The organism is Brevibacillus sp. LEMMJ03 (assembly GCF_007197875.1).
GTDB classification, from domain to species: Bacteria; Bacillota; Bacilli; order Brevibacillales; family Brevibacillaceae; genus Brevibacillus; species Brevibacillus thermoruber.
Map to the genome: position 1 here is coordinate 1 of NZ_VKJN01000022.1, position 57,671 is coordinate 57,671.

General features: G+C 58.2%; 46 protein-coding genes, 8 tRNA genes, 2 pseudogenes, 1 riboswitch and 1 other annotated feature (1 of these 58 running past the window's edge). Of the genes and pseudogenes, 8 read left to right on the forward strand and 48 right to left on the reverse strand.

The genetic code is table 11. From position 1 onward, the window contains the following. Positions 1–157 precede the first annotated feature (157 nt). The 10 genes and pseudogenes from FOI68_RS20150 to FOI68_RS20195 all read right to left on the reverse strand — a co-directional run bounded on the left by FOI68_RS20150 (position 158) and on the right by FOI68_RS20195 (position 10,895). Entirely contained in the window at positions 158–439 is a 282-nt protein-coding gene (locus FOI68_RS20150) for a hypothetical protein (RefSeq protein WP_029097907.1), read from the reverse strand. Positions 440–548: 109 nt separating this feature from the next. Continuing rightward, positions 549–2,639: an esterase/lipase family protein gene (locus FOI68_RS20155; RefSeq protein WP_143864103.1), complete on the reverse strand. Its 2,091-nt coding sequence runs from the start codon at positions 2,637–2,639 to the stop codon at positions 549–551. A gap of 379 nt (positions 2,640–3,018) precedes the next feature. After that, entirely contained in the window at positions 3,019–3,156 is a 138-nt protein-coding gene (locus tag FOI68_RS24100) for a zincin-like metallopeptidase toxin domain-containing protein (protein ID WP_255433741.1), read from the reverse strand. A gap of 140 nt (positions 3,157–3,296) precedes the next feature. Next, positions 3,297–3,605, reverse strand: a pseudogene (locus FOI68_RS20165) (IS3 family transposase); the annotation flags it as partial. A gap of 67 nt (positions 3,606–3,672) precedes the next feature. Then, the gene (locus FOI68_RS20170) at positions 3,673–5,373 is read right to left on the reverse strand and encodes a glycerol-3-phosphate dehydrogenase/oxidase (protein ID WP_143864131.1); all 1,701 of its coding nucleotides are present in this window, start codon (positions 5,371–5,373) and stop codon (positions 3,673–3,675) included. 219 nt (positions 5,374–5,592) lie between these two features. Then, positions 5,593–6,150, reverse strand: coding sequence for a glycerol-3-phosphate responsive antiterminator (locus FOI68_RS20175; RefSeq protein WP_065067840.1), 558 nt, complete (start codon positions 6,148–6,150; stop codon positions 5,593–5,595). A gap of 48 nt (positions 6,151–6,198) precedes the next feature. Then, positions 6,199–6,969, reverse strand: a complete 771-nt coding sequence (locus FOI68_RS20180; RefSeq protein ID WP_035300854.1) for an HAD-IIA family hydrolase — start codon at positions 6,967–6,969, stop codon at positions 6,199–6,201. Positions 6,970–6,981: 12 nt separating this feature from the next. Continuing rightward, on the reverse strand, positions 6,982–8,685 hold the full coding sequence (locus FOI68_RS20185) for an ABC transporter permease (RefSeq protein WP_143864104.1): 1,704 nt from the start codon (positions 8,683–8,685) through the stop codon (positions 6,982–6,984). Beyond that, the gene (locus FOI68_RS20190) at positions 8,682–9,812 is read right to left on the reverse strand and encodes an ABC transporter ATP-binding protein (RefSeq protein ID WP_143864105.1); all 1,131 of its coding nucleotides are present in this window, start codon (positions 9,810–9,812) and stop codon (positions 8,682–8,684) included. Before FOI68_RS20190 ends, FOI68_RS20185 begins: the two co-directional genes overlap by 4 nt. 12 nt (positions 9,813–9,824) lie before the next feature. Continuing rightward, positions 9,825–10,895 (reverse strand): extracellular solute-binding protein, encoded by a 1,071-nt coding sequence (locus tag FOI68_RS20195; RefSeq protein ID WP_065067837.1) that lies wholly within the window; start codon positions 10,893–10,895, stop codon positions 9,825–9,827. A gap of 368 nt (positions 10,896–11,263) precedes the next feature. Beyond that, positions 11,264–11,452, forward strand: a riboswitch (Lysine riboswitch). A 106-nt stretch (positions 11,453–11,558) separates the two neighbouring features. On the opposite strand from FOI68_RS20195, the gene FOI68_RS20200 reads away from it, so the two are divergent. Continuing rightward, entirely contained in the window at positions 11,559–13,013 is a 1,455-nt protein-coding gene (locus FOI68_RS20200; RefSeq protein ID WP_143864106.1) for an amino acid permease, read from the forward strand. 40 nt (positions 13,014–13,053) lie between these two features. Here FOI68_RS20200 and FOI68_RS20205 read toward each other — a convergent pair whose 3' ends face one another. The 10 genes from FOI68_RS20205 to FOI68_RS20250 form a co-directional block, all read right to left on the reverse strand. Then, entirely contained in the window at positions 13,054–14,232 is a 1,179-nt protein-coding gene (locus FOI68_RS20205) for an aminotransferase (RefSeq protein ID WP_143864107.1), read from the reverse strand. Next, positions 14,229–14,729: an Lrp/AsnC family transcriptional regulator gene (locus FOI68_RS20210; protein ID WP_029097917.1), complete on the reverse strand. Its 501-nt coding sequence runs from the start codon at positions 14,727–14,729 to the stop codon at positions 14,229–14,231. Before FOI68_RS20210 ends, FOI68_RS20205 begins: the two co-directional genes overlap by 4 nt. A gap of 103 nt (positions 14,730–14,832) precedes the next feature. Beyond that, positions 14,833–15,076, reverse strand: a binding site (T-box leader). Positions 15,077–15,214: 138 nt separating this feature from the next. Further along, positions 15,215–15,895: a DUF4956 domain-containing protein gene (locus tag FOI68_RS20215; RefSeq protein WP_143864108.1), complete on the reverse strand. Its 681-nt coding sequence runs from the start codon at positions 15,893–15,895 to the stop codon at positions 15,215–15,217. 50 nt (positions 15,896–15,945) lie between these two features. Next, the gene (locus tag FOI68_RS20220) at positions 15,946–16,653 is read right to left on the reverse strand and encodes a polyphosphate polymerase domain-containing protein (RefSeq protein WP_255433742.1); all 708 of its coding nucleotides are present in this window, start codon (positions 16,651–16,653) and stop codon (positions 15,946–15,948) included. Between the two features lie 19 nt (positions 16,654–16,672). Next, on the reverse strand, positions 16,673–18,397 hold the full coding sequence (locus tag FOI68_RS20225; protein ID WP_143864109.1) for a CotH kinase family protein: 1,725 nt from the start codon (positions 18,395–18,397) through the stop codon (positions 16,673–16,675). A gap of 21 nt (positions 18,398–18,418) precedes the next feature. Next, a complete protein-coding gene (pelG, locus tag FOI68_RS20230; protein WP_143864110.1) occupies positions 18,419–19,834 on the reverse strand; it encodes an exopolysaccharide Pel transporter PelG in 1,416 nt (471 codons plus the stop codon). Next, entirely contained in the window at positions 19,810–21,261 is a 1,452-nt protein-coding gene (gene pelF / locus FOI68_RS20235) for a GT4 family glycosyltransferase PelF (RefSeq protein ID WP_143864111.1), read from the reverse strand. The genes pelG and pelF overlap by 25 nt, the downstream gene beginning before the upstream one ends. Then, complete coding sequence (locus FOI68_RS20240; RefSeq protein ID WP_143864112.1) at positions 21,258–23,093, reverse strand: DUF2194 domain-containing protein; 1,836 nt, start codon at positions 23,091–23,093, stop codon at positions 21,258–21,260. Before FOI68_RS20240 ends, pelF begins: the two co-directional genes overlap by 4 nt. Beyond that, a complete protein-coding gene (locus tag FOI68_RS20245; protein WP_029097923.1) occupies positions 23,090–23,980 on the reverse strand; it encodes a hypothetical protein in 891 nt (296 codons plus the stop codon). Before FOI68_RS20245 ends, FOI68_RS20240 begins: the two co-directional genes overlap by 4 nt. After that, positions 23,973–26,147: an NAD-dependent epimerase/dehydratase family protein gene (locus FOI68_RS20250; RefSeq protein ID WP_143864113.1), complete on the reverse strand. Its 2,175-nt coding sequence runs from the start codon at positions 26,145–26,147 to the stop codon at positions 23,973–23,975. Before FOI68_RS20250 ends, FOI68_RS20245 begins: the two co-directional genes overlap by 8 nt. Positions 26,148–26,349: 202 nt before the next feature. Here FOI68_RS20250 and FOI68_RS20255 point away from each other — a divergent pair, with 202 nt between their 5' ends. Continuing rightward, on the forward strand, positions 26,350–27,384 hold the full coding sequence (locus FOI68_RS20255; protein ID WP_051188085.1) for a hypothetical protein: 1,035 nt from the start codon (positions 26,350–26,352) through the stop codon (positions 27,382–27,384). 41 nt (positions 27,385–27,425) lie between these two features. Here the strand turns inward: FOI68_RS20255 and FOI68_RS20260 are convergent, their stop codons facing one another. Together FOI68_RS20260 and FOI68_RS20265 are read right to left on the reverse strand one after the other, a co-directional pair. After that, positions 27,426–27,794, reverse strand: coding sequence for a response regulator (locus FOI68_RS20260; RefSeq protein WP_029097925.1), 369 nt, complete (start codon positions 27,792–27,794; stop codon positions 27,426–27,428). A 130-nt stretch (positions 27,795–27,924) separates the two neighbouring features. Continuing rightward, entirely contained in the window at positions 27,925–29,043 is a 1,119-nt protein-coding gene (locus FOI68_RS20265; protein ID WP_255433743.1) for a response regulator, read from the reverse strand. A gap of 244 nt (positions 29,044–29,287) precedes the next feature. Here FOI68_RS20265 and FOI68_RS20270 point away from each other — a divergent pair, with 244 nt between their 5' ends. Both FOI68_RS20270 and FOI68_RS20275 read left to right on the forward strand, forming a co-directional pair. Further along, positions 29,288–30,829 (forward strand): Ppx/GppA phosphatase family protein, encoded by a 1,542-nt coding sequence (locus FOI68_RS20270; RefSeq protein WP_185973988.1) that lies wholly within the window; start codon positions 29,288–29,290, stop codon positions 30,827–30,829. Between the two features lie 125 nt (positions 30,830–30,954). Beyond that, a complete protein-coding gene (locus tag FOI68_RS20275) occupies positions 30,955–33,081 on the forward strand; it encodes an RNA degradosome polyphosphate kinase (RefSeq protein ID WP_143864116.1) in 2,127 nt (708 codons plus the stop codon). 99 nt (positions 33,082–33,180) lie between these two features. On the opposite strand, the gene FOI68_RS20280 is transcribed toward FOI68_RS20275, so the two are convergent. The 6 genes from FOI68_RS20280 to FOI68_RS20305 form a co-directional block, all read right to left on the reverse strand. After that, positions 33,181–33,663 (reverse strand): ferritin-like domain-containing protein, encoded by a 483-nt coding sequence (locus FOI68_RS20280; RefSeq protein ID WP_143864117.1) that lies wholly within the window; start codon positions 33,661–33,663, stop codon positions 33,181–33,183. A 157-nt stretch (positions 33,664–33,820) separates the two neighbouring features. After that, positions 33,821–34,804 (reverse strand): mannose-6-phosphate isomerase, class I, encoded by a 984-nt coding sequence (gene manA / locus FOI68_RS20285; RefSeq protein WP_143864118.1) that lies wholly within the window; start codon positions 34,802–34,804, stop codon positions 33,821–33,823. Positions 34,805–34,903: 99 nt separating this feature from the next. Further along, complete coding sequence (locus tag FOI68_RS20290) at positions 34,904–36,325, reverse strand: phosphomannomutase/phosphoglucomutase (protein WP_143864119.1); 1,422 nt, start codon at positions 36,323–36,325, stop codon at positions 34,904–34,906. 5 nt (positions 36,326–36,330) lie between these two features. Further along, complete coding sequence (locus tag FOI68_RS20295) at positions 36,331–37,359, reverse strand: glycosyl transferase (protein WP_255433744.1); 1,029 nt, start codon at positions 37,357–37,359, stop codon at positions 36,331–36,333. Positions 37,360–37,378: 19 nt separating this feature from the next. Then, on the reverse strand, positions 37,379–38,575 hold the full coding sequence (locus tag FOI68_RS20300) for a glycosyltransferase family 4 protein (RefSeq protein ID WP_143864121.1): 1,197 nt from the start codon (positions 38,573–38,575) through the stop codon (positions 37,379–37,381). Beyond that, positions 38,572–39,615 carry a nucleotidyltransferase family protein gene (locus FOI68_RS20305; protein WP_065067822.1) on the reverse strand — a complete coding sequence of 348 codons (1,044 nt, stop codon included), beginning with the start codon at positions 39,613–39,615 and terminating at the stop codon, positions 38,572–38,574. The genes FOI68_RS20300 and FOI68_RS20305 overlap by 4 nt, the downstream gene beginning before the upstream one ends. A 594-nt stretch (positions 39,616–40,209) precedes the next feature. Here FOI68_RS20305 and FOI68_RS20310 point away from each other — a divergent pair. Together FOI68_RS20310 and FOI68_RS20315 are read left to right on the forward strand one after the other, a co-directional pair. Continuing rightward, on the forward strand, positions 40,210–40,488 hold the full coding sequence (locus FOI68_RS20310; RefSeq protein ID WP_029097932.1) for a DUF2573 family protein: 279 nt from the start codon (positions 40,210–40,212) through the stop codon (positions 40,486–40,488). A 661-nt stretch (positions 40,489–41,149) separates the two neighbouring features. After that, positions 41,150–41,887 carry a DUF3050 domain-containing protein gene (locus FOI68_RS20315; RefSeq protein ID WP_143864122.1) on the forward strand — a complete coding sequence of 246 codons (738 nt, stop codon included), beginning with the start codon at positions 41,150–41,152 and terminating at the stop codon, positions 41,885–41,887. Positions 41,888–42,891: 1,004 nt separating this feature from the next. On the opposite strand, the gene FOI68_RS20320 is transcribed toward FOI68_RS20315, so the two are convergent. From FOI68_RS20320 to trmL, 7 genes and pseudogenes are all read right to left on the reverse strand, one after another. Further along, positions 42,892–43,257 (reverse strand): hypothetical protein, encoded by a 366-nt coding sequence (locus tag FOI68_RS20320; RefSeq protein WP_143864123.1) that lies wholly within the window; start codon positions 43,255–43,257, stop codon positions 42,892–42,894. A gap of 258 nt (positions 43,258–43,515) precedes the next feature. Next, a pseudogene (locus tag FOI68_RS24300) lies at positions 43,516–43,650 on the reverse strand (sporulation protein YhbH); the annotation flags it as partial. A gap of 499 nt (positions 43,651–44,149) precedes the next feature. Beyond that, positions 44,150–44,266 carry a sigma factor-like helix-turn-helix DNA-binding protein gene (locus FOI68_RS24110; RefSeq protein ID WP_255433745.1) on the reverse strand — a complete coding sequence of 39 codons (117 nt, stop codon included), beginning with the start codon at positions 44,264–44,266 and terminating at the stop codon, positions 44,150–44,152. 514 nt (positions 44,267–44,780) lie between these two features. Further along, entirely contained in the window at positions 44,781–45,941 is a 1,161-nt protein-coding gene (yhbH, locus tag FOI68_RS20330; protein WP_044897938.1) for a sporulation protein YhbH, read from the reverse strand. Positions 45,942–46,088: 147 nt separating this feature from the next. Further along, positions 46,089–47,987, reverse strand: a complete 1,899-nt coding sequence (locus tag FOI68_RS20335) for a PrkA family serine protein kinase (protein ID WP_029097937.1) — start codon at positions 47,985–47,987, stop codon at positions 46,089–46,091. Between the two features lie 607 nt (positions 47,988–48,594). Next, positions 48,595–49,320, reverse strand: coding sequence for an HAD family hydrolase (locus FOI68_RS20340; protein ID WP_044898904.1), 726 nt, complete (start codon positions 49,318–49,320; stop codon positions 48,595–48,597). Positions 49,321–49,442: 122 nt separating this feature from the next. After that, positions 49,443–49,913 (reverse strand): tRNA (uridine(34)/cytosine(34)/5-carboxymethylaminomethyluridine(34)-2'-O)-methyltransferase TrmL, encoded by a 471-nt coding sequence (gene trmL / locus FOI68_RS20345; RefSeq protein ID WP_143864124.1) that lies wholly within the window; start codon positions 49,911–49,913, stop codon positions 49,443–49,445. 211 nt (positions 49,914–50,124) lie between these two features. Between trmL and FOI68_RS20350 the strand changes: the two genes are divergently transcribed. Next, on the forward strand, positions 50,125–50,811 hold the full coding sequence (locus FOI68_RS20350) for a ferric reductase-like transmembrane domain-containing protein (protein ID WP_143864125.1): 687 nt from the start codon (positions 50,125–50,127) through the stop codon (positions 50,809–50,811). A 47-nt stretch (positions 50,812–50,858) separates the two neighbouring features. Here FOI68_RS20350 and FOI68_RS20355 read toward each other — a convergent pair whose 3' ends face one another. The 4 genes from FOI68_RS20355 to rnhA all read right to left on the reverse strand — a co-directional run bounded on the left by FOI68_RS20355 (position 50,859) and on the right by rnhA (position 54,452). Beyond that, positions 50,859–51,827 carry an amidase domain-containing protein gene (locus FOI68_RS20355; RefSeq protein WP_143864126.1) on the reverse strand — a complete coding sequence of 323 codons (969 nt, stop codon included), beginning with the start codon at positions 51,825–51,827 and terminating at the stop codon, positions 50,859–50,861. Between the two features lie 397 nt (positions 51,828–52,224). Then, entirely contained in the window at positions 52,225–52,776 is a 552-nt protein-coding gene (locus FOI68_RS20360; protein WP_143864127.1) for a methylated-DNA--[protein]-cysteine S-methyltransferase, read from the reverse strand. 39 nt (positions 52,777–52,815) lie between these two features. Further along, positions 52,816–54,021, reverse strand: a complete 1,206-nt coding sequence (gene queG / locus FOI68_RS20365; protein WP_143864128.1) for a tRNA epoxyqueuosine(34) reductase QueG — start codon at positions 54,019–54,021, stop codon at positions 52,816–52,818. After that, on the reverse strand, positions 54,018–54,452 hold the full coding sequence (gene rnhA / locus FOI68_RS20370; protein WP_029097943.1) for a ribonuclease HI: 435 nt from the start codon (positions 54,450–54,452) through the stop codon (positions 54,018–54,020). Before rnhA ends, queG begins: the two co-directional genes overlap by 4 nt. 214 nt (positions 54,453–54,666) lie before the next feature. Between rnhA and FOI68_RS20375 the strand changes: the two genes are divergently transcribed. Beyond that, positions 54,667–55,338: a B3/B4 domain-containing protein gene (locus tag FOI68_RS20375; protein ID WP_143864129.1), complete on the forward strand. Its 672-nt coding sequence runs from the start codon at positions 54,667–54,669 to the stop codon at positions 55,336–55,338. 40 nt (positions 55,339–55,378) lie between these two features. On the opposite strand, the gene FOI68_RS20380 is transcribed toward FOI68_RS20375, so the two are convergent. The 9 genes from FOI68_RS20380 to FOI68_RS20420 form a co-directional block, all read right to left on the reverse strand. Beyond that, entirely contained in the window at positions 55,379–56,722 is a 1,344-nt protein-coding gene (locus tag FOI68_RS20380) for a purine/pyrimidine permease (protein ID WP_143864130.1), read from the reverse strand. A gap of 257 nt (positions 56,723–56,979) precedes the next feature. Continuing rightward, positions 56,980–57,062, reverse strand: a tRNA-Leu gene (locus FOI68_RS20385). Between the two features lie 7 nt (positions 57,063–57,069). Beyond that, a tRNA-Cys gene (locus FOI68_RS20390) sits at positions 57,070–57,144 on the reverse strand. Positions 57,145–57,207: 63 nt separating this feature from the next. Continuing rightward, positions 57,208–57,283 (reverse strand) — tRNA-Gly (locus tag FOI68_RS20395). Positions 57,284–57,288: 5 nt separating this feature from the next. Then, positions 57,289–57,363: transfer RNA gene (locus FOI68_RS20400), tRNA-Gln, on the reverse strand. A 14-nt stretch (positions 57,364–57,377) separates the two neighbouring features. After that, positions 57,378–57,453: transfer RNA gene (locus FOI68_RS20405), tRNA-His, on the reverse strand. 8 nt (positions 57,454–57,461) lie between these two features. Then, positions 57,462–57,535, reverse strand: a tRNA-Trp gene (locus FOI68_RS20410). A gap of 5 nt (positions 57,536–57,540) precedes the next feature. Next, positions 57,541–57,616 (reverse strand) — tRNA-Phe (locus FOI68_RS20415). 29 nt (positions 57,617–57,645) lie between these two features. Then, a tRNA-Asp gene (locus FOI68_RS20420) sits at positions 57,646–57,671 on the reverse strand; it runs 51 nt beyond the window's last position.

Here is a 57,671-nt window from a genome sequence, read left to right on the forward strand (position 1 = left end):
GGGCCAAATTCTGTTACAACTGTCCGTTCAGTTTCCGGAGCGAGTTCAACCATATCTCCGCTGAGCCTAACGGCTATTGGAGTTTACACAAAATCATTGACAGACCCTCGCCAAGCAAAATTTTAGTGATTTCGAGCCTTTAATCCGATCCATTCGCCTAAAACAGTGCTGTCATAACGACTACAAAAAGAATTAACGCAACAAATAATAAGGCAAAAATAATGCCCCATAAAACTTCTTGTTTTTTATTATCGGCAGAGCGAATATGGAGTATTTTTTTTAAAGCGAACAAGCCGATCAAAACGATCAACCCGATAACAAATGTACCTATTGATGCGTAGTATAATGTTATTTCTTCTTGGGTTGCTATAATAATAGCTAGAACTGTTAGCCATATGATTGCATATATTGCAATTATTTTTGACATGATTTTGTCCATGTATTACTCCTTGTTATTGTTTTCAACAAATCCACATTTTTACTAAAGTAAAGGGAGGAAATGAACTGCCAAGCTATTTTCCTCCCTCTTTTTTATTTCCCAAGCTTATTTAATTTTTAGAGCGATCGTCATATGTTCCTGTTAATGCTTTTTCTACATAGTATGGTGTTCTTGGGTGTTTACGCATCGTACTATGTCCTCCAAACTCATCATCCCAAATCAGGAATCTAGTATTCATTTCTACTGGAGAATCACCGAAGTCTTCCTCTGGGTCATAATCCGAGCCAAGAGCTGAATCAATATTTACTGGACCATCTTCAATATCTCCGTACAAAGGATAATCTCCCGTTTTATCATAATACTTTTCATTTACATATTCATTCCAACTCGAATAAGTTTTTGTCGGTCCAACCCCTAGTCCAGTCTGATATATGTTTCTTATATCGCCAAAATCCCCAACCAGTGTATTATAGCTCGGGTTCCATCCAGCAAAACCAATAAGTGGTTTGCTGAAATCATTTTCAAACTTCCTGGAACCATTCCACAATTCACTATCATCTCTATCTAAATCTCCAAAAGGTGCCTGATCGCTTCCAAAATGCGGAGTCCCCAGGGTAACCACCCTTTCAACATCTGCGCTTCTGATATTCTCAACTAAATACCGAGAAACCAAGCCTCCCATGCTATGCCCAACCAGATTTACATCCTGCGTTGAACTACTGAATACACTATTCTTCAACTCACGAATAACTGAATTTAGATGGTTAGCTGCTGTTCTAACACAACCTGAAGTACCATCAGCGTTATATATAAATGTAAAAATATCTTCATTAGGGGTATACCCGTAATCAATAATTAACTTTGGACCAAGCTCTTCATCATCAACAATTCCAGTTATTGAATGAACATCAATATTTGAATATGTAGTTTCTTCATGAGTGCTATAGCTTTCTCCAGTTATCGTTTCATAAGAACGAATGGGTTCAGAGGCCCAAGGTTCATCGTATCCAATATGATACCATCTATCTTCGAATCCCCAAGTGTCAGCCCCTCCCAATAAGCCATGAACTAAGATAACGGGTGTCTTTCCAGACTGGGTGGTGACAGCAGTAGCAGTAGCTATTGTCTCATCCCCCTGTTCATACACATCTTCTATTTTATAAGTAGACTCCAATAAATGGGTGTTATCAACATCATCCGCTTCGCCATCCAGACTGATATCATCATCATATTTTACAGTCTTTGAAATTTTAAATGTCCCATCATCACTAATGCTCTCAGCGTCGATTTCTAGTGGTAAATTGTTAAGTTTTACTTTCCCCTTTTTCTTCTTGAATTTTCCTTTTTTAGCTTCTTTTGTTGGTACATATTCTGTAAAATCTTTGCTGGATAGTAAAACAAAAGTCCCTCCTCCTAGAAACTCAACCTCTATTGAATTTGTCCTTTTGGAATACTTTTGTTCCTTAATAGGTTCTAACTGAACTTTCTTTTCATTGTATTTATATAAAACATAATCTTCATTTTTTCCTTTCTCATTAACTGGTATCGACAGATTAAATTCTATATTTGGATCCAAACTTACAATATTGAAAGTTAGCGCACTCCTTATTTCTTGGGCTAACAGAACTGGTGTCTGACGGACAATTACTTTCTGAGGAACGTTTGAAATTCCGATCATTTCGCCTTTTATGCCAAATTCATTTTTTGGAAATGTGTATTTATGTTTCTCATCCCCATCCAACTTTTTGTTGTTGTTTTCATCAGAATTTAATGGATCCGATCCTAAATACGAAATTTCAATACCATCTTTAAGACCGTCTCCATCAGTATCTGCAACTGATGGTTTTGTTTGGTATTTAACTATTTCAACTTTATCATCTAAACCATCGCCATCACTATCTTTAGCATCTAATTTTGTTCCCAATTCCTGTTCTTCAAGATTTGTAAGTCCGTCACCGTCATAATCTTCATCACCATCTAATATCCCATTACCATTAGTATCATTGTTTATTGTGCTGGTAATGAACAATTCATTAAAGTCTGTTAATCCATCATTATCGCTATCCTGTTTAAACTCTATACTGTCAATAGTTTTTTGCTTCGATTTTGCATAAGCTTCAGGTGTCATCACCCCTTGGAAGAAAAATAATGTAACAAGTGATGCTGATAACGTTAGAATATGCATTTTCTTCATTAACATTATTAAACCTCCTATTTTTCAATTTTTTACCTTTACATTGGTATTATACTCTTATAATTTTGACATATCAACACTTTATATGTCATATTTTGGGTTTCATCTTTAATCGTGCTTGAAATTTTTCTATCGTAGTTTTCGTTTTTTATATGGCTTGTTTACGAATCTCTACAGTCCCAAAAGGTGCACAGCCCAAACTGGTACGTCGCCTGCAATTCTATGAGTCCCTGATGCACCACTTCCTGTCGTCAGGCATTTGCTGTAGGGGCGGGACACTCATTGAGCCGTCTGAGATGGTCACTCCCGCCAAGTCTTGGCCATCGTTCCTCTATCTTCATTTGTCGAGTACATATTTTTTCGAAAAGCTTGAATGCCATGACCTTCATCTGCGGCTTGCCTTTAGCAAATACGCCGTAGCTATAAACGATTGAATTATCGATGCCTCATCAAATAGATGTCTATTATTCATGCTTTGTTCATATACATATTCCTCCCTTTCTACTAGACGCCCTAATTTCATCTAAGTAGCTTTCCCAATAGCCAAGCATTGCTCAGCGTGATATCCTTCAATAAATCTTTCGGTAACCCCAAAAGCAAAGCAAGCAAAAAAATAAACCACCAGCACTGAAGTGACCCCAAAAAGTTAGACAGTAATTTTAGTTAAGCCGCAAGTAAGGTTTGAGTTCGGTATTGCACTGGACTCAAGCCTTTTAATTTTGCCTTGATGCGTTTGTTGTTATAGTAGTCGATGTATTTTGCCAACTCTTGTTTAAAATGCTCAATGCTTTCAAACTCTTGCATATATAATAATTCCGATTTCAGGATACCAAAGAAGTTCTCCATGACAGCATTGTCATAACAGTTTCCTTTCCACGACATACTCTGCGTGACGTTCTTCTCTTTCAATGCATGTTGGTACTTGCTCATTTGGTAATGCCAGCCTTGATCTGAGTGAATAAGCAGCTCGTCTTCACTTTCGGGTACATAACTGAAGTCAAATAGCCGTTGACCTTCTTTGTCAACGGCTTGTCAAAAATCAATTGCAACGAGACTCCCTGTCAAGCGGACAACGCGTTCCTTCCTCCAACGCCGCGTCGCTTTCCGGAAGCTGGCGGATTGAGGCGATCAAGCGCGCGACCATCTCCCGCTGGCGTGCTGTCTCCGCGGCGTCCCATTTCCGTTCGTCCGCCATCAGTCTGACGACGCGCTCCGCCTGTTCTTCCGCCTTGTGCAGTTGAAAATAGGTCCAGCCGGTGCGCAGCCGCAGGAAGTCGACGGCGTGCACCGTCATCTCCTCCTCCACGGCGTATTGAATCTGCGCCCGCAGAAGCTGTTCGGGGGTAAGCGGCGGTTCCGGCAGCCGGTCGTAGATCCGCAGCGTGTTGGTGCCGTACGTGTCGAGCCACTCCTGCGCCGTCTCCCGGTCGACGCCTTTCTCCACCCCCAGCCGCAGCATCTCCCGCTTCCAGTCTTCATACCGCTCACGCCCGTGCCGCTCTCCGCCGCTGATCACAATCCGGTCGGTCGTGCAGCCGGGAAAGGACCGTCCTTCCCGCTCCCGCAGCGTCTGCGCTACCAGATCGACCACCTTTTCCGCCATCTTGCGGAAGCCCGTCAGCTTGCCTCCGGCGATGGTGATCAGTCCGGAAGGGGAATGAAACACCTCGTCTTTCCGCGACAGTTCCGACGGGCCTTTGCCCTCCTCGTAAATCAGCGGGCGCAGTCCGGCCCAATGGGAGAGCACGTCCCGCGGCTTCAGCCTGACATCGGGGAACATCGCGTTGACCGCGCGCAGCAGGTAGTCGCGGTCCGCGACGGTGGTGCGGGGCTGGTCGATGTCGTGTCGGTAGGGCGTGTCGGTCGTGCCGATGTAGGTGATCGTGCCGCGCGGAATGACGAACACCATGCGCCCGTCCGGGGTGTCAAAGTACGCCGATTGCGCCACCGGCAGGCGGTCGTAGGCGACCACCAGATGGACGCCTTTCGTCAGATAGAGGCGCTTGCCGGCAAGCGAGCCGTCCAAGCGGCGCAGTTCGTCCACCCAGGGGCCGGCGGCGTTGACGACGCATGTGGCGTACAGATCAAACGTCCGGCCCGACACGCCATCCGCGACGCGCACCCCCGTCAACCGGCCGTTGTCGTAGAGAAACTGGCGCGCTTCCGCGTAATTGACCGCCCGTGCCCCGTGTGCCACAGCCGTCTTCATGATGTCGAGCGTCAGGCGGGCGTCGTCCGTGCGGTATTCCACGTAGAGTCCGCCTCCTTTGAGCCGGTCCCGCTTGAGCAGCGGCTCCTGCCGGATCGTCTCGTCGCGGCTGAGCATTTTCCGCCGTTCCGTGCGCTCCACGCCGGCCAGCAGGTCGTACAGGTAGAGGCCGACCGACGAGGCCAGGTAGCCGTAGGTTCCCCCTTGGTAGATCGGCAGCAGCATCGGGGCGGGAATGACCAGATGGGGGGCGTTTTTGTACAGGATGGCCCGTTCTCTCCCCACTTCCCGCACCAGCTTCACTTCCCCCTGCTTCAGATACCGGAGCCCGCCGTGAATCAGTTTGGTGGAGCGGCTGCTCGTCCCCGAACCGAAGTCCGCCTTTTCCACCACGCCCACCTTCATGCCGCGGACGCTGGCGTCCAGCGCGATGCCCGCACCGGTAATCCCGCCGCCGATCACGAGCAGGTCAAGCGTCTCCCCCGCCATCTCCTGAAGTACAGCCAGCCGGCTGCTCGCTGAAAATTTCATTTTCACACAAAAGCCTCCTCTCCGGCAGGACGAAGCCTCCCTGTTGCAGCCGCTTCGCCCGCGCCGGTTCTTCTCACGCGCTCCATGTTTCATGCCGAAAAAAACCCCCCGTGAAAAGTGCGGCCTGAAGTCATCAGACAAGCCGTCCTTTCAAGGGGGTTCTCCTGTTCTCTTCCCTTTTTCCTATTCACAAGAAGACTTACACGAAAACTACGTCCACTAAAACCACAGGTCTTTGGTGCCGACCGACACGGCCAGCGCCCCTGCGGCAAGCGCGTCGTCAATTTCCTGCTTGGTGCCGACCAGTCCGCCGGCGATGATGGGCAGCGGCGTCAGGCCGGTCATCTCCTGGATCACCCTCGGCATCACGCCGGGCATCACTTCGACCGCATCCGGCATGCTCTGCTCCACGACCTTGATGCCTTTGATCACGGCGTTGCGGTCGATCAGAAAGATGCGCTGAATCGCCATCAGCCCCATCTCCTTGGCGACCCGAATCAGGTTGCTGCGGGTGGAGATGATGCCGGTCGGCGCGATGTATTGGGCCACGTACGCCACGCCGCTTTTGTCAGGGGCGATGCCCTCGATGAACTCCATGTGCAAAAAGACGCATTTGCCGGCCTGCTTGATCCGGTCCACCAGTTCCTTGATGTTGAAAATCGAGCCGGTCAACAGAAAGACGATATTCACGTCGCTTTTGATCGCGTCGTCCACATCGGCTTCCGATTGAACCGCGGCGATGGTCTGGTGTTCGACAAGATCGACAATAGGATACATCCGTTACCCTCCAGGTCAGGTTGGTTGCTCCTATTATACCACCACTTTCTAAATGTTCACAATTTCTTTAATACTGTTTAAAATATAGCGCGGACGGTATTCGCTCCGCTCGGCCATCTCCCTGGTGGAGATGCCGGTCAGCACGAGGACGGAATTCATCCCGGTGTCATTGCCCATCTTGATGTCCGTTTCCAGCCGGTCGCCCACCATGTAGCAGGAAGCGTAGTCCAGCCCCAGATGGCGGACGGCCGCTTCCGCCGCGATCGGGGAGGGTTTGCCCACCACGAGGTCGACCGGCCTGCCCGTCGCCCCTTCCAATGCCCCGATAAACGCGCCGGTGTCCGGGATTTGTCCGTCTTCCAGCGGGCACGTCCGGTCCGGGTTGGACGCGATCACCTTGGCTCCCCGCACCGCCGCCTGGTACAAAGCGTTCAGCATCCCGTAGCTGAACTGCCGGTCCCAGGACAGGACGACGTACTGCACATCGTGCGGGTCGTCGCTCATGACGATGCCGTGCGCCGCCAGCTCGTCACGGATCGGCTGCTCCCCGATGACCAGCACCCGCTCGCCTGGCCGCATCACCCGCTGCAGGTACCGGGCCGTGATCAGCGAAGAGTTGAGCACGTCGTCCACCGTTGTGGGGATGCCCATTTTCGTCAGCTTCTCCGCGTAGGACTGGCGGGTGGCGATCGGCTTGTTGGAGAGGAACACCACCTTGTCGCCGCGCGCCCGCAGCGTCCGGATCGCCTCCGCCGCCCCCTCAATCAAACGGTCCCCCAGATAGACCGTACCGTCGAGGTCAAAGATAAACCCTCTCATTGCCCGTTCTCCTTAGTACAGTTGGTCTTTGGTCAGTTTTTTCGCCAGGGACTGCAGCGCGATGACAATGGCGATGATCAGGATCGCCATCGCCGAAGCGGTGTAGTACTCGCCGCGCAGCAGGTTCTGAAACACGGCCAGGCTCATCGGCGCCCAATCCGTCGGAGCGAGCAGGAGCGAGATGCTGGTCTCCTTGATCACCGTCACGAATACCAGGATGGCGCCCGCCGCGATGCCCGGCAGCATCAGCGGGCCGATGACCGTAACCGCCGCCAGCAGGTTGGAGGCGCCCAGGTTGACGGCCGCTTCTTCGATGTCTTTGCGGATGGCCATCATCGAACTCATCGTCGAGCGGATCATGTACGGCATCCGCCGGATCGTGTAGGCGACGATCAGCAAGAGGGCGGTGCCGGTCAATTTCAGCGGCGCCGTATTAAACGTCTGGATCAGCGCAATCCCCAGGGAAATCCCCGGCACGATCAGCGGGATCGACGAGACGAAGTCAAGCCCGCCGGAACCGCGCCGCACCACGAAGTACGAAACAAACGTGGCGATCACGACGCTCAGCACCAGCGCTCCGGCCGCCAGCACCAGGCTGTTCACGATATTTTTATGCGACGTGCTGAAGATGGTCAGGTAATGCTTCAGCGTGTAGCCGTCGGGCAGGGCGTGATGACCCCAGGTGGTCGCCAGCGACGAGAGAAAGACGGACCCGACGGCCAAAAGCGGCACCAGCATCACCAGGAAGGTGTAGATAGTGAGCACGGCGACGACCCCTTTGTGGTCGTTCAGCTTCTGCCGCGTCGGCTTGCCCGAGATGGTGCCGTACTCCTTCCCTTTGACCACCAACCGCTGCAGCCAGAAAAAGAAGGCGGCCACCAGCAGCATGATCACGGTCAGGACGGCCGAGCCCGCCCAGTTGTAGAAGCCGGCGATCTCGCGGTACGCCTCGACCACGATCAGGTTCAGGTCTTTGGGCGCCAGAATGATCGGCGTGCCGAAATCGGAAAAGCTGACGGTAAAAATCAGCAGCATGCTGGAGACGATCCCCGGCACGGCCAGCGGCAGCGTCACCCGCAAAAAGGTGTACCAGCCTTGCGCCCCCAGGTTTTGCGACGCTTCCTCCAGCGTCAGGTCGCTGATCTTGAACGCCGCCACCATCGGCCAAAGCGCGTAGGGAAAGAAGAAAAAGACCTGTACCAGCACGATTCCCAACATCGACTGCACGTCAAACAGCACGCCTTCGCCGCCTAGCGACCGGTAGATGTGGTTGACCCACCCGGTCTTGCCGAACATCAGGGTAAACGCGTAGGACGAGATGAACGTCGGCACCACCAGCGGGATGGTGCAGAGCGCGGCGAAGAACGGCTTCCACGGCATGGTGGTGCGGGCGAAGGCGTAGGCGATCGGCAGCACCAACACCGTCACCAGCAGCGCCACCCCCGTGCTCAGCTTCAGGCTGTTGACCAGCGCGGCGAAGTACCCCGTGCCTTCAAACAGCGACGAGTACGCGTCCAGCGACAGGTGAGAGAGCTTCTTCAGCGTGGACGACAAAATTTTCTGACTGGTCAGGCTGCCAAACAGGTTGACCGGCTCTCCCGTCAGGCTGACGAGCAGGATGGAAAACAGCGGGACCAGCAAAAACACAAGGAAAAAGAGATAAATCAACCATTTCAGCACGGTAAAGCCGTTGAAGGTAAAGTGCCGCTGTTTCATAGGATCACCACGACATTCGGATCGATTGCTAGCTTCACGTTCGTCCCCGCCGGCAGCAGTGGGCTGCCCGCTTCGAAGGTTTTGTCCACTTCCACCTGCAGCTCGCCGACCTGCACGTCGTAGCGGATGATCGAACCCAGATAGGTGGACATGGAGATCGTGCCTTCCAGCAGGTTGTCTCCCGTATCCACCTGCGCCCCGTCCGCGAACAGGCGGATGCTTTCCGGCCGGATGATCACGTCCACTTCGCTGCGGTTGGTCGGAAACGCGGAGCGAATCACCCCGTCGCCGACGAGCTGCAGCACGGTGCCCGCCTCGCCGGACTCCTTCACCGTCGCTTTGAAGATGTTGGACGCGCCGACGAAATCGGCGACAAACGTGGAGGCCGGTTGGCTGTACAGGGCCGTGGGCGTGTCCACCTGCACCAGCCTGCCGCCCTGCATCACGGCCACGCGGTCGGCCATGCTCATCGCTTCTTCCTGGTCGTGGGTCACAAAGATCGTCGTGATCCCCACTTTCTGCTGGATGCGCCGAATGGTGACGCGCATGCTGCTGCGCAGCTTCTTGTCCAGGTTGGACAGCGGCTCGTCCATCAGCAGGACGGCCGGCTCCATGATCAGCGCCCGGGCCAGCGCCACGCGCTGCTGCTGGCCGCCGGACAACTGTCCGGGCAGGCGGTCGGCGAGGTGGCCCAGTTCGACGAAATCAAGGGCGTCGCGCACCTTTTTTTCGGTGTCCTTGTCCACTTTCCCCAGCTTGCGGTTGAGCATGTGGGCCAGCACGGACAGCTTCGTGCCCAGGCCGCCCTGGTAAAAGCGGCGCACCTGCAGGCTGTAGGCGACGTTTTCAAACACGCTGAGATGGGGGAACAGCGCGTAGCTCTGAAACACCATGCCGCAGTTCCGCTGGTTGGCGGGCACATGGCTCACATCCCGCTCCCCGATGAAAATCTTTCCCGCGGTGGGGCTTTCAAAACCGGCCACACAGCGCATGGTCGTCGTTTTTCCGCAGCCGGAAGGGCCCAGAAGGGCGAAGAATTCGCCCTCGCGAATCTCCAGATTGACGTCTTCCAAAGCAGTGATTCCGTTGAATTGTTTATGCAAGTGTTCGATTCGAACCGACCCCATCCAAGAGCCTCCTTACTGGAATTTTTGCCGCCACTCGCTGCGCACCCGGTCGTAGTTGTTCACGACCCAGTCGACGTCCAGCTCCTGCGCGTGCGGGATGACTTTTTCCAGGGTAAGCGGCGTTTTCGACTCCACTTCTTTGGAGATCGGGATGTGGTACCAGTTGGCCAGCGTCTGCTGCCCTTCCTTGGACAGCAGGTAGTCGATCAGCGCCTTGCCGCCGTCGGGGTTCGGGCCGTCCTTCACCAGCGACACCGGGTTGACGATGACCGGCGTCTTGTCCGGCACGATGAAATCGATTTTCTCCCCCTTGGCCTTCATCTCGTACGCCATGAAGTCAAAGGCGATCGCAATGTGTGCCTCCCCTTTGGCAACCGCTTTGGAAGGCGCGGAGCCGGAGTCGGGCATGGCGCTCATCTGTTCCACCAGCTTTTTGAAGTAATCCCAGCCCTGCTCTTCGCCGCGGGCCATCAGTTGGCTCAGCACAGTGAGGGTCGCGGTGCCGGACGCGGCCGGGTTGGGCATCTGGATTTTGCCTTTCCATTTGGGATCGAGCAGGTCATCCCAGGTTTTCGGCGCCTCTTCCGGCTTCACCAGGTCGCTGTTGTAGGCGAACCCGAGCACGAACACCTCCGCGCCGATCCACTTCCAGTCCTTGTCGCGGAGTTTGATGCCGTCCCGCACTTCCGGCCAATCCTTGATCGCTTCCGGCGTATACGATGTGATGATGTCCTTGTCCTTGGCCGCCTCGAACGGCAGGAATCCGCCGCCGCCGTACCAGACGTCGCCCTGCGGGTTGTCTTTTTCCGCGATCATGCGGTTGACCAGCACGTTGGTCCCGGCGTACTGCACGTTGATGGAGGACCCTTTGTAAGCCTTTTCAAAATTGAGCCCGATCTCTTTGGTCATATCCGGCGTCTCCGGCGAATAGAGCGCGATTGGTCCCAGTTCCTTCGCTCCCGCCGATCCGTTCCCTGCCGGTGTGCCGCCGGGCGAAGCCTCTTCGCCGGAGGAGCACCCCGCCAGGGCGACAGTGGAGAGCAAAACGGCCGTGGCTGCGACGTTCATCCATTTTTTCAACATGCGTCAGACCCCTCTTTCTATTTATTGTTGATCGAATAGTCAAACAGTTTGGCGGGAGAAAAAGAAAAACCCTCACGTAGATAAACACATCCCCTTGGGAGTGTGTTTACGGGTAAGGGTTTTCTCCGTTTCTCCGCCTAACCGTATGGGAAAATATGCTATCCGATCAACGTTTCTTCAAGTATAACCAGATCCATTTCTTTCTGTCAATGAAAACGCTTAATTTTTCAGACAAGTCGGACTGCTGGAGTCTCCGGTCACGGTCACGAGACGCACGGGCATCTTACAAATTTTAGCCCTTGATTTTGCCCCGTTTTTCTATATACTTGAACCGTAACATAACTGCATAGATTATCCTCATCAAATACGATGAGGATAGAGGTCGCGGCTTTTATATGATTCTGGCACGAGATCCAGAGAAGATCGATGACTCCAGAGGAGGGAAAAGCCGCCGAAGTCCGCTGTGCATTCTCTGGGCACACGGGCTGGGGCTGTACCCGAAAGGGGCAGAACTGTCACGTTTGCGAGCCGGGCAAACGTGGTGTGCTATCTTCAACGAAGGCTTGGTGGGGATGTAACAATACCGCCCTGTTCGTTGTGGCGGTATTTTTTATGTCCGACCTTCCTTCCGACTATCTCATCAGAAAGGTCGTGCATGCACTCATGGAATCCAATCAACTGCAGCGGGGCCTCAAGGCCCGACACCTGACCATGATCGCCATCGGCGGCTCCATCGGCACGGGGCTGTTTTTGGCGAGCGGCGGCTCCATCCACTCCGCCGGTCCGGGCGGCGCGCTGGCCGCCTACGCGGCCATCAGCCTGATGGTCTACTTCCTGATGACCAGCTTGGGCGAGATGGCGGCTTTTCTTCCCGTCTCCGGTTCGTTTTCCACGTACGCGACGAAGTTCGTCGATCCGTCCCTCGGTTTTGCGCTGGGGTGGAACTACTGGTACAACTGGGCCATCACCATCGCCGTCGAGCTGTCGGCCGGGGCCTTGATCATGAAGTACTGGTTCCCCGACACGCCGTCCATCCTGTGGAGCGCCCTGTTCCTCGCTCTCATGTTTGGTCTTAATTATTTGTCCGTAAAAGGATACGGAGAATCGGAATACTGGTTTTCCCTGATCAAGGTGGCGACCGTCATCCTCTTCATCATCATCGGCCTGTTGATGATCCTCGGCATCATGGGCGGCGAAGCGGTCGGCTTCCGCAACTTTACCGTCGGCGAAGCGCCGTTCAACGGCGGCTTCATGGCGATGCTCGGCGTCTTCATGATCGCCGGCTTCTCCTTCCAGGGGACGGAACTGGTCGGGATTGCCGCGGGAGAAAGCGAAAATCCCGCCAAAAACGTGCCGAAAGCGATCAAGCAGGTGTTTTGGCGCATCCTGCTGTTCTACATCCTGGCGATCATCGTGATCGGGCTCTTGATCCCGTACGACAACCCCAACCTGGTCAACGGCGACATCGAGAACATCGCGATCAGCCCGTTTACGCTGGTGTTTCAAAAGGCCGGTCTCGCCTTCGCCGCGTCGGTGATGAACGCCGTCATCCTGACCTCCGTCCTGTCGGCGGGCAACTCCGGCATGTACGCCTCCACCCGCATGCTGTGGATGCTGGCCAAAGAAGGCAAGGCGCCCAAGCTGTTCAGCAAGGTAAACAAGCGGGGCGTTCCGGTCAATGCGCTGCTGCTGACCGCCAGCATCGGGATGCTCGCGTTTCTCGCCTCCCTGTTTGGCGACGGCGCCGTCTACATGTGGCTGCTCAACGCCTCCGGGATGTCCGGGTTTATCGCCTGGCTGGGCATCGCGATCAGCCACTACCGCTTCCGCAAGGCGTACGCAGCCCAAGGCCGCGACCTGAACCAACTGCCATACCGGGCGAAGTGGTTCCCGTTCGGCCCGATCTTCGCATTTGTCGTCTGCTGCTTCGTCATCCTCGGCCAAAACTACACCGCCTTCACCGGGGAGACGATCGACTGGAACGGCATTCTCGTGTCGTACATCGGCCTGCCGCTGTTTCTGATCGTCTGGCTCGGCTACAAGGCCGTGAAAAAGACGAAAGTGGTGCCGCTGCGAGAAGTGGATTTCTCGTTTGACGAGACAACTGTATCCAAATAATAAGAGGCAAAGGCCGGGGATTCCCCGGCCTTTCCCTTGTTTACGACAACCTCTGCACGAAGCGCCCCATCCGCTCCAGCGCCTTTTGCAGCTGCTCCAGAGAGGTGGCGTAGGAGCAGCGGATATGCCCCTTGCCGCTGTCGCCAAACACGTCGCCCGGCACCACGGCCACCTTTTCCTCCATCAGCAGCCGCTCGGCAAACTCGCTGGCGTCCAGCCCGGTGGACGCGATCGAGGGAAACGCGTAAAACGCCCCTTCCGGCTCGTGGCAGGCCAGGCCGATCTCCTGGAAGCCCTGCACGACGAAATTGCGCCGCTGCCGGTAGCTTTCCACCATCCGCTCCATGTCCGCCTGCCCGTGACGCAAAGCCTCCAGGGCGGCCATCTGCGCCATCACCGGCGCGCAGAGCATGGTGTACTGGTGAATTTTCAGCATTCCGCCGAGCAGGTCCGCCGGCGCGCAGACGTAGCCGAGACGCCAGCCCGTCATCGCGAACGCTTTGGAAAAGCCGGAGATCAGGATCGTCCGGTCCTTCATCCCGGGCAGGGCGGCGATGCTCTCATGCCTGCGGCCGTAGCTCAGCTCCGCGTAAATCTCGTCGGAGATGACCAGCAGATCGTGCTTCGCGATAATCGGCAGCAGCCGTTTCCACTCCTCCGCCGACATCGTGCTGCCGGTCGGATTGTTCGGGTAGCAGAAGATGATCGCCTTGGTGCGCGGCGTGATGTGCGCCTCCAGCTCCTCAGGTGTCAGCTTGAACGACTGCTCCGCGCGCGTGTGCAAAAACACCGGAACCCCGCCGGCCAGACGGATTATCGGTTCGTAGGAGACGTAACAGGGCTCGACGACCAATACCTCGTCGCCGGGATCGACGATGGCCCGCAGCGCGATGTCAATCGCTTCACTGGCGCCGACCGTGATCAGCATCTCGGTTTCCGGATGGTACGAGACGGCGAAGCGCTCCTCCAGGTACTTGTGAATCTCCTTGCGCAGCTCCAGCAGACCGGCGTTGGAGGTATACGACGTGTAGCCCCTTTCCAGCGAGGCGATGCAGGCTTCCCGCACGCGCCACGGGGTGACGAAATCAGGTTCCCCTACCCCGAGCGAGATGACCCCTTCCATCGATGCGGCCAGGTCGAAGAAACGGCGGATGCCGGACGGCTTGAGCGATGCGACTGTGGCGGACAGGCGATTGCGGAGGCTGGTTTGCTGACTCATGGGGTGACCACCATCCTGTGGTCTTCGTCTCTATCTTCAAACTGAATGCCGTCGTGTTTGTACCGCTTCAGGATAAAGTGGGTCGCGGTCGAGACGACGGAGTCCAGCGTGGCCAGCTTTTGCGACACAAACGCCGCCACTTCCCGCATCGTTTTTCCTTCCAGCACGACGGACAGATCGTAGCTGGCGCCGGACATCAGGTAGACGGCCTTCACTTCCGGGAAACGGCAGATCCGCTCCGCCACCTCGTCAAAGCCCACGTCCCGCTTCGGCGTCACCTTGACGTCGATCATGGCCGTCACGTACGGATGGTCCTCCACCAGCTCCCAGTTGATAAGCGCGGGATACTTGACAATCACTTTGTCCGCTTCCAACCGGGCAATCGTCTCTCTCACGGTTTCCACCGGTTCCGCCAACAGGCTGGCGATCTGTTCCGGGGTCAGGCGGCTGTCCTGTTCCAGCAGCCGCAGCAGTTCACGCTGCTTTTGACGATCCATTTCCCTCACTCCATTCCTGTGAAAAATGCGTGTGGCCAACCCGCGTTCCCCAACAAAAAATCGCCTCGCAACCGAACCCGGGGCATCGTCCCGATGATTCGATTGCTGAGGCGACGGAATCGCGGTACCACTCAGCTTTTCTGCTCTCCTCGCGAAAAGCAGACTCGGAAAGTCCTGTACGGACTTTCACCCGATAACGGGGGCTGATCCGCTGCTTTCTACTCGCGGTTTCAAAAGCAGGAGCTCCAAGGCGGCTTCAAAGAGAGATGACGGCCGCCCTCTCAGCTTGCGGGCCGGCTCTCTGGACGTCAGCGCCCTCTCTTACTCTTCCTCTTCAAGGCCGTGGTTTCCTATGCGTCTGTCCGCTCCTTCTCCGGTACGGTGAAGGAGGTAAGCATGAGAGATTATAAAAACAGATGGCCGCGTTTGTCAATACGCCCATCCTCCCTCCCCCCGGCCGGTTCCGGACAAGGGCGGAGGAGCCGTCACTGGGCGTACTCGCCGTTGTAGCTGACCAGCACCACGTCCTTGACCCCTTCCAACGCGGAGAAATCGTTGACAAACGCGGTGTTGTCGTCGCGGATCCGCAGTTCCACCGTCAGCTCGGTCAGCTCCTTGCGCACCGTCTTTGATTTCAGCACGGCGTTCATTTTCCGGATCCGCCGCTTGACCTCCTCTTCGGCGATCGCTTCGTAGTGCAGGATCAGGAGATAGGGGGAGGTGGCCTCCTTGCGCCGCGACAGCCACCAGATCGTCCCGCCCACCACCAGCGAACCGAAGATGGCGACCGGATAAATCTTCGCCCCCGCGGCGATGCCCGCCGAGACGGCCCAAAACATGTAGACGATGTCCATCGGATCCTTGACCGCCGTCCGGAACCGGACGATGCTGAGCGCGCCGACCATGCCGAGCGAGAGCACGATGTTGGTGCTGATGGTCATGATGATCAGCGCGGTAATGATCGTCATCAGCACGAACGTGACGTTGTAATTGTGGCTGTAGACCACTCCCCGGTAGCAGGCGCGGTACACGTAGTAGATGAACATGCCGACCGCGAACGCGACCATGAGCCCCCAGCACATGTCCACCCACGATACGTTTGCAAACGCCTCGAGGTTGAGCACGCTTTTTTTGATGATGTCCCGAAAAGTGATCAGCTCGTCCATAACGCACTTCCTTTCCCATCCATACAGTGCATCCCCGCCGCGCATCCGCCTCAGCGGCCGTACACTTTTTGCCTCTCCTTGCACAGGACGTACTTGGAGATCGTCGAGCGCTGGTGAGCCGACACCTGCGCCAGCGAGCGAATCGTCCCGGGCAAAAAGCGGTGGAATTTTACCTCCATGATCATCCGCGGCCCCTGGATCGCCTCCCAGGTCGCCAGGTTGGGGTCAAACAGGTCAAACGAATGAAGCCCGGCCGCCAGTTGTTTGTCAAAGGTGATCCGGGTGTTGGTCGGCTCGTCCACATACGCCTCCCGGATGTAATCGACGATCACGGACGGCTTCATCGCCCCCTCTTTGAGATCGCGGTAAAAATCCGCCAACAGACGCTGCCCCTCGTCCGCCAGCCAGTCGATGTCACCCTCCAGCAGCCGGTACACCTGGCCGCGGGTCAAGGCGGCCGATTCCTTGAGCACGTACTCGTTCCACTTGCTTTTCCGCTCCAGCCGGATGATCCGGTCGCTGACGTTGTAGATGCGGATGCGGTACTTCTTCCGCTGGAAGTAGCCGTTGAGCTTGTCGTACAGCGCGCTCTCCCGGGCGTCGTCAAAATACAGGCTGCGGATGTGGTAGCCCTCGTCGCTCACGGAATGGCGGTCCAGGGGAAGGAGCGCCCGCAGCCGGCTGCGCAGCCCGACGTATTCGTGCGGATGAATGTAGTACTTCAGTTCGTGACGCAGCATGTTCCCGTTTCCATGCACGCGCAGGCTCCCCCTCCCGTCAGTTCACGTAAAAGTCGCGGACGCCGTGATAGACGCTGCCGTTCTCATCGAAGAAGTTGTCAAACGCCGTCATGATGTGCCCCTTCGCGTCCTTCACCGTGACTCTCCAGAAGTAATGGCCCTTGCCGATGCCGTTCAGCACGAGCGAAGTTCCCTTCAAACCGTCGCGATCCACCAGCGGGCGGGCAAACGACGGTTCTTTCGCCAGTTGGAAGCGGTAGGTCAGCTCGTCTCCCTGCAGGTCGTACGACATCCCCCAGCGAAACGTCAGTGCTCCGTTCGCCTGCTCCACATCCCCCAGAAAATACGGCATCGGCGCCTGCAGGCTGGCGATGAATGCCTGCTCGTTCTCCACGGGCAGATGGATGATCCGCTCCAGCTCCTGCTCGTACAAGTCCACCCGTCCCGGCAGGTAGCGGATGTCCGGTTCCCGTCTGACGTAAGCGGAAACGACCGGTTTGTACGTCTCGATCATGCGGCGCGTGTTTTCCGGATTGATGATGGCGCGCAGTTCGCGCACTTTGGCCACGAGCTGCTCGACGTTTTGCGGATTTTTAAAAAACCGGTTGGCCACCACGCTGCCCCAGTAGTTCTGAATCCCCCGCTGCCACAAGGAACGCTCCCGGGGGTCGCCGCCCGGCCCGCCGTAGTAGCCGAACGCCCCGTCGTAATCCCACGGCAGGAAATACCACTTCTCCGCGTTCAGCGGCGAATAGAGGAAAAAGTTTTGCGTGGACGTGTCCACGTTGTCCATCAGGATGTTGGCCGCCATCCAGGTCAGGAAGTTGTCGCGGTCGAAATGGCGGTCAAAGACGTCGTCGAAATCCTGGCTCATGTCGTTCACGTCATCCAGCATGCGCAACAGCTTGGCATGGTCGCTGGAGCCGTTGATTTCCAGGACGGACTCGAAGGCCTGCTTGTCGTACGCGGGATCGTCCGCCGTTTTCAACTTGTCGGGATAGCGGAAAAACTCAAAGTTGGACGCCTTGTACAGATGGCCGTAGGGATCCAGCCCGTGCGTCCGGAGAAACGACTTGTTGGGCTGTTCGATCTGGGTGTACAGGCCGTAATCCTCAAACGGGGCCTGCGCACGGCCGCTGGTGAGATCCCTGACGTGCAGGTGGACGAACTGCGTGCGCAGGCTGGTGATGTCCGGAAGCTGCTTGAAGTAGTCAAAGCTCAGTTTGTTGCGCAGCCGGGTGAAATCGGAAGCGTGCTTGTTCAGGTTGATGGTCCGCTGGTCCCGCCAGTAGCCGGCATTGTCAAAGAGCTTGATCTTGTACGACTTCTGCGGCGCCCGGATCGACGACTTGCCGCGGAGGGTGATGGAGGCGTTGGGCTCGTGCGTTCCGTAGCCGAACATCCCTTTCTGCGGCCCCTGATCCGTCCCTTCCTGCACGATGACGTTCAGCTTCCGCCCGGCCGTGCTGTCGGCCTCGTTGGCGATCCGGTTCAGCTCCGCCCAGGTCATCGGCCGCTCGGCGGTGAGATTGTCTTCCGTCACGGTGATGTACAGATGTACGACGCTTCCCGGCTGATCCTTTTCGTAGACCAGCCGGTTTTCCTGCAGCTTGGGTGCGTACTCCCCGGCAGGCGGCACGGCCGACCGGGCGCCCTGCTCCTGCGGCTGGCTGACCTCTGCGTCCGGCGTACAGCCGCCCGCCGCCGCGACGCTCAACGCCAGCAAGAGGGCCAGCCACCCGCTTCTCCTTGTCTGTTTCATCCCATTTCTCCTCCTCCGCTGTCACCCTGCCCTGCCGCGCATCCGGGCATGCTCCCGCAAAACCAGCGGCTGCGCGCTGAACGTCGCATAGTGCAGCCGGCGCAGCCGGTATATCAGCCTGCCCAGGGTGGCGGCGAGGACGGGAAACGAGGCGGCAAACAGGGACAGCCCCTGGTATTCGACGTCGCGCAGGGCCCAGGAGGCCGCCACGTTGGCCGCCAAAAAGATCGCCGAGAGCGCCAGCGCTCCCTTTCGATCGTCAAAGTAGAGCAGCAGCAATAGCGAGACGCTGTTCATGATGTACACGTAAAAGGCCATGACCAGGATGTTGAACGTATCCACCTGTTCAGCGGTAAAACCGATGTAGGGCAGGTATCGGATGCCGCAGGCGACGGCCACCAGCGAAAAGACGAGCTGAATCCCCATCAGCTTGGCCATCTCCCCGATCAGCACCTGTTCCATCTCGCGGCGGGCGCGGTCGATCTCGAGAATGGTCCCCTGTCCGAGAATCGCGTCGTAATACTGGCGATACTTCGGGTAAAACGCCGTCTCCACCGACACCACGAACCAGACCAGCGTCGGCAGCACGGAGAGGACGGCATAGTAAACGGCCACATCGTATTCCGGAGTCAGGCGAAACGTCCCCTCCAGCCATTCGCCGTGAAACGCCCACTGGGCAAACTGATGCGCATACATCGAGACGGCGGTGAACAGGCCGATCGCCAACAGGGAGGGATACCGGCGCAGATCCCGAACAAATCCGTACGGCGACGCCGGCCGCGGCGTGCGGAAAAAACGCTCGACCTCCCACAGCAGCACCGCCGCCGTGACAAAAAATCCGCCGGCCAATCCGGCAAACAGCCCCCACGCCGCCAACCGCTCCCCTTCCAGACGAACGTAAAGCCAGACCGCGGCCATCGCGAGCAGCATGCCTGCGAAAAACGCCCCGGCAATCCGCCGGTACGCCTTCATCGCCGACACATACACCACGCCCATCCAGATGACGGTCAACTCCATGTACAGCACAACCAGCGCCAGCTTCTCCGCCAGTTCCAGCGGTGCCAGCAGGAGAAAGGCCGCGGCGGGCACAGACGCGCAGCCCAGCGCCACCTGCAGGCTTCCGTAAAACGTCGGCAGCAGTTCGTCGTAGCGCTGTTCGTAGAGCTGGTCGGACGCGAGCCGGGTAAACAGCATGGAGAACGGAGCCGCGACGATAAACGAAAAGGCGAAGGCGTACGCCGTTCCCGCCTGAAACAGCTCGCGAGCCCGATACGGCGCCATTTCGGCGACGAGCAGCCAGTGGACGACCGCGACCGCCGCCATGCAGCTCAGGATCGGCCCCACCGTCACCAGGGAGGCGTACGAGATGGCCTGCACGCGGCCGAACAAGCCTTCGCGGTCAAACAGCCGTTTCAGTTGAAAGCCGATTCCCGCCATGTCTTCTCCCCCTTTCCGAGCGAGGCGTACAGTGATTCGTAACGGGAAATGAACTGATCGTGGGTATACGCCGACAGGACGCGGCGCCGGCCGTTTTCTCCCATTTCCCGGCGCAGCGATTCGCTTTTGCACAGGGTGATGATGGCGCGGGCGATCTCTTTGTCGTCCAGCACCGGCACGACCAGCCCGGCACGGCCTTCCCCCCCGTCCGCCGCGCTGCCGTAGAGCAGTTCCCGGCAGCTTCCGACGTCGGTCGCCACGACCGGCTTGGCCGCCGCCATCGCCTCCAGGACGGCCAGCGGCTGCCCTTCGCTGATGCTGGTGAGAACGACCACGTCCAGCTTGCCGATGCGGGCCTTGACGTCGACGCTGCCCGTGAAGGTCAGGTCCCGCACGTCCAGCGTCTCCGCCAGCTCCACGCATTCGCGGTAGTAGTCCGGGTCTTCGTCGTACGGCCCCATGATGGTAAACGTCGCTTCCGGCACCTCCCGCTTGACCGCGGCGAAGCTCTGGATCATCGTCTTGATGTCCTTGATCGGCACCACCCGCACGATGGCGCCGATGTGAACGGCCGGATCGTCCGCCGTTTTCCGCGGCAGGTCGGCGTACGCGTCCGCCTTGATGCCGTTGGGGATGATCGCGATTTTCGACGCGGGACATCCCAGCTCGATCTCGATCTCCCGGTTGCGGTTGAACAGCGTCACCACCTGGTCGGCGTACTGGTAGGCGCAGCGGGCCAGGCCGTAAAAGTAGCGAATCCACAAGTCTTTGAAGTAGCCTTTGACCCAGTCCGCCTTGATGATCTCCTCCTCCCGCTCGCGGGAGTAGATGCCGTGCTCGGTCAAAAGCATCGGCCTGCCGTAGAGGTGCTTGCCCAGACTGGCGATGACGCCGGCGTACCCGGTCGAGACCGCGTGGTAGAGGTCCGCCTCGGGCAGCGGGTGGCGGAGAAGCTGCATCAGCGGCAGCAGCATGGAACGGACGGTCCAGAACAGCTCCCGAAACGGAAGCTGCTCGTACCGCTGTCTGGCCACATCGCTCAACAGATCAAAGTAATCCTGGCTCATCAAAAATTCCGTGGACGCGTTCCATCGCCCGCTGCGCAGCAGCCGAAACAGCGCCTCCCAATCGGTGTCCCGCTCGCCGACAATCAGCCCCTGCAGGGCGTCCCGCTCCTCGCCGCTCAGCTTATATCGTCGGCCCCAGCGGCCCTCTTCCTGCAAAAAGGCGTCGAGAAACACCTCCCGCACCTCGCTCACATTGGCGGGCAGCCGGTAGGTGAATCTCCCCCTGTTTCGCTCCTCCGCTCCGATCGCGAAAATGACGAACTCGTGCCGGGGCATGGAGCTGATCACGTCATGAATCCAACTGGACACGCCGCCGGTCACATACGGATAGGAACCTTCCGCGACAATGCAAATCTTCATGGTTTCTCCGTCCAATCGATCGAAAAGATTTCATGATCCGCGCGCACCAGATAGGCGCCCTGCTCGATGCGCCGCACCTCGCACCGCTTCGTGCGCACGATGTTCCGGTCGGTCCGCAGCAGAAAGTACTGCGGGCCGGCAAAGCCGTTGATGTAGCCGTTTAAGCCGCCGGGACGCCGCTCAAAGACGGGCTGGCTCTCGAGCCACCGCCTTGCCTCGCCGCTCGCCTCCGCGGCGGTCATGGGGCGCAGCCAACCGTAGCGGTCCTGTACCAGTTCCAGGTACTCCTCCAGGCTCGTGTACAGATCGCGCCAGCTTCCATTGCCGCCCCGCACCTCGTCAATCACGTCGTCCGGGTGAACAAAGTGGGAAAAGATGCCATAGGCGGTGACCGCGTTGGCCATCATCCAGCGGTCGTACTCCCCGATCCGGTACCCGTAGGTCACGCGCGGCATTTCCACCACGCCGTCGGGAGCCAGTTTGTATTCCTGCACATAGGAGAGGTTTCGGATGTCCTCGATGTACAGGGACGAGATGTTGACAAGGTCGGGCAGCGCCTGTTTCAGCACCTGCCGGCCCGCCTCGTCGAGGGCGTTGGACGGCGGCACGTAGGTGCGCAGCGGGTAGTGCGGAAAGACGGACTCGACGTACTGCCGCAAGGAGCGAAGCGAGTCCGTCATCTCCCGCTGGCTCGGCCACATGTTGTAGCCGAACGCCCGCGACACCCGCGGAACGGTGGACAGCGTCTGATGGTTGTAGCCGTGGACGCCGATTTCGCCCCCTTCCTTCAACAGTTCGCGCCCGTACAGCACCAGGCTGGAGACGTCCGCGTCGCTCTCCCAGTCAAACGGCGGGGTGACCCGGTTGCCGTAGGTGACGATCAGCGCCCCCGTGTACTTCAGATCGTGCTTGCGCGCCAGCCGGATCATGTCCGGCCACCACACTTTCTTGAAAAAATGCGGCAGATCCATCCGGTAGTCCCGGTCGATGAGGGGATGGGTTCCCTGGGGAAACGGCGCGGGAAAGTCATCGATGTACATCAGTTTGGCGTTGAGCACCGGGTAGATCAGGTCGGGCAGCAGCACGCCAATGGCGCCCGCGAAAAGCCCGCGGTTGATCTTCTCCTGCAGCAGCGCGCCGTTGAACACAATGTAGGCTCCCTTTCCGTACGGCGCTTCCCACAACAGCGGCACGTGTTCCCCCGCCGAGACGTGAACGCGGCTGTGCTGTCCCAGCTTGACGCGCAGCACGGAAATGTGCAGGCCGGGATCGCGAAACACGCCGCCGGCAAACCCGAGCAGCACGTTGGTATGCAGGCGGATGTCGCTGGTCTCCACGTACGTGCCGATCTCGAGGATGTCCAGCCTGCGGTACATGGCGGAAAACGCCTCGTTGTTCTCCGGCTCGATCGCCAGCAGTACGCGACCGCCCCGCGCCACGTAGCCGTCCAGCCATTCCGTACCCGCGAGCCGCGTCAAATCGGACACGGTCACAATCACGCCGTCGGGGGCGGGATCGGGCATGACACTTCCCACGGGTACCCGTTCAAACCGCTTTTTCATCCCGGTCAGGACTTGTTCCGCCTGATACGCCACCTTTTGGCTCGTCGCGTCATCCGGGTCAACCAGAACGACCAGCCGTTCCTGATGGATGCGGGCCAGCTCTGCAGGCGCCAGCGCGTTGCGGGCGGCGGCCTGCGGTCCGGTCCCGTCGTTGTCCCCGTTCCAGCGCATCACCAGCTCCGAACGGGACATCTGCATCAACAGCGTCAGCAGGAGGACAAAGACAAGCAGCACGATCATGCGCCTGAGCGATTTTGTCTTGATCATCATAGAGAACCCCTGCTCCAGTACCGAATGATCTGCAGGGTCGGATACGACACGGTGACGGACGATTGTTTCAGCCTGTTCAGCGTCTCGTGAAACTTCCGCCCGGCCCGCAGCGTGTAATACAGTTTCAGCGCCGTGTAATAGGCCGTCTCCGATTGCGGATAGGCCTGGAGAAACCGTTCGCTGGCCGCTTCCGCCCTGTCGTAGCGGCGCAGGACGAGTTCGCACTCCACCTTGTCGGCGAACGCCTCTTCCCCGCAGTCCTTCTCCCGGATCAAGCGCTCCAGCACGTCCGCCTGCAGCAAGCGGTAGGTGCGCTCCATCTCGGCATCCATCAGTCCGCTGCCGAGATACCGCTTCAACGCGTCGGCGTACCCGGCCAGAATGGACGGATCATCGGGGTGGCGCTCCCGTTCGACCGACCACCGCTGCAGTTCGGCCATCATCCCCCGCTTCATTTCCAGAATGGCGGTGACGGCGTAGTGGGCGGTTTCGCTGTCTTCGTTGCGGGCAGCCTTGGCGAGAAAGCCCACGAGGTCCAGCGATTCCTCCTTCAGCGCGTCCATCACGATTCGGCGGCGGGTGGCGTGGTCATTGAGCACAAGCGCCTCTTCAATCGGGACGATCGACGTCTCCTTCTCCAGGTCCACTTTGACCAGGATGCCTGCCGGATCCGCCTTCAGTCCCACCACGTCGGCGAACCGGTCCGGATCGGCGGACGCGCTTTTCGCCGCCGCTCTCCCGGCGATGAACGCCAGCGGCAGCCCGGCAAACGGAATCAGGCAGGCCAGCGCCGCCCTGCCGCCGCTCATCGGTTCCCGGCGGCGGAACAGGAGCACCAGATACACCGCCGTCAGCACGTAGTAGACCGCAATCGAGCCTCTAAGCATAGACCGCATCCTCGCTCACAAGGCGCGTTGCCACGCCGTATTTTTGCAGCCGCTCCATCGCCGCCCTGGCCTCCTCCGGCCCGGAGTTGGACAGTAGCAGCACCAGCCGGCCCCGCCACAGCCCGATGTAGTCCGTGTCGCGCAGCAGGCGGGAAAGACGCTCGGCCGCTTCCTTGAGGCCGTTTTCGGACGCCTCCACGTGCAGCAAGGTGTACGCGGCCTGGTACCGTTCCTTGGCCGCCTGTTTGCTGCGCAGCACTTCCAAAAAGGCTCCCTCCTGCAAAATCGGCGTCTCCTCCACGAAGCGTTCGCTGCGCGTGGCGGCCACGTAGGTAAAGGCGCGGGAGAGCGAGCGGGAAATCATGTCAACGGCAATCCGAAACAGGTTTTCGTGGTACAGGGTAAACCGTTCAAACCCCTGCTCGTGCACGCAGACCAGCGCGATCGTCTCCCCCTGGTGAACCACCGGCGCAGCCAGCATCGGCAGCCCCGGCACCAGTTTTTTGTTCACCCACAAGCGCTGCGACGTGACGACCTCGGACAGCTCCGGCACGTCTTTCAGGTGCAGCGAACGGGGGGCGCGCAGATCGGCGTCGTTGGACTGAAGCAGCAGCCGCAAATAGCCGGTTGCCGATACGGCATAGATCGAGATTTTCCTGGACTCCATCAGGTCCTCCATCACGTTCACCGCCGCGCCGACCACCTGTTCCGGCTCCAGGCTCTCCAGTTCGGTCACGAGCGCATGGATGCGGCCTAGGCTGTCCCTGTTGGTCAGCACCTGCCGCTGCAGGGCTTCCTTGACGCTGCGCGTGTCCTTGTACACGTCCATCAGCAGCTTGTACCGCTGCGCTTCCACCGCCAGCTCGTTTTTGGCAAACGCCAGCTCTTTTTTGTACTTGTCCGTCACAAACCCGACCGACAAGCCGAAAAACAGGTAGACCGCGGCGACAAACAACGTTTCCGGGTCAAACAGCAGCGAGCCCCAGTCGCGCCCGTTGGCCAGGCTGTCGGCGACATACAGGCTGATCACCGCCGAAGCGGAGAGGAACGACTGGCGCGATCCGTACATGAGCCCGATCAGCAGAATGTACACCAGCCGAAAATCAAAGCCGTATTCGTACAAAAAGCCGCTCTGGTCGCGGGAAAGCAGGGCAACCGCGGCAAAGGCCAGCCCGTTTTCCACAAACGGCCGGATGATCCGCCACCATCCGGGCGTCTCCCGCGCGGGGGCTGCCTCTTCCCGGGCCGCAGCAGCCTCCTGCCGCAGCATCCATTCCCAGGTTTTGGCAATCCCCTCCTGCAGCGAATAGAGCGGCACCCAGTCCAGGTCGCGCTTCAGCCGGCTGTTGTCCAGGCAGGAGCGGGCGATCTCGCCCGGCCTGCTGTCGAGGTACTGGACATCCTTCACCGGGACCAGCGTTCGGATCGTCTCGATCAGCTCGTTCACACTGGTTTCCCGGCCCATCGACACGTTGTAGATTCCCGTCACATCGCTCGTGGCGCCGCGGTAAATGGCATCGGTCACATCGTCGACGTAGACGAAATCGCGCGTCTGCGTTCCGTCTCCGAAGACATACAGCGGTTTGCCTTCCCGCGCCTGATTCAGAAAGACGGAAATGACGCCCCCTTCCCCCGAGCTGCTCTGACGGGGACCGTAAACATTGGAAAAGCGCAGGCACAAGGTATCGAGCTTGTACAGCTCCTGCCATTTTTCGCAGTACATCTCCCCCAGCCGCTTGTTCATCCCGTACGGCGACAGCGGATGGCAGGCTGTCTCTTCGCGGGCGGGAAGCTGGTCGGTATCGCCGTAGACGGCCGCGGATGAGGCGAAGATAAATTTTTTGACGCCGTGCAGCCGCGCGCAGTTCAGCATGTTGACCAGCCCGAGGACGTTCGCCTCCGCATCCTGGCAGGGGCGTTCCAGAGAGGTCATGACACTCGTCTGCGCCGCCAGGTGAACCACGACGTCAAATCCCACGCTGCGGAACACTTCCTCGCAGGCCCGATCTTCCACATTGTAGACATACGCCTTGTGGGGGACGGTCACGCGTTCCCGCCTGCCCGTAGACAGGTTGTCGATAATGTACACCCGATGGCCCTCTTTGTGAAAACGTTCAACCACCGAGGACCCGATAAAGCCATATCCTCCCGTTACGAGAACGTTCACGCCGGACACCTCCATCCATTGACAATCGACAATCACGTTCGTTCTATTCGGAATTCCCATTCATTTTGAGACATAAGTCCCTGCATCAGCGGTTTCGACAAGCGCTTTTGGTTCATTCGCACTATGCTATAATGAAATCGACACCCGAAGTCGAATCATGCCGCCCCTGTTTCCAGGGAGAAACCGCCCCAGGAGGTTGACCATGAAAACCGGTCCATTCGCCGTTTTCCTGCTCGTTTTCTCGTGCCTGTTCACGTCGGCCGCAACCGGCCTGTCCCCGACCGCTGCCGCAGACGACGCGCCCCCCGGCTACCGGCTGCTGATCTACTACGGCATCCCGAAAGCCGTCAATCACGTATGGGATGAAAACAGGGCGGCTGAGATTTTTGCCCAGTACGACGTGCTGGTGTTCGGCGAAAATCTGGAGGAACCCACCCACCCCCATCACCATTCGACCCAACACGTTCTCAGCTTCGCGCGCAGGATCAAGCCGCACATCCGCGTCTACGGCTACGTCGATCTCGGGGTGACGACCGTCAATCACTCCATGGCCGCGTTGAAGGACAAGGTGCGAAAGTGGAAGGCACTGGGCGCAGACGGGATCTTCCTCGATGACGCGGGGTTTGACTACGGTGTCTCCCGCGCCCGCCTGAACGAGACGGTCCGCTACGTACACGAACTGGGCTTGTCCGCCTTCGTCAACGCGTGGGACCCCGACGACGTGATGGGCAGCGCGGTACATCCCCTCTACAATCCGAACGGTGCGGCGACAGCGCTAGACCGCCGCGACATCTACCTCCTGGAAGATTTCCTGCTGCCGACGGACATCAACGCCGGCAACAGCCCCAGCGCATTTCATCCGTCGTTTCGCGAAAAGATGGACGCATCGCTGCGGTATCGCACGCAGTTGGGCGTCAAGCTGATGTCGGTCAGCAGCATCGACTACACCCGGTACACCCCCCTTGCGCTCCGCAAGTTTTTCCGCCTGAACGAAGTGACGGCCGGCGTCTTTTCGCTGGACGCGTACGGCATTGCCCCGCTTCACTATTCGGCAGACGAGCGCGGCCGGGACGAGGTGCGATTTTTTCCATACATCACCAATTATTGGGACTATTATACTACGAACATCACCTATATTGCCAAGTATCATAACCGCGATTTTTCACGCGGGGGCTTTCGCATCCACTCGTTGCCGGGCGATCACTACTACCTGTTCCCCGAAACGGTTCGCTACTAGCCGGCTTTTCCGCCGGCTTTTCTGGTTCTTTCCTCCTGCCTTCATCCATTTTCTGCCTTGAGGTGTTGGATGGACCATTCCACGCGGTCTTTCTGAAGCGGTTTGGCCAGAAAGTCGGACGCGCCTGCGGCAATCGCCCGCATGATGGCGTCCCGCTGCACCACGGCCGAACAGACGATGATCTTGGCCTTTCCGTCGATTTCCCTGATCTTTTTCACTGCCGCCAATTCGTCCATGCCGGGCGTGGAAATATCCAGGGTGACCAGGTCGGGACGGTACAACATAAACTGTTTGACCGCCTCCTCTCCCGACTCCGCCTCCACCACCACCTCCAGTCCGAGCGATTCGAGCATGCCGCGAAGCATCAGCCTGGTAAACGCCGTGTCGTCGACAATCATGGTCGTTCTCACTGGTACTCCCCATTTCTTTTGTCATGCTGCCGCATCGGGTATGTTCCCCTTCTCTACCATATTTCTCCATAAAAAACAGTATGACATGACGCGCGTGTCATACCGTGCCGTTCCGGGACCGGAACAGACGCTACCGGCTTTGTTTTTTCTTCCAACGCAGATACCATTCCCGAACGGTCTGCTGGGGCGCGACGCCATACTCCTCGCTCAGCATCCTGGTCAGCTTCATGTACTCCCTCTCCACGGCATCGCGGTCGCCCAGCCTGTCATACAGCTTCATCAGGGTCACGTACGTCTCTTCCACATGCGGGTGAAAGCGCTGGATGCGGTGATAGACCGCCAGCGCCCGGGCGTATTCGCCAACGGACTCCAGATAGCCGGCCACATGGGTCGCGTGGTAAAACCAGTGCGTCCGCAGCCGCTGCCGCTCGCTTTCCGCCCACAGGTAGTCGTAGTCGTCCAGGTAATCGCCGCGGTACAATTCCAGCAGGTTCAAGTGCTCGGACAGCGTCTCCCCCGTCACGGGGGACAATTCCCTCACGCCTCGCTCCCATTCGTCCACATCCAGCCTGACGTGGTTCATGTCCAGCAGATAGCCGTCGTCGCAGTTGGCGATGTGGATGCCGATGCCGAGCTCTTTCAAGGTTTTTCTGATCTGGTAGATGGTTGTGTAAAGCCGGGCAAATCCCTTTTTCCGGTCCGTGTCCGGCCAGAACAAGTCGAGCAGCGCGTCTTTGCGAACGGGCTGCCCCCGCCGATGAACCAGGTATGCAAACAGTTCCTGCGCTTTTGCCGTCCGCCAGCGAATGGTTTCCGGTCCACGCGGCGGAACCTCGATCTGCAGGGACTGAAAGCAGCGGATCATGCCGGTTTGCCGGGCGAGCGGAACGACGGCCGTCTCATGCCGCCTGTCGATCAGCCGCTGCACCGTTTTGATCAGACGGTCGCGCTGAACCGGTTTCAGCACGTAGTCCAGCGCGTTGAGTTCAAACGCCTTGACCGCGTACTCATCATAGGCCGTCACAAAGACAAGATCCGTTTCAGGCGAGAGTCTGAGCACCTCTTCCGCCGTTTCGATGCCGTTCAACTCGGGCATCTCGACATCGAGAAAGATGACGTCGGGCTTTACCTGCGGCAGTTCGTCCAAAGCGCGGCGGGGATTTTGATATCGCCCGACGATCTCCAGCCCTCCGCATTCCCGCAGCAGTTTTTCCAGGTAGTGCAAAGCCAGACGTTCATCGTCAACCAATATGGCTTTCAGAGTATCACACCTCGCTTTTTCAACCCCGAATCCGACACAAGCCGCACCTTCTATCATAGGTTTTTGTTCTCAACAATTTCTGAACAAGCTCCACGCCGATTCATTGTCGCATACCTCAACAGGTCGGCGGCACACGAAATACCATCACGAACCCGCCGGACATTTCCCCAAGACGTTTCCATGGAACGGCGGCACCTGTGGCATAATGGTAAAAACAAGGAAGCACCATAAAGTGGGGATCAATATGAACGACACGATCGGCGTCATCGATCTGGGCTCCAACACGGCGAGACTCGTCGTGTACAGGCGGGACGATCAGGGGCTCGTCTACGAGGTGGAGAATGTCAAGCGCACGCTGCGCCTGAGCAGCCACCTGCGGGACAGCCGCCTGGAACGGGAGGGGATCGAGAAGACGCTGGCCTGTATGCGGCAGTTTCAGCAGTTGCTTGGGGCTTACAACGCAGCGACCGCAATCGGCGTGGCGACGGCCGCCGTCCGGCAGGCCGCAAACGGACGGGAGCTGCTGGACGCGATCCGGGCGGAGACCGGCCTGTCCATTCGCGTCCTGAGCGGGGAAGAAGAGGCGCGCTACGGCTATCTGGCCGTGGTGAACACGATGGATATCGACGAGGGCATCACCGTCGACATCGGCGGAGGCAGCACCGAGGTCACCTGGTTTTCCGGCCGGCGGCTGCGGGAGAGCGTCAGTTTTCCGTTCGGGATCGTCACCCTGACGCGCATGTTTCTGCCCGGCGACCCGCCCGCGGACGAGGAAATGAAGCTGCTGCAGGCGTACGTGGAGCGACAGTTTTCCGGCTGCACCTGGATCAGGGACAGGCGCTGCCCCGTAATCGCCATCGGCGGCACGGCGCGCAACCTGGCGAAAATGCACCAGCGATCCGTCGGCTATTCGCTGGGCAGCGTGCATCACTACGCCATGTCGGCCGAACAGGTGGACCGCGTACTGGAACGAGCGTGTGCGCTTCCGTGGGAGGAGCTCAGACAGATGCCCGGCCTTTCCAAGGACAGGGCGGACGTCATCCTCTCCGGCATCGCCGTGTTCCGCTCCCTGCTCGCCGTCGTCAACGGACGCGAACTGGTGGTCAGCAACAAGGGACTGCGCGACGGCGTTCTCTACGAAACGGTGTTTGGCGCCCAGCCGGCCGACATCCGCGAAGTCCGCCGGCGCAGCGTCGAACAGTTCATGAACCGGTACCAGGTGGACAAGCGCCACGCCCGCCACGTGCGAACGCTGGCCCTCGCGCTGTTTGACCAGTTGCGGGAGCTGGGCGTCGTCCGCTGCGGCGAGGCCGAACAAACCTGGCTGGAAGCGGCCGCCCTGCTGCATGACGTGGGACGGGCGATCAATGTGTACGAGTCGGCGGAGCACACATTTTACCTGCTGTCGCATGTACTGCTGCTCGGGTTTACCCACCGCGAGCGGCTGCGGATCGCGATGATCGCTTCCTACAAAAACAACAAGCTCTTGCAGCAGCAGATGGCCCGGCATTCCGACATTGTCGGCAAGGCGGACAAAGCCCTGGCCGAAACACTCGGGCATGTCATCCTGCTGGCGCGGACGCTGGACCGTTCCATGACCCAGCCGATCACGGACGTGCGGCTGCGGGAGGACGGGGAGCGGATCGTGCTGGAGTGTGTCGGCTCGGGGGAGAATCTGATGGAATACGCTCTCCTGGAAGACGTGCTGGCCAAGGTGTCCAAAGCGTGGAAGCGGCCCGTCGGCTTTCGCGCCGTCACACGGCCCGCCGATTGAGCCGGCCTCCGATGGAAAAGGCCTTCGCCAAAGCCGGCCCGGCCGGGACGTGCCGCTTTCCGAAAAAACCTGCTGCGCGATGCGGGATTCTGTTTGTCAAAAACCACACTGCCGAGGACTGACCCATGAACGATTTTCATCTACCTGCGTACTATATCAACCGCGAACTGAGCTGGGTGGCGTTCAACGAGCGGGTGCTGGAGGAAGCCGCCCGTCCGGAAAATCCGCTGTTTGAACGTCTGAAATTTATCGCCATTGCGAGCAGCAACTTTGACGAGTTTTTCATGGTGCGCGTAGCGGGACTGAAGGATCAGGTGAAGGCCGGGTTTGCCAAACCGGACAACAAGTCGGGGATGACGCCCAGGGAACAGCTCGAGGCGATCTGGGAGCGCACGCAGGTCGTCATGAACAAGCTGTTTGCCGTGCTGAAGCACGAGATTCTCCCGGAGCTGGAGCGGGTGGGCATCCGCTTTTTGAAAACGGCACAGCTTCAAGACGAACAGCGGGCTTTCGTCCACGACTTTTTCCATCACCGTCTCTACCCCGTGCTGACGCCGATGGCCGTCGATGCCAGCCATCCGTTTCCCATGCTCCTGAACAAGAGTCTCAATCTGGCGGTGCTGCTGGAAAACGCGGAGGAGCCGGAAGAAGGGCCGCTGTTTGCCGTCGTCCAGGTGCCTGCCGTCGTGCCCCGCTTTCTCGCCCTGCCGTCGCCGGCGGGAGAGGCGCACTTCATCCTGCTGGAAGACGTCATCCGCGAGCACATGGACACCCTGTTTCAGGGGTACAGCATCCTGGAAACCAGTGCATTTCGCATCACCCGCAACGCCGACCTGACCATCGACGAGGACGAGACGGAAGACCTCCTGGAAGCGATTCAGGAGGAGCTGAAGAAGCGGAAAATGGGGGAACCGGTCCGACTCGCCGTCGACGCGTCGATGAGCGACTTTTTGAAAAGGACCCTGCAGGACTGGCTGGAGCTGGAGGATTCGGAAGTGTACCGGATCGACGGTCCGCTGGATCCTTCGTTTTTCTTCAAGTTTTACGGCCTGCCCGGATACGATGCCCTGCGCTTCGAGCCATATCCGCCCCAGCCGCCCCGCGATCTGCTCGGCTCCGCGGACCTGTTCGAAACCATCAGGCAGCGGGACGTGCTCCTGCATCACCCGTACGAATCGTTTGATCCGGTGGTCGAATTCGTGCAGCGGGCGGCGGACGATCCCAATGTGCTGGCGATCAAGCAGACGCTGTACCGGGTCAGCGGCGACTCGCCGATCGTCAACGCCCTGCTGCGGGCGGCGGACAACGGCAAGCAGGTGACCGTTCTCGTGGAGCTGAAGGCCCGCTTCGACGAGGAGAACAACATCGTCTGGGCGAAAAGGCTGGAAAAGGCCGGCTGCCACGTCATCTACGGGATCGTCGGCCTGAAGACGCACAGCAAAATCACGCTCGTGGTCCGCGCCGAAAACGGCGAGCTCCGCCGGTACGTCCATCTGAGCACGGGCAATTACAACGATACGACGGCCCGGATCTACACCGATCTCGGCATGTTCACGTCCCGCGAAGCGTTTGGCGAGGACGCCAGCCACTTTTTCAACCATCTGTCCGGCTATTCCAAACCGCCTGCGTGGAAAGTCATCACGACCGCCCCGGCTGGTCTGCGGGAGAGGTTCCTCGGCCTGATCGAGCGGGAAATCGCCCACAGTCAGGCGGGAAAACCGGCCCGCATCATCGCCAAGATGAACGCCCTGACCGACAAGGAGATTATCGAAGCCTTGTACAAGGCGTCCTGCGCCGGTGTCAAGATCGATCTGATCGTGCGCGGCATCTGCTGCCTGCGGCCCGGCATCGAAGGGGTCAGCGAAAACATCCGCGTCATCAGCATCGTCGGCCGGTTTCTCGAGCACAGCCGCATCTACTGCTTCCACAACGGCGGGGAGGCAGACGTCTTCCTCTCCAGCGCGGACTGGATGACGCGCAACATGATCGCCCGCGTGGAGATTCTCTTCCCCGTCCTCCAGGAAGACCTGAAGGAGCGGATCCTGCACATCCTGGACATCATGCTGCGGGACGACGCCAAAGCTCGTGTGCTGCAGCCGGACGGCCAATACCGGCCCGTTGCGGCGCAAGGCCCGCATCCGCTCAACAGCCAACACTACTTTTGGGAAGAAGCGTTCCGGGCCGTGCGCAGCCGGGGAGCGGACCCTGCCGCCCTGCGCCTGAAACCGATCACGACGGCGCCGGAGCGCTGACACTCGTGTAACCCCCCGGCGCCCGCTGTCCTTTTTTCAAAAGCGGCGGGCGGCCCGAATGGACAGGCCGCCCGTTTTCGCTTGGCACCCGCCAGCCATCTACGATACTCCCAGCTGTGCCAGCATGTTCATCAGCACGTTGGATTGGCGCAGTTCGTCTTCCGCTGCTCGGGTGAACCCCCTTCTGATCGTGAGCGTCACCGCTCGATCGGCGATGTCCCGGTAAAGATCGGCGGCGGCCAGTTCGTCCCGGATGGCAAATTCCAGTCCCCGGGCAAACGATTCCGGCGCGGGCACCTCTTCCCGCCTCATCTGCGGCTCCCGTCCGGTCAACTGCCTGTAGATTTCCGAGAACCGCTGGGCATGCTTGATCCGCTCGTCGCGGACGATGTCCAGAACAGTCCGGATGTTGTCGTTCGGGGCCAGCTCCATCAGCCTGCTGAAATAATTGGCGGCCCGCTCTTCCCGGTGGATGGCTCGCAAGATATCGGCGGCCAGCCCCCGATCGCGCGGTTCGCCCAATCCCGGCTCCCGCACGAGCCTGGGCCAGTAGTGGGGAAATGCTATCGGATATCCATGCATGGGAAAACTCCTCCAAACGTGTATAGGTGTATACCCCAGCTTATGGCTGCGCCCATGAGGTGGTGAGCCCAGACGCGCAAAGAAGATCGTGGGCTGCCATAAAAATGAAAAAGACCCTTTGCCAGGGTCTTTGCATCGCTCGCGCCATCTGACGCGTTCAGCCCGCTTTTCGCAGCGTGGCCGCCTGTCCCGGCGGGAAGGAGACAATCGCTTCCATGTCGCCCGCCAGTCTGTACCTGCCCAACGTTCTCGGTATCAGCAGGTGATCCCCTTTTTCCACCGTAAGATCACCGCCGCTCCATTCCAGCTGGGCCGATCCGGCGAGAACGGACACGAGGGAGAACCGGTCCCCGGACTCTTCGTCGCGCGAGCCGCGCAGCGTCCATTTTTCTACCGTGAAAAACGGGCTGTCCAGGTAGTGGTTCACCTGCAGGAAGCGGCTGCCCGCTGTCTTTGCCCGGATCTGTGCGGGCTTGTTCGGCACGTTGGTCACCTGCAGCACCTTGTCGATGTGCAGTTCGCGCTTCCGTCCGGACTGGTCGACGCGGTCGTAGTCGTAGGCGCGGTATGTGGCGTCGGAGTTTTGCTGGATTTCGAGGACGACAATGCCTTTGCCCAGCGCGTGGAGCGTGCCGTGCGGAATGTAGAAGAAGTCGCCGGTCCGTACCGGGACCCGCACCAACAGTTCGTTCCAGCGGTTGGCCTTCATCATCTCCGCCAGCTCCTCCCGCGTCCTGGCGGTATGGCCGTACACGATTTCCGCTCCGGGTTCGGCGTGCACGACGTACCAGCACTCCGCCTTCCCCAGTTCGCCGTTCTCATGGACAGCGGCAAAGCGGTCGTCCGGATGTACCTGTACGGACAACGTGTCGTTGGCGTCCAGCAGTTTCACCAACAGCGGAAAGCGTTCCAGACGCTTCGGCGCAAACCAATCGGGCTGTTCCGCCAGCAGCTCGCTGATCGTCTTTCCGCGATAGACGCCGTTTCTGATCGTGGTTCTGCCATTCGGGTGATCGGATATGACCCACGCCTCACCCGTCTGCTCACTGGGAATGGGATAGCCGAATAATGTACGCAGGCGATTGCCGCCCCAAATCCGTTGATGATACGTCGGTGAAAACAGTAACGGATACGCGTTCATTTTCCTCACTCACCCCGGTTGATCTCAGTATGCAAGAAGGCACTACCATCGAATCACGACAGGATGGTACGGGTACACGTCAGTCCGCTGTTTCGAAGGTTACCAGCCCACCGTCAGCGCGGAATCGGCAAACGCAAGGGCCTTCTCGATCTCCCGTTTGATCTCGGCCAGCCCTTCCGCCGAATCCGCCTCCGCCCGAAGGACCAAAATCGGCTGCGTGTTGGAGGCGCGGATCAGTCCCCAGCCGTTCGGGAAGATCACCCTCGCGCCGTCGACGTCGATAATCTCGCGCTCGGGCCGGAAATACTGCTTGACCTTGTCCAGGATGGTCCGCTTTTTGCTTTCCTCGCAGGGGACCCTCGTCTCCGGCGTGGCGTGGTACCGGGGAATGTCGGCAAACAGCGCGGACAGCGGCTTGTCGCTGTTGGTCAAAATGCGAAGCAGCCGCCCCGCCGCGTAGAGCGCGTCGTCAAAGCCGAAATACTCGTCCTTGAAGAAGATGTGGCCGGACATTTCACCGGTAAACGGCACGTTCAGCCGTTTCATCGAGGCTTTGATATGGGAATGGCCGGTGCGGTGGAACACGGGCTTTCCGCCCAGCTTCTCGATTTCTTCCACCAATGCCCGCGAGCATTTTACTTCCACCAGCGCCTGGCATCCGGGATGTTTCGGCAGGATCTCCCGCCAGAACAGAATCATCAGTTGATCGCCCCACAGGATATTGCCCTGCTCGTCGACGACGCCCAGGCGGTCACCATCGCCGTCGAAGGCCACCCCGAGGTCGGCTTTCTCCTCACGCACCTTGCGGATCAAGTCCTGCAGGTTTTTCGGATCGACCGGATCGGGGTGATGATGGGGGAAATTCGGATCGGATTCACAGTAGAGCGGAACCACTTCGCAGCCCCACTGGGCCAGCGCTTTCGGCACGAACGGCGAGGGCGTGCCGTTGCCGCAGTCCGCCACCACCTTCACTTTGCGCGGTCCCAGGACAATTTTTTCCCGCAGCATCGCCAGATAGGGCTCTTCGATGTCCACCCGCTCCACGCCTTCCGGAAGGACAAAACGTTCGTGCGGCACGCCTTCCTCGGCGAGCAGCGCGCGCATGGTGTTGTGCAGGTCCTGGATCGCCTCGCCGTAGATGGTGGTCTTGTCCATGGCAATTTTGAAGCCGTTCTCGTCACCGGGGTTGTGGCTTGCCGTCACGATCAGCCCGGAAGGAATGTCCAGATGCTCCAGGCTGTAGTAAAACATCGGCGTCGTCACCTCACCGATATCGACGACGCGGATGTCCGAGCGGAGAAGCCCGGCCATCAGAGCGGTTTGCAGCTCCGGCGAGGACTTCCGGTTATCCCGCCCCACGACCGCCTTGTCCAGCCCGGCCGCCTTCAGCTTTCGGCCGAACGCTCTCCCCAGGAGCCAGGCAAACGCCGGATGAATCTCTTCCCCGGCTCTGCCCCTGATGTCGTACTCCCGGAAAACGTGGGACGGGATGTGAATGTCGTGTGCAGCCGTAACGTGCATGTGCATCAACCTCCAGTTACCGCATTGTGATAAATCGCTTCCGTCAGCAAGTAGGACAGGGTCGATTCCGCTCCCTGATTCAGATTGGCTCCGCTTGGAGTCAGTCCGTCGCAGCAGCTACCTTCCGCCGCGTCTGCCATCGGCACGGCTCCATCGTTGTCTCCGTAAAACCACGCCCGGCATTTGTCCACCGTTTGCCTGTACACAGGATCAGCCAGCACCGCATGGGCTTCCGCCGAAGCGAGCGCCAGTTTCATTACTTCCAACGGCTGCTGATCCCAGTCGCTGCGGGACTGCGGCGTGCACCAGCCCCGGTTGCCGATGGGGCGAATCACGCCGTTTTGTCCGGTCATCTTGGCGATCAGAAAATCGAGACTCTCTTTGGCGATGGCCAGCGTCTCCTCCCGCTTCGTCACGCGGTAGGCGGAAAACAGCGCCCACGGCAGCACGCCGTTTCCGTAGGTCATCACCGGCTCGAACCAATGCCAACCGTCGGCGGACGCCTCCCGGTACAGCCGGATCAGCCGTTCTTCAAACAGCTCGATCAGCTCCATGCAGGCGGCAGAATCGGCAGAGCCGCTGCCGTTCCTGGCCAAAAAGCTGCACGCTGCCAGCGCGAAGGCCCACCCGCGCGGAAACTTCATCGCCGTCGTCCGCGGCAGCCCTTTGGCAAACAGTTGGGAGGCGACAAACCGCCGGCCGCTGTCGGGAAGCGCCGCCGATGCGACCGCGCACGCCCACAGCGCACGGCCGAGACAGTCGTCAGACGGCTTCTCCGGTTCCGGCCTGCGGTCGTAGCCGATGTTGTTGTGGAAGCTGCCGTCCTCCTGCTGAACCCACAGAAGAAACCCGAGATAGCGGTCGATCAGGCGGTCAAGGGTCGCCTGCAGATCGCGGTCTCCCGCCTGGTCCGCATGCTGCCGCCAAACGGCACACGCCCACAGCGCTCTGGCGTTGTCATCGGTCGTATAGCCCTCCCGGCGGCGCGGGATGTTTCCGAGACAGTGCTCCAACAGTCCGGTGTCATCGGTCATTCTCTCCAGGTGTCGAAAGCTAACGGGAAAGGGCCGCAACGGGTGTTCCCTCCGTCTGCTCAAACGTGCTGCCGGACTGTTTGGAAAGCTTGACAAACAGGGAAGCGCAGCGTTTGCCGATCTGCGGCCAGTGCATGGCGGAGCCGATGCGGCCGATTTTTGCCTCCCAGTCCCGCCTCAGGCTGTCGTCACGCAAGAGCGCCGCGATTTTTTCCGCCCACCGCTCGCGTTCGCCATACGGAATCAGCAGCTCGTCGCAGCCCTCCAGCAAATCCTGGGCATAGCTGTACGGCGTGCTCAACACCGGACGTCCCAGCCCGACCGCATAGGCCAGCGTGCCGCTGGTGATCTGCTCCATTCCCGGGTAAGGGGTGACGTACAGGTCGCACGCCGTCAGGAATTGGACCAGCTCCTCTTCGTCCACGTACCGGTCGATCATCACCACATGGCGTTCCAGGCGGTTTCGCCGGATCAGCTCCATCAGCTCCTCCCGGTACGCTTCCCCTTCCCGTTTCTTCACTTCCGGATGGGTTTGGCCGACCACCGCGTAGAGCAGGTTGGGGACCTCCTTCACCGCTTGCGGCAGCGCCTCCAAAATCAGTTCCAAACCCTTTCCGCGGCTGAGCAGGCCAAACGTCATCATGACCTTTTTATCCGCCCAGTTCAGCCGCTGCCGAACGGCCTCCCGCTGCTGCGGGTTGGGAACGGGGGTGCCGTGCGGGATAAACACGATGTTCTCTTCCGGAATCCCGAACGACTGCCGCAGATAGCCGACTGCCCGGCGATTCATTACGACGATCCGATCGCTCCGTTCGGCGATCTCCCGCTGAATCGACCGGTACGGTTCCTGGGGCGAGGCAAACACGGTGTGGAAGGTCGTGACCAGCGGTTTTTTCAGCTCGCGTACAAAGTCCAGCACATACGCCCCTGCTTCCCCGCCAAAAATGCCGAACTCATGCTGCAGGGAGACGACCGACACGCCGCTCTCGTTCACTCTCTGCGCCATCGCCCGATACGCCTCCCTGTCGTGTTTGGCAAGCGGCCACAGCGCCTGATTGTTCCCGTACCCCTGTTCGTTCTCGTCGGCCATCACGATCACCGGGTCCGCTGCGTTCCACAGTTTCGCCTGTTTCACGTGATGCCGCAGGTGATGGGTATACGTCGCCAGTCCGCACTTTTTCGGAACGTACGTGCTCATGTAAGCCACCTGGATCATCCTTGTCCTCCTCCCGCCGTCCGGTTCATCACCGCTTCATGCAAAATGTGGCTGGCTTCCAGCTCCAATCCGTACCCAAAGATGCAGTTCTTCAACTGGGCCGCGTCGCGCACCTTGCAGCCGTTCCACATGATCGTTTCCGAGCAGCGGACGCCCTTGCCCAGTTCGCAGCCGTCGCCGATCACCGCATACGGTCCGATCACGCTCCGCTCGCCGATTTTTACCCGCCGGCCGATCAGCACCGGCGGCACGATCAGCACACCTTGGGCGATCTCGCTCTCCTCCCCGATCAGGATGCCCGTGCCGTGTTCTTTCTCTCGAAACGGCAGGGACAGCTTGCGATCCAAGAGGTCCCAGTGCACCTGCCGGTAACGGTTTTTCGTCCCCAGATCCATCCAGTAGCCGTCGATCAGCTTGCCGTAGACCCCCACGTTCCGTTCGATCAGAAGCGGGAACGTCTCCCGTTCGATCGATACTTCCCGTCCCTGCGGAATCCACTTCAGCACCTCTTTTTCCATCACGTAGATGCCTGCGTTAATCCGGTTCGACGGCGCCGTCTCCTTGTCCGGCTTTTCCACGAAGCGGATAATTTCCCCTGTGGCTCGCTGTTCCACCACGCCGTACTGCGACGGGTCATCCACCTCGGTCAGCCCGATCGTGACGCCCCCCTTGTGCTGCACGTGGAAGTCCAGCAGCGGCAGCAGCGACACCTGGTGAACGATGTCCGCATTGACCGCCAGAAAACGGTCGCTCAGCAGTTTTTCCGCGTTTTTGATCGCCCCTGCCGTGCCCAACAGGTTTTTTTCCACTGCGTATTCGATGTTGACGCCCCACGCCTGTCCGTCGCCGAAGTACCGTTGAATCATTTCCGGATAATGCTTGACGGCAATCACAAAATCAACGATTCCCTGCTGTTTGAGGTGAACGATGAGATGCTCCAGCCACGGGCGGTTTCCCACCAACGCCATCGGTTTTGCCAGATTCTCCGTCAGCGGTCTCAGCCGGGTGCCCAAACCACCCGCCAACAGCAATGCCTTCACGAGTCATCATCCTCCCTTTTTGAGAAAATAAAAAAGAAGCTTGCACATAAACGAAATCTTTTACCTTCATTTGAAAAAATGAGCAATAAAAAATTTCCATTTATGAACAATCTTCTTTTTTGTCACACAGCGCTCAAGGACTGACAGCGATGTGCCGTATGGGTTATGGAAAGACAACGGTAACGTGCGGCGGCGAACCGGTTGAAGCCTGTGTTCTTCACGCTCTTTCGCACCATCGCTGTTAGCACTCATTTGATGTGAGTGCTAACAGTTTATATGGTAAAATTATGATAATTTCCTGGCAAACGTGGAAATCGGCGATTTTCCCTGATTTTCTCGAAAAATGAGGATATTTTCCACATTACGATTTGTTTTCTACTTATTCTTCCATAAATCTCGTTTTTACGCTGCATTTTATGGAATCGTCCCTCGTCGCCCGCATTGGTCAGCATCATTCCCTATCATGGACCAACGCGGCAGATGACCGCTGCCTTTCCGATACATCTCCCCCTGATCATTTCCAAAATGATCCGTTATACTAAGAGGGAACGATTCCACCCCCATCGACCGATGGAGTCAGAAAGGAAGATGTCGATGCCGGACAACCAAACCTTTTCCCCCGAATTTCAAGCACTGCTGGAAAAGTTCACGGAACTGCTCACCGGTGAAGCCACACCCGAACGCGTCCAGATGGTAACCATCTGGTGTCTCTATTCCCACATGGCAAAAGTAATGCCGCCGCTCATCCAACACTGGGGCAGCGAACCGGAGCACCAGCAGGCCAAGGCGGAAATCAAGCGGATTTTTGAACAGATCAAGCAGTGGAACCAGGAAAAGAACGCCAAAAACACGCCGCCCAACATTGTGCAGTAACGCCCAACTCATGCGTTCCACACGGGTTCCGCTGCTTCTTTGCCAAAAAAGCCGGTGACTCCATGAGCAGCGGCCTGCCTTGACTTGTTCCCTCGCAGCATTCCGACGGGGCAGAATCACTCGCAGCCTCACTCCATGCTGGATCAGGCCTCACGTCACGCAGCACCGGGTCTCACTTCACGCTGGATCGGGCCGGCAACAAGACGTTCCGGAAACGTTCCGGGGAACCGGCACCGCACACGATAGAGGCCCCCGCTTCTACACGGCGAACGTGCGTGATGCGGAGGAAACGCAGCCCATTGTGTTAATGGAGCCCCTGTCCAAAGCTCCTGGTGCCGGGCAGAACCGTACATCATGACAAATGCCGGATTCACGTCGCGTAGGGAAATTTTCACTCGAGCTGATCTCCCGCCATTTCATGGGAGGCCGGCTCTTTTCATGCCTGAATGTTCTGAACGGGAAAGCAACCAGCCTGACCACGAACGGACGGAAAGCCAGTTTTTTCAGTCTGCCCCCGACCGGACGGACAGACAGGTTTTTTCCAGTCCCCCGGGAAGCCCGAACATGTACAGGTCGCCGTCATGGACGCCGCTCGACTGTCTGTGCCATAATAGAAACGACACTTCGCGGGGGCATCCCTCAAGGAAAGGAACTGAACCTGATGAACAACATCCGTACGATTCGCGAAGAACTGCTGCAGCACCCCGTGTACCGGGAGATCAACACGCCCGGGCGTGTCCGTATCTTCATGCAGCACCACGTTTTTGCCGTATGGGACTTTATGAGCCTGTTGAAACGGCTGCAGCGGGACCTGACCTGCACGGAGGTGCCCTGGATTCCGTCCCGACATAGCCAGTACGCCCGCTTCATCAACGAGATCGTGCTGGGCGAGGAGACCGATGAAGACGGTCAAGGTGGCTATGCCAGCCATTTCGAACTATACGTGGAAGCGATGAACGAATGCGGAGCGGATACGGGTCCCATCAATCGCTTTCTGGCCGAACTGCAGGCCGGACAAGACCCGCTTGCAGCGCTGCGAGACGCGGAAGTTCCGGAATCCGTCTTTCGCTTTGTCCGCCATACCCTGGAACTGGCGAAAAACGGCGGGACCCATGAAGTATGCGCCGCCTTCTTCTTCGGACGGGAGGACATCATCCCGGACATGTTTCAGGTGCTGGTCGACGAACTGAACCGAAATGGCCAATCGACCAAACGGCTGAACTACTACCTGCAGCGGCACATCGAACTGGACGGGGACGAACACGGCCCGCTGGCGGAAAAGCTGCTGACCGCCTTGTGTGAAGACTCCCCGGAAAAACAAGCGGAGGCAGAACGAACGGCCGTGCAGTCGCTTCGTGCCCGCATCGATCTGTGGAACGGGGTGCTGGCCGTGCTGTAGCCGCGACAGAGGAACACGCCAAAAACCGGACGATGGCCGTCCGGTCAGACTAAAGACAGGCGATTGGGTCGATGGAGAAGCATGTTTCCAGACAGAGCCGCTTGTGGGACCTGATCGGGCCGCGCAGCGTTTTGCGGGCACAAGGAGCGCCGCCTTTGATGGGGCCGCTCCGCGAGCCACGATCGGTTTTGGCGATTCCTCGCGACTCGCTGCGGAGCGTGCAGCCCGTGCTTCCCTGCCGAGCGTTTGCTTGTGTTCGGCGGGAAAAGACGGAGCGGATGCCGGACAACGTGCTTCTCCCCATGCCGTCACGTTATCTGCACTCTGAGGGATGCACCTCCCGCATCCCTTTTCATTGAAAGGAACGCGTACAGTGAATGATAGTGTATCGATGATGGTAGCGATCGCTCTTTTTATGGTGATGAAATACGGGTTCACCAAGCGGGATCAATCACTGAAAATCACTCACCTGGTAATGGAGTATGTCATTACGGTTGGTCTTGTACTCGTCATACAATACATTATGTTCGGTTTGGCTTCCATTTCAGCAAGTTGAAAGCCACACCCAAACACATGAGGCCTCACACGTTTTATTCCCAAAATCATATGTCTTCCCCAAAATGTAAACTGCTGCAGAATGAAAAAAATCAATTTTGATAATGGGTAGTGGGAAAAGACGAGCCCAACTAACGCCCCATCTGCTCTGCCCAACATCGTGCAGTAACTCCCCAATCACGCGTTCCAGACGGGTTCCGCTGCTTCTATGCGAAAAAGCCGTTGCCTCCATAAGCAACGGCCTGCCTCGACCTGTTCCCTCACAACATTCGGACTTGGCGGAGATCAACCGCAGCGCCAGGCCGCGCTACACGCTGGATCGGACCAGCAAAAAGACGTTCCGAGGAATTTCCGAGGGGTTGGTACCGTACACGATAGAGGTGCCTCGCATCCACACGATAAACGTGCTCTTCCTTGTGAACGACAACATTGATTAAAGGGACTCCGTATTAAGTGCCTTTCACTATATATGAGTCTGCTGGTTCTTTTTTCTGCCATCCTCCCGATTCTTCTCGGGCGTACCGATTACTGCACCGACTGCAGGCGGCTTTATGAACTGCCACCCCAAATCGGTGTTTATTTAGGCTCTTTCTTGATAAAAAAAAAAGTACCATCAACGCTACCGCCAACAATATTTCAACGCAAAAGATTACCCAAAAATTTTCATTAACGTTATCAAATGTATGTTGTGTGCCACTACCAGTCACTTTAAGTTTTTGGATAAACATATAGTCGTCCCAAAACATAGCTAACAAATAGTGTGTTAAAGCGCCATAGAGTAAAGCAACCCCACATTTAAACACACGTACCACCACCTTTTCTTGTCCTTTCATATTGTAGCAAATCTATCAAAAAAGGTAGAAAAAATTACCAAATGGTTATCATTAAGCAAAAAAAATTTATTGAGTTCCCTCGTGTTAGAATACCTTGATCAAGTATCACACCACGCTCGCCTTGAGCCGTTCTATCTCTCGCTTCGTGCGGGACCTTCACCGCCCCTGCCGCGCGCACCACGCAAAAAAACCGGACGATGGCCGTCCGGTTTCCTCTGCTTTCATCCCAAACTGACTTCCCTTCTTCCCGAAAAACGCCTTCAACGTCATATACACTTCGCCCTTGTCCCGAATGACGCAGTGCATGAACTTCGGCTCCTAGATGTGCCGGTAGGTGGACATCAGGGTGGAGTGCTGGTTGTACTGATTTAACTCTTGAGGATATACCCAAATTACTTATTCTGTCCTTTTTCCCTTACAATTACCACTTTATTTATCCCGCCAACTTATCAAGTTTCTCGCACAACTCATGCTGCTACTCAACGTCACCAGTCATGCTGGCCAACAGTGACAGATTCTTGAGTTTGGCGATCTCCCCAAGCACACTGCACATTTGCATCCTAGCAATGTAACATCTCCGTCCTGGGTACAGGACGAGAAGATCGGGTGCAAGATGATAAACCCGGACGAGTAGTTGGTATTCAGAACCATATTAACTTTGGAGTAGAGATTTGTTAATGTCTGTCCATAAAAAGACGCTCCCGAATGAACTTCTTTTATTTTGCAACTATACTGGCCCATGGTCCGCCCATAATATTGAGAGGAGGAAATGGAGTTGATCGCGACACATCCATTTTTTGGTACATTCCCTTTATCGGAGAATCTTGGTTACCAACATCAGAAACAGCCTATCCCGCATGGAATAGGCTGTTCGCTACTCGTTCCTTGATTTCTCCTGAGCACGTTGCACATGGGTCTGTACACTACTCTTACTGATCCCGAGCAGACGAGCCGTCTCTTCGAAGGAGAAGCACTCCCCGTGTGTGAACACATAGCATGCCCTCTCCCGTTCAGTCAGGCTCGCCAGGGCATCTTCCGGCCGAAATTTTTTCCCATTCGGTAAGGTTACACGGGCTACCCGCGGTGCCTCGTGTGACGAATGCCTGCATCCTCACCGGATCCATTGGCTTTTCCCGTTCGTACGCTGCCCGCCGCTCAATCCCCCGTCGGTTCCCCGGGCGGGCTACTTTAACTTTCGAATCTGATGAAGAAAAACAGGAAGGCAACCGAAAAGGATACTAGTGTGACCAAACGCTTATCGATACGTGGAAAAAGTATTACGAGGGCGAACATGGTCACAAATAACGGGACTAGAGTCCATAATGCAAAGGTTAACAGGCTACCAATAATCTTATCAGTAAGTACCTGGATTTCTGGCATGTTCTCCCCCCTCCTCTTATTGGTTATCGGAGAAACAAGGGGGTAATCTTGAGTACTTATGAGGTGCAGCACACGGGGCGTACCACGCAAAAAACCGGACGATAACCGTCCGGTTCCCTCTGCTCTCATCCCAAACTGACTTCCTTCTTCCCGAAAAACGTCTTCAACGCCTTGTACACTTCTCCCTTTTCCCGGATGACGCAGTGCATGAACTTTGGCTCCTTGATGTGCCGGTAGGCGGACATCAGGGTGGAGTGCCGGTTGTACTGATTCACCTCTCCGTATCCAAACATGTTGCAGCGATCCATCAATTCCTTGACCAGCTTGACGCATCGTTCGTTGTCGGACGTCAGGTTGTCGCCGTCGGAGAAGTGGAACGGATAGATGTTGTACTGGGACGAAGGATAGCGGCTGTCGATGATCTCCAGCGCCTTCTTGTAGGCGGAGGAGCAGATCGTGCCGCCGCTCTCGCCCTTGGAGAAAAAGACCTCCTCCGGCACTTCCTTGGCGTCGGTATGATGAGCGATAAAGACGATTTCCACCTTTTCGTACTTGGTTCGAAGAAAGCGCAGCATCCAGAAGAAAAAGCTGCGGGCGATGTACTTCTCAAACACACCCATCGAGCCGGAGGTGTCCATCATGGCGATGATGACGGCGTTGGAGTGGGGCTTGACGATCTCCTCCCACGTCTTGAAGCGCAGGTCATCGTCGCTGATGCCCAGCTCCAGGTCGTTGTAGCCGGCCAGCGCGTTGCGGCGGATGGCGGCGAGCAGCGTCCGTCTTTTGTCGATGTTGCCCATCAGCCCTTTTTTGCGGACGTCGTTGAAACGCGTCTCTTCCACGATGATCCTGTCCTCGTCCTTTTGCTGGAGGTTGGGCAGCTCCAGCTCGGCAAACAGCATCTCCTCCAGCTCTTCGACAGTGATCTCCGCCTCGAAATAGTCGACACCCGGCTGGTCGCCCGCTCCCTGTCCCTTGCCGGGGCCCTGGGCGGCGTCCCCGTCTTTGGCGATGACGTCGCCCACCTTGCTGTCTCCTTTTCCCTGACCGCCGTGCTGCCCCTTTTGAAAATTGAAGCGGAGCCGGTACTCATCCAGGGAACGGATCGGGATTTTGATCACTTCCCGCCCGTTGGACATGACGATGTTTTCCTCACTGACCAGATCGGGCAGGTTTTTCTTGATCGCTTCTTTCACTTTTTCCTGATGCCGGTTCTGATCCTGGTACCCTTTGCGGTGCAGCGACCAGTCTTCCCGGGAGACGACGAACGGTGACGAATCTTCCATATAGACTCCCCCCTCCTGCTGGCGCATCTTCGGCGTATGGGCTTCCCTGGCAAGCCAGATCCGGGTGCCCTCTGGGTACTTCCTACTGGCGCAGCTACGTCGAATCAACTTCCCTGGCAAGCCAGATCCGGGTGCCCTCTGGGTACTTTATCTGTTCAGCAGACTGCCGACATACCGGAGAAGCTCATTGGCGCACACAGGGCAGTAGCGGTGTTCCTCGATCAGCCGTCTGGTCACCTCGTTGATCTTTTTCAACTGGTGTTCGTCCGGTGTTTTGTTGGAGGTGGTGATTTTCACCACGTCTTTCAAATCGGCGAACAGCTTCTTCTCAATCGCTTCCCGCAGGCGGTCGTGCGTGCTGTAGTCAAAGCGTTTCCCTTTGCGCGCGTACGCCGAAATGCGAATCAGGATTTCTTCGCGGAACGCCCGCTTGGCGTTTTCGGAGATGCCGATCTGCTCCTCGATGGAGCGCATCAGCCGCTCATCCGGATCCATCTCTTCGCCGGTAACGGGGTCCCTTATCTTATTCATATTGCAATACGCTTCCACATTGTCCAGGTAGTTGTCCATGAGCGTTTTCGCCGATTCTTCGTAGCTGTAGACAAACGCTTTCTGCACTTCCTTCTTGGCCAGTTCGTCGTACTCCTTGCGGGCCATGGAAATGAAGTTGAGATACCGCTCCCGCTGCTCCTTGGTGATGGAGGGATGCTGGTCAAACCCTTCCTTCAGCGCACGCAGGATGTCGAGCGCGTTGATGCATTCGGTGTCCCGCCGGATCAGCGCGCTGGAGATCCGGTTGATCACGTAGCGCGGGTCGATGCCGGACATCCCTTCATCCGCATGCTCGTTTCGGAGTTCGTCCAGATCGGAGCCTTTGAAGCCTTCCACCGACTCCCCATCGTACAGGCGCATCTTTTTCAGCAGATCGGCCCCCTGCTTTTTCGACTCCTTCAACCGCGTGAGGATGGAAAAAATGGCGGCTGCCCGGAGCGCGTGCGGCGCGATATGGACGTGGCCGAGATCGGACTGCTTGATCAGCTTGGCGTAGATCTTTTCCTCGTCGCTCACGCGCAGGTTGTACGGGATCGGCATGACGATGATCCGCGACTGCAGCGCCTCGTTTTTCTTGTTGGCGATAAACGCCTTGTACTCCGCCTCGTTGGTGTGGGCGACAATCAATTCGTCGGCGGAAATCAGCGCGAAGCGGCCGGCCTTGAAATTGCCCTCCTGGGTGAGCGAGAGCAGGTGCCAGAGAAACTTTTCGTCGCATTTCAGCATCTCCTGGAATTCCATCAAGCCGCGGTTCGCCTTGTTCAGTTCCCCGTCAAAGCGGTATGCCCGCGGATCCGACTCGGAGCCGTATTTGGTGATCGTGGAAAAGTCGATGCTCCCGGTCAAGTCGGCGATGTCCTGGGATTTCGGGTCGGACGGGCTGAACGTGCCGATCCCGACGCGGTCGGCTTCGGAAAAGAGGATACGGCGAACGGGAAAATCTTCAATGCGCCCGCCGTATTCCGTCTCCAGCCGCATGCGGTTGTACGGGGTCAGGTCCCCTTCGATTTTGATCCCCAGTTCTTCCTCGATCTCCGGCCGCAGTTCGCGGGGGATCAGGTGAAGCGGCTCCTCTTGCATCGGGCAGCCGTCCAGCGCATACACAGCCCCCTCATCGGTGCGGGAGTACTCCTCCAATCCGCGTTTCAGCATCGTCACGATTGTCGATTTCCCCCCGCTGACGGGTCCCATCAGGAGCAGAATCCGTTTGCGCACATCCAGGCGGCGGGCGGCGGAGTGAAAATACTCTTCCACCAGCCGCTCGATCGCCCGATCCAGTCCGAAGATCTCCCGGCTGAAAAACTTGTACGAGCGGCTTCCGTCTTCGTTTTCTTCGACGCCTGCAGCCTTGATCATGTTGTAGACCCGCGAATGTGCGGTTTGGACGATCCGCGGATTTTTGCGTACCATCTCCAAATATTCGGCAAATGTGCCTTTCCACATCAGTTTTTCTTCACGGGCCCTGTGCTCGGCGATGCGTTTTAAAATGTCCATGCTCGTCTCTCCTCCTTCATAAGCCCCTCTCTCTTCGCGAACAACAGTGTACTTTCATGTATATGTCCGACTGCGGCCACGCATGCGCGTGGACCCGTTCCATCGGAGCGGCAACAGGATGCACAATCCTTTTCATATGTGTATGCACAATGACAACACATGTTTCAGCCCTCCCGCGACAAATCTGGCGCCTCCCGGTTCACCGTCAGCCGCGAAACATTCGCGAAACATTCATGAAAATGACAGAAACGGCAAAGCGTAACTCCCTTGCAAACAGGGCAAGCTACGCTATAATGGGAGTAGTTTGGTAATACGAAAGGAGCAGTCCAACATGGGTACGTTTATCGTAGGGTTGGTCTTTGCCGCTTTCCTGTTCTTCATTCTCACGGCGGGATACAACGAGGACAAGACCTGGAATCTGTAAGGCCGAGCCGGATCGCCGGCTTTCCTTTTTGACATCGCTCCCAGGAAAAAAGCAGGCTGCCTGAATTGGGCAACCTGCTTTTTTTTTTGCGGATCACTCGCGGATGTCTGCTTGTTTTCTGCACAAAAAAAAAGACGTCACCGCATCACGGTGACGGTCGGCCGATAACGCGTGTCCCCCTTCTCAGCGGGCGAACACACCCGTCCGCTGAGAAATGGCGGCGTAGAGTTCTTCCAAGGTGCCGCGCTGATCGACCGGATACTGCGGTTCGCCGCGGTCTTCCAGCCAGTTGGTGACGAGAAACGTCTTCATCCCCAGCTTGCCGGCCACCATGTCCTCCTGCATGTGGTTGCCGACCATTACGCATTCCGTCGGCTGCACCCCCAGCTTTTGGCAAATCTCGGCGAAATAGGCGGGATTGGGCTTGGTGAAGTGGGATTCCTCGTACACCGTAACCAGCTCAAAGTCATGCGGCGCCAGCTCGATCCAGGCCAGCCGGTGATGGATGGCGGCGCGGGGGAAGACCGGATTGGTGGCGACGGCCACGCGGAATCCTTGCCGTTTGGCTTCCTCCACGATCTGTTTCGCCCACGGCGACGGGTAGGTCATGTGGGAAAGCTGGGGAAAAACATCCCGGTAAAACGCGTCAAACACCGGCCACAGCTCGTCCTTGTCCCACAGGCCGTGTTTGCTGAAATACTCGACAAACACCTGCTCGTTGGTCTTGTCCGGCTCCTGGTTGGCGATCATCGCCTTGGTGGCGTCCCAGATCAGGGCGAGCATTTTCTCGGCGTCATAGCGGTCGCCGACGTAGCGGCCCAGCTCCTTCAGATAGCCTTTGACAAACGGCTCCGTCTGCATCTCCAACAGCGTGCCGTCCAGGTCAAACAAAATGGTGGTCACCGTCATCGTATCGTTCTCCTTTTTCCTTGTCGAACGGCTGGGCGGCGCGATGAAGCGCTTCCTGCTGCCAGGTCCGCCTCCCTTTTCGTCACCGCATCGAGCAAGATCGTTGTAATGGGGGCTGTCCGTTACGAGAGCCCGGGGAAGCCCAACTGCCTGAGCCCTTCAAACAGGACGATGGCGGCGCAGTTGGACAAATTGATGGAGCGGGTGGCGCCGCTCATCGGGATGCGGATCGTCTGTTCCCGGTACCGGTCGGTCAGCTCGGTAGGCAGGCCGGTGGTCTCTTTGCCGAGGATGATGTAATCGCCGTCGCGGAACGAAACCTCCGTGTACAGCTTTTCTCCCCACGTTTCCACGAAGTAAAACGTGCCGTCGTTCTCTCCCTGCGCCTGGGCAAAGTGCTCAAAGCTGTCGTAGTGATGAACCTTTACCGCATGCCAGTAATCAAGGCCGGCCCGTTTCAGGTAGCGGTCGTCCGTGGAAAACCCCAGCGGATGTATCAGATGCAGATGAGCCCCCGTCGCCGCGCAGGAGCGGGCGATATTGCCCGTGTTGGCGGGAATGAGCGGCTCGTGCAGGACAATGTGCAGCGGCATGTCAACAAAACTCCTTGTCAACCGAACTTTCAAACATCCTCTATTATACCGAATCTCCCATGGAGATGACCACCTTCCGAGGTGCCGGTATCCCCCGCTCTCCCGCCGCATGCTTGACTCGCCCAATCCTCGTGGCTGCTGTAACAAACAGACCGGCTGCCGCATCAAAAGAAAAAAAGCCCCGCACACGGGAAGAAAGGAGCTGTCGCCCATGCGGTTATTTCGCGCGGCAACCTACACGGCCAGCCTGGCGCTGCTGGCGCTCTGGGCGGGATGGATGCGGCCGGACTTCAACTTTTTTCCTTCACTGGAAGCCTGGAGCATGATGCTGGGGTACCTCGCCTTTGTCCTGATCGGGCTTACCCTCCTGGTGGGGCCCATCAAACTGTGGCTGCCGCCCCGCTTCGTTCCGTATTGCCTGCTTCTGCGCCGCGACCTGGGCATTCTTGCGGGCGCGGCCGGTTTCCTGCACGTCGCGCTGGTGCTGTACCTGTTCGAACGGGGGCCGGAATTGATGTTTCCGCAGCGTGAACTCCAGGCAGACGGCTGGCTGGGACTCTTTTTCCTGCATGACGGGAGCGGGGCCGGGACGCTTTATCCCAACCTGACCGTCACCGGCGCAGCCAACTACCTGGGCCTGACCGCCTTTTTCGTGCTGCTCTCCCTCTGGCTCACCTCCTCCCGGCGCGCGGAACAGCTTCTGGGCGGAGCGGGCTGGAAACGGCTGCATCTGAACGCCCCGCTGCTGTACGTGCTGGTGCTGTTTCACGGCATCATCTATGTGGAGTCGATCAAAGGCGAGCCGCACACGCTTGGCGACCTGCTCGGGTGGGCCGCTCTCGTCTGGCTGCTCCGCTCGATCAGCTTCGTCCGCACGGCGCTCAGACGACGGCCGTAGCCCGACAAAAAGAGGCGGTTCCTCCCGAGGAGGCCGCCTCTTTTGTCTCACATGCCCTGTATGTGAAAAAACGCGTAGCGAATGTTTGGAGTGTAGGCCGTCGAGTCCCGATAGTTCCAGTAGCGCATCCGGCTGTTGGTCGTATGGGCGTTGACCAATGGCAGGTGGTTGGCGTCCTTGGCCACGACGATGGTGGTGTGCTGGAACCGTCCGTCTCCGTCAAAGTCGTAACAGATCACATCCCCCGGCATCAACTGTTCCGGCGAGTTCTTCTGCACGGCACGCATCGGCGGCCCGCCCGATTTCAGCAGCAGGTACAAGCTGTGCGCCACCGCCCAACTGTAGCTCCAACTGGCCGATTTGCCCGACCGCATCCACCAGCCGCGCCCTTTTTCCCCGGAAAACAGCATCGGGATGCCGCCCGCGTAGAGACATTGCGAGATGAAATTGGTGCAGTCGTCGGTAAAATGGGGGTAGGCCGGATTGGCGGAGTTCCAGTACCGCTCCGCATAGGCGACCGCCTGATCCGCTTGGTACCCCTTCGCCCCGTGAACGGTTAATGTCGGCTGCATCCCTTCCCCGGTCCCGACCATCTCCATCCATGCTTCCGGCTTTTTCAACACGGCCGCGTCCGTCTCCCCGTCCGGGCACGGCCCGATCCAATCCAGCGCCCATCCCGTTCCCTGCCTGATTACGGCCATCCGCTGCTGCCGGCGCGTTTCTTCCACAAGTTCAGCGCCGTGCTGCCGGTACGTTCGCCGGACGTGCCAGGCAAATTCCACTTGTACGCGCCCGTTGGACTCCAGCCAATACAGCGGCACCACGTTACCCTGCACCGCGGTGATCTCCGCTCCCCTGTTTCGATACTGTTCCTGTTCCCGCAGCCACAACTCCCGCTGCTCCGCCCCCGCACCGGGGACCGCTCCCAACGGCTGCAGCCGCTCCCATCGGCCGTCGACCCAGCTTTGTTGTACGGCGTTACAATAGTCCTGCAGGAAGTTCAGCCAATCTTCCATCCGCCTCCTCCTTTCCCCGTTGGCCCGCGCCCGTTTTCGTTTCGGTTTTTCCGTTTTCGTCCTGCTGCTTCGGTGTGTTTCGCACGCAGTTTGCGGCAGCGGTGATTTCCGCTTTCGTCCTGCTGCTTCGTTGTGTTTCGCACGCAGTTCGCGGCAGCGGAGATTTCCGCTTTCGTCACGCTGCTTCGGTGTGTTTCGCACGCAGTTTGCGGCAGCGGTGATTTCCGTTTTCGTCCCGCTGTTTGGGTGATTCCCGCTTCACATCACCGCTTCCGTATGTCCCGCTGCGTTTTTCCCCTCACGTCGGGGTTCATGCGCTCGCGCTGGCCTCTCCCTGATGCTTATGACAGTTTGCGGCCGTTCAGAAGGACTGGGAACAACAAAAAAGCTGCCCGGTTTACCGGACAGCTTTTGGCGAGCGGCCTTGGACAGACGCTGCGTGTGCGCCTTCCAATGCCAGCAGGTGTTCTTTGATTGAGAGCCCGCCGCCGTATCCGACGAGCGCTCCGTTGGAACCGATGACGCGATGGCAGGGGACGACGATGGGGATGGGATTGCGGTTGTTCGCCCCGCCGATGGCCCGGACCGCTTTTGCCGCACCGATGGATATCGCAATCTCCTTGTAGGAACGCGTCTCGCCATAGGGAATGCGGGTCAGTTCGGTCCAGACCGCTTTTTGAAACGGCGTGCCGTACAATTCCAGTGGGATGTCAAACGTCTTCCGCCGACCGGTAAAATACTCGTCCAACTGCTCGCGGACAGACTGGTTTCCCAGATCGTCCCGGCTAATGGAGACGCCCATGAAGGTCTTGCGGCACCAGCGCTGCAAGCTGGGCAGCGCCTGCTCCTCGGAGCCAAACTCGATGAAGCAGAGTCCGTTTTCCGTAGAAGCAATGAGCAGCGGTCCAATCGGCGAGTCCATGGTGGTGTACCCCAATACTTGTGGCATCCATCGTTCCTCCCTACCCGTTTTTTCATGTGAATGGATCTACACGTTTGCCCCCTTGCTGCCCCTCTCGTTGTCCGTTTGGGCTGCTCTGGACGAACCGGGCTGGTGCAAAAGGGCGATTCCCTTCTCCACTTCGGCCAGCACGTCCGGCGACGTCTCCCGTTCCCGGGCCGTCTGCAGCGCCGCTTCCGCCTCAGCGCCGCCGATCCTGCCCAACGCCCAGGCGGCCGTTCCCCGAATGACGGGGCGGGGATCCTCTTCCAGCAGCCGGATCAAATCGGGAACAGCGGTGCGGTCGCGGAAATGGGCCAGCGCCAGGATGGCGTTTCGCTGAATCGGCTTTTTCCCGCGCCAGGCAGCGGAGGAAGCGCCGAACGTCTGCTTGAATTCCTTGTTGCTCATGTGAAGCAGCGGACGCAAAAGCGGCTTGGCCACTTCCGGATCGGGCCTGAATTCCGCGTGATGGGCAAAGTGCTTGCCGCGGTTTTTGGGACAGACCGTCTGACAGGTGTCGCAGCCGTACAGCCGGTTGCCGATCTTCGCCCTGTACTGGTCGGGAATGAAATCTTTTACCTGTGTTAAAAATGCCACACACTTCTGTGCGTTGAGCTGCCCTCCCTGGACCAGCGCCCCTGTCGGACAGGCTTCCACACACAGATTGCAGTCGCCGCACCCTTCCTCCACCGGCTTGTCCGGCGGCAGCGGCAGGTTGGTGATCAGCTCACCCAGATAGACCCACGAGCCAAACTCCGGCGTAATCAGCGCGCAGTTTTTGCCTACCCATCCCAAGCCGGCCCGCTCCGCTACGGCACGGTCGGACAGTGCACCCGTATCCACCATCGATTCCACCCGGGCGCCGGGCTCCAGACGGCAGATAAACCGGGCCAGCTTGTCCAACTTCTCGCGCAGGACGTGATGGTAGTCCATCCCCCACGCCGCGCGGCAGAGGATGCCGCGATACGCGCCCGGTTCGGATTTGGGCGGGTTTTCCATCTTGGAGGGATATGCCAGCGCGATGGCAATCAGCGACCGCGCCCCTTCCAGACTGAGGCTGGGATCGGTCCGTTTGTCCAGATCAGGCTCCTCAAACCCGGATTCGTACCCTTTTTCCCGATGCTCCACCAAGCGCTCTTTCAGCGTCAGAAACGGATCGGCACTGGCAAACCCGATCTTGTCGATTCCAATCTCGTGGGCATACGCGATAATCGCCTGCTTCGTCTGTTCCCAGTACTGCCGGTCGCTCACAGTTGTTTGATCGCCCCCGTGGCCAGTTCGTCGCAGCGGTTGTTCCACACGTTGTCCGCGTGACCTTTTACCTTGACGTACTGAACCTGGTGTATTTCCATCAAGCGCAGCAGTTCCTTCCACAGGTCCTGGTTTTCCACCGGCTGGTTCTTGCTGTTCTTCCAGCCGTTGCGCTGCCAGCCTTTGTACCATCCCTGCTGAAAGCAGTTCACCAGGTAGGCGCTGTCGCTGTACAAGGTGACCTTGCACGGCTCCTTCAGCGCGGACAGCGCCTCGATCGCCGCCTTGAGCTCCATCCGGTTGTTGGTGGTATTGGCCTCTGCACCGGACATTTCCTTTTTGTGCTCGCCGTACATCAGCACGGCGCCCCAGCCGCCCGGTCCCGGATTGCCGGAGCAGGCACCGTCGGTATAAATGGTCACTTCACGCATTGTCGGGGAATCCCTCCTGTTCATCTTTATTGTATCGAAGGACAGCCGCTTCCACAAAATTTTTTGCTGCTGGCTCCGAAAGGATATGCACCGCGGCCTAGATTTCCAGGCAGCAAACATCACCACTGACGAAGATACGGCTTCTTCGATATGACTTCCATCGACGTTTTTGTTATACTACCAAAAAACGGTTGAGTGACAAGGAGTGACACAGATGAAGGTACGCTTGGACTCCACGGTGGTTGAACGCCTGCCGCGTTTTTCGCTGGGCGTCATTCACTACGCCGGCGTGACCGTAAGCCCGTCTCCCAAAATGCTGCAGGGGCGCATCAATCTGTTCGTGGAATCGCTGCGCGTGGAGCGGGAGCTCGCCAATCTGGCCGAGATCGAAGGCGTGCGTGAATGGCGCGCCTGCTTCAAGCGGCTGGGAATCGATCCCTCCCGTTACCGTCCTTCCTCGGAGGCCCTGATTCGCCGGCTGCTGCAGGGCCATCCGTTTTTCTGGATCAACGGCGCGGTCGACGTCAACAACTTCTTCTCCGTGCTGCATGCCCTGCCGTACGGCATTTACGACGAAGATCAACTGCGCGGCCCTGTGGTCTGCCGGCTGGGACAAGCCTCCGACGCTTACCAGGGACTAAACGGCCGTGAAGTGCAGATGGAGGGAAAACTGCTTCTCGCCGATGACCAGGGCGCGTTCGGCAGCCCGATCGTCGACTCGGTGCGGACGTCCGTCACGGAGAACAGCCGCAACCTGATGCAGGTGATTTTTTTCCACGAGCACGTGTCTCCGAATCAGCGGGACGAAATTCTCGGCGCGACGGCCCGCATGTTCACGGAAATCAACGGCGGCGAAGTGACGCTCTCCTATCTCGTCACCGCGTAACCGCTCCCCTGGGGCAATTGCCAAACAAAAAGACGGTCCGTCACGCAGAGCGGCCGTCTTTTTGCATCTCCGTTTTCGGCTCCGATTCCGTCGGCCGGGGAAACACCACGTGTTCCAGCAGCAGGCACACCATGACGCCGAGCAGCAGCCCGTTGCCGAACAGAAAGCTCGCCAGCGAGGGAAGGTGCTGCCACGCCGTCGCCGGCACAAACATGACCCCGATCCCCACCAAGAGCGAACTGCCGCCGATCGTGATGGCCCGGTCATCCAACCGGATCGACGCCAGGTCTTTTATTCCAAATCCAAGCAACTGCGTATAGGCGATAAACATCCCGGCGTACGCGACCGGCGTCGGCAGGGCGGCCAGGAACTGGGATACGGACGGCAGCATGCCGATCACCATCATCCCCGCCATCGCTGCCATGAACGGCAAACGGGCCGCCATCCCCGTCGTCTGGATCACGGCCGCCGCCAACGACAGCGGAATCATGCCGACAACCCCGGCCAACCCGGACAGGATGTGAGACACCCCGGTAAACACGCCGCCCCGGTTGTATTGCTGGACGGTCGGCTCCGACCGGGTCGCCTTGCCCACGACGGACAAACTGGTGACCAAATTGGTAAGCAGGACAAACCCGGTCAGCAGACTGGTCAGGATGACTCCCCCATCCCACTTGGGCTCTCCCCAAAAAAACAGGGTGGGCAGCACCATCCACTCGTCACTGGGCCGGATCGGTTCCGTCCAGCCCAAAACGGCGTACAGTCCCCATCCGATCGACATTCCCAACAGCACGGCGTAGCTGGCCAACCGCCTGCTGCGCAGAAAGACGAGAACCAGCGCGACGATCAAGACCGACACCAGGGCAATGCCCGGATGGACTTCCTTTGCGTGCCGGTAGCCGATCCCCAGCATGCCGGTCACAATGCTGCTGCACAAGGAGACCGCCAACAGCACCATGTAGGTGCCGGACACAAGCGGCGTAAACCAGCGCTGGATTTTGCCGATCCAGCCCAGCATCCCAAACAGCAGGAACAAGCCGCCCGCCAGGATCAACCCCACCTGGAACGATTGGCCGATCAGCCGCGGCCCCATTCCCACGCTGGATCCAATCTGCGCCAAAATGATAAAGATGCCCCACCACAATCCTGCGGGCCCATCCATCATCGGATAGCGGTGTCCCAGCCACGCCTGCAGGAAAGAGGCCAAGCCGATGAAGAACATGGTCTGCTGCATCAGGTGACTGATCTCGTCAGGCCGCAAACCGTACACGTCCCCGATCGCCAACGGAACGGCAACACTGCTGGAAACCGTAACGATCAGCCATTGCAGGGCGGCCAAAACGGTTGTGCCCGCCGGCGGCCTTTCATGCAATCCGTAACTCATCCCCAACACCCCGTTCGCTGTCAATCTGCCACTGGCGTACTGGCCTATTCTGTGCAGGAAAACAGAAAGCACGCCGATTCCAGCGTGCAAAGTCCGATCTCGTAGGAATAACATTGAGAGAACATACAGTCGATCATGCCTTGCCTGTGGCCTTTTCATCTTACCATAAGACCGGTTCGTTTGGTAATCCAAACCGGCTCTGTACGAACACGCAAAAACGAGGAATCGAACAGATTCCTCGTTGAAACCTTCAGGTATGGTGCCGGTAGAGGGACTTGAACCCCCACGGTTTCCCTCACGATTTTGAGTCGCGCGCGTCTGCCAATTCCGCCATACCGGCACGTTTATGGAGGAGGCACCCGGATTCGAACCGGGGGATAAGGGTTTTGCAGACCCGTGCCTTACCACTTGGCTATGCCTCCATGTTTGACATTATATTCGGCATGGGCTGACCATGTTCCGCCCAAACCCTGCCGAGACACAAATGGAGCGGACGACGGGTCTCGAACCCGCGACCTTCGCCTTGGCAAGGCGACGCTCTACCAATTGAGCTACGTCCGCATAAATGGCTGGGGCACTAGGATTCGAACCTAGGAATGACGGAGTCAAAGTCCGTTGCCTTACCGCTTGGCTATGCCCCAATATGAGATTAAGATGGGGCGATCGATGGGAATCGAACCCACGAATGTCGGAGCCACAATCCGATGCGTTAGCCACTTCGCCACGACCGCCACGCAATTGGCAGGGGCAGTAGGAATCGAACCCACACCAAAGGTTTTGGAGACCTTCGTTCTACCGTTAAACTATGCCCCTGTATATGGTGGCTCGGGACGGAATCGAACCGCCGACACGAGGATTTTCAGTCCTCTGCTCTACCGACTGAGCTACCGAGCCATCGCTGATGAAGCAAAGGGAAACGAGAATGGCGGAGCTGACGGGACTCGAACCC

Bases quoted from the DNA above. Each gene is read 5' to 3' on its own strand.
- FOI68_RS20155 (WP_143864103.1), bottom strand. From the start codon at position 2,639: ATGTTAATGAAGAAAATGCATATTCTAACGTTATCAGCATCACTTGTT.
- FOI68_RS20195 (WP_065067837.1), bottom strand. From the start codon at position 10,895: ATGTTGAAAAAATGGATGAACGTCGCAGCCACGGCCGTTTTGCTCTCC.
- FOI68_RS20210 (WP_029097917.1), bottom strand. From the start codon at position 14,729: ATGGATCGTCAAAAGCAGCGTGAACTGCTGCGGCTGCTGGAACAGGAC.
- FOI68_RS20275 (WP_143864116.1), top strand. From the start codon at position 30,955: ATGAACGATTTTCATCTACCTGCGTACTATATCAACCGCGAACTGAGC.
- FOI68_RS20355 (WP_143864126.1), bottom strand. From the start codon at position 51,827: ATGGAAGATTGGCTGAACTTCCTGCAGGACTATTGTAACGCCGTACAA.
- FOI68_RS20360 (WP_143864127.1), bottom strand. From the start codon at position 52,776: ATGCCACAAGTATTGGGGTACACCACCATGGACTCGCCGATTGGACCG.
- FOI68_RS20175 (WP_065067840.1), bottom strand. From the start codon at position 6,150: ATGTATCCTATTGTCGATCTTGTCGAACACCAGACCATCGCCGCGGTT.
- FOI68_RS24100 (WP_255433741.1), bottom strand. From the start codon at position 3,156: ATGAAATTAGGGCGTCTAGTAGAAAGGGAGGAATATGTATATGAACAA.
- rnhA (WP_029097943.1), bottom strand. From the start codon at position 54,452: ATGCGTGAAGTGACCATTTATACCGACGGTGCCTGCTCCGGCAATCCG.
- FOI68_RS20380 (WP_143864130.1), bottom strand. From the start codon at position 56,722: ATGAGTTACGGATTGCATGAAAGGCCGCCGGCGGGCACAACCGTTTTG.
- manA (WP_143864118.1), bottom strand. From the start codon at position 34,804: ATGAACGCGTATCCGTTACTGTTTTCACCGACGTATCATCAACGGATT.
- FOI68_RS20225 (WP_143864109.1), bottom strand. From the start codon at position 18,397: ATGAAACAGACAAGGAGAAGCGGGTGGCTGGCCCTCTTGCTGGCGTTG.
- FOI68_RS20300 (WP_143864121.1), bottom strand. From the start codon at position 38,575: ATGATCCAGGTGGCTTACATGAGCACGTACGTTCCGAAAAAGTGCGGA.
- FOI68_RS20315 (WP_143864122.1), top strand. From the start codon at position 41,150: ATGAACAACATCCGTACGATTCGCGAAGAACTGCTGCAGCACCCCGTG.
- FOI68_RS20280 (WP_143864117.1), bottom strand. From the start codon at position 33,663: ATGCATGGATATCCGATAGCATTTCCCCACTACTGGCCCAGGCTCGTG.
- FOI68_RS20255 (WP_051188085.1), top strand. From the start codon at position 26,350: ATGAAAACCGGTCCATTCGCCGTTTTCCTGCTCGTTTTCTCGTGCCTG.
- FOI68_RS20205 (WP_143864107.1), bottom strand. From the start codon at position 14,232: ATGAGTCAGCAAACCAGCCTCCGCAATCGCCTGTCCGCCACAGTCGCA.
- FOI68_RS20350 (WP_143864125.1), top strand. From the start codon at position 50,125: ATGCGGTTATTTCGCGCGGCAACCTACACGGCCAGCCTGGCGCTGCTG.
- FOI68_RS20295 (WP_255433744.1), bottom strand. From the start codon at position 37,359: ATGACCGATGACACCGGACTGTTGGAGCACTGTCTCGGAAACATCCCG.
- FOI68_RS20170 (WP_143864131.1), bottom strand. From the start codon at position 5,373: ATGAAATTTTCAGCGAGCAGCCGGCTGGCTGTACTTCAGGAGATGGCG.
- FOI68_RS20310 (WP_029097932.1), top strand. From the start codon at position 40,210: ATGCCGGACAACCAAACCTTTTCCCCCGAATTTCAAGCACTGCTGGAA.
- FOI68_RS20335 (WP_029097937.1), bottom strand. From the start codon at position 47,987: ATGGACATTTTAAAACGCATCGCCGAGCACAGGGCCCGTGAAGAAAAA.
- FOI68_RS20150 (WP_029097907.1), bottom strand. From the start codon at position 439: ATGGACAAAATCATGTCAAAAATAATTGCAATATATGCAATCATATGG.
- FOI68_RS20240 (WP_143864112.1), bottom strand. From the start codon at position 23,093: ATGATGATCAAGACAAAATCGCTCAGGCGCATGATCGTGCTGCTTGTC.
- yhbH (WP_044897938.1), bottom strand. From the start codon at position 45,941: ATGGAAGATTCGTCACCGTTCGTCGTCTCCCGGGAAGACTGGTCGCTG.
- FOI68_RS20185 (WP_143864104.1), bottom strand. From the start codon at position 8,685: ATGAAACAGCGGCACTTTACCTTCAACGGCTTTACCGTGCTGAAATGG.
- pelG (WP_143864110.1), bottom strand. From the start codon at position 19,834: ATGGCGGGAATCGGCTTTCAACTGAAACGGCTGTTTGACCGCGAAGGC.
- FOI68_RS20215 (WP_143864108.1), bottom strand. From the start codon at position 15,895: ATGGACGAGCTGATCACTTTTCGGGACATCATCAAAAAAAGCGTGCTC.
- FOI68_RS20190 (WP_143864105.1), bottom strand. From the start codon at position 9,812: ATGGGGTCGGTTCGAATCGAACACTTGCATAAACAATTCAACGGAATC.
- FOI68_RS20290 (WP_143864119.1), bottom strand. From the start codon at position 36,325: ATGCACGTTACGGCTGCACACGACATTCACATCCCGTCCCACGTTTTC.
- FOI68_RS20245 (WP_029097923.1), bottom strand. From the start codon at position 23,980: ATGCTTAGAGGCTCGATTGCGGTCTACTACGTGCTGACGGCGGTGTAT.
- pelF (WP_143864111.1), bottom strand. From the start codon at position 21,261: ATGAAGATTTGCATTGTCGCGGAAGGTTCCTATCCGTATGTGACCGGC.
- FOI68_RS20200 (WP_143864106.1), top strand. From the start codon at position 11,559: ATGGAATCCAATCAACTGCAGCGGGGCCTCAAGGCCCGACACCTGACC.
- trmL (WP_143864124.1), bottom strand. From the start codon at position 49,913: ATGCCGCTGCACATTGTCCTGCACGAGCCGCTCATTCCCGCCAACACG.
- FOI68_RS20375 (WP_143864129.1), top strand. From the start codon at position 54,667: ATGAAGGTACGCTTGGACTCCACGGTGGTTGAACGCCTGCCGCGTTTT.
- FOI68_RS20180 (WP_035300854.1), bottom strand. From the start codon at position 6,969: ATGAGAGGGTTTATCTTTGACCTCGACGGTACGGTCTATCTGGGGGAC.
- FOI68_RS20340 (WP_044898904.1), bottom strand. From the start codon at position 49,320: ATGACGGTGACCACCATTTTGTTTGACCTGGACGGCACGCTGTTGGAG.